This window comes from Paenibacillus gorillae, assembly GCF_000513275.1.
GTDB classification, from domain to species: Bacteria; Bacillota; Bacilli; order Paenibacillales; family Paenibacillaceae; genus Pristimantibacillus; species Pristimantibacillus gorillae.
The window spans coordinates 1-45360 of record NZ_CBVJ010000144.1 but is presented as its reverse complement, the minus strand read 5'-3'; the positions used below and the strand labels follow the sequence as shown (position 1 = coordinate 45360).

The following is a 45360-nucleotide window of genomic DNA, read 5'->3' as shown; positions in this document are numbered from 1 at the left end:
ATGAATTTGATTGCTCATTACTTGTTTTATCGCTTTTCCATTAATTCGTTAGAATCAATGGGGCAGTTTTGCTCGTTGTTCAGTTTTCAAAGAACAATTCTTTTTCGTGTCAACCGCGTTTTGCTCAGCGGCGACTTTTATAATATATCACAGACGCCCAGATCAATGCAAGCTTTTTTTTAAAATTCTTTTTTGAAAGCTTATTTCCCTTGCTCATTGGCGCGAGATATAATGTAGCATACAATCTGGGCGGGCGTCAACCCCAATCGCTCTATCTATACAATAAAGTACTGAATACCCGCGATCAAAGCGATGCCGGGAACGCCCAGAACAACGACTGTACCGATCGTCGCAGGATTTAGCGGGATATACATTTTCGGAATCAGCCCTGAATAATTCAGTACATACAATACGACAGCTGCCAGCACGAGATGGACGGCAAAGCCCTTCAGCCATGCCATCGACAGTTTATTACGAAGCAATACAATCACTAATAGCAGAGATGAAATAAGCAGTGTAGCCAGCCAAATGATCTTCATTGCAGTGCCCCCTTCCACTCCGGCCATACCCGGCATGTCCTTTTGGCTACTCGAAGCAGCATCTCATATCGCTTCTCAGCCGTAATAATCGAATAGATGGCATAATCAATTTGATCTTGTCCTTCCGCAATATCGAAAAAACGATTCGCATTTACCCATTCCCGGTGAGCCTCCGCAATTTCTGAGCGCAAATGCTCGGTCCATTGCACCGTATCCATCTCTACTGCTGCACGGCGTTTAGACTCGGCTTGAACATTCTGATCCCTCTGACGAAGCTTAAGCATACCCATACGATAACATCCCCCTTTGCTTGTCCACTCCACCTACTGCCCCTAACTACTTCATATGTATGACAATAGGCTGAGAATAGAACAAGAAAAGGGACCTCTAACAATCGGCCAAAAAGAAAAAGGCTGCTTTCAAAGGAGCAGCAAAAGCTTCCTCTGAAAACAGCCTTATTATTCGTTAGCTTAATTCTCTACGGCCTTCCATCGCTTTGGAAAGCGTAACTTCATCCGCATACTCCAAATCGCCGCCTACCGGCAGTCCATGCGCAATCCGCGTAACGCGAATACCGAAGGGTTTCACCAACCGTGAGATATACATCGCTGTCGCTTCGCCCTCAATGTTCGGATTCGTTGCAAGTATGAGCTCCTGTACACGCTCATCACTCAGACGCTGAAGCAGCTCGGCAATACGGATCTGATCCGGCCCAATTCCCTCCATGGGAGAAATTGCACCTTGCAGCACATGGTAATGGCCCTGGAACTCCTTCATCCGTTCCATCGCGACTAAATCCTTCGATTCCTGTACGACGCAAATGACGGAGTTGTCACGCGACTTGTCTTGGCAAATGCGGCAAGGGTCCGTATCTGTAATATTGCAGCAGACAGAGCAATAAGTCAGATTCCGCTTGACGCTGACCAGCGCTTTGGCAAAATCGATGACGTCATCCTCTTTCATTCGCAGCACATGAAAGGCAAGCCTTGCAGCCGTTTTGGGACCAATGCCCGGAAGCCGTGAAAAGGCATCAATCAATTTCGCTATCGGTTCGGGGTAATACAAGAAGTGCAGCTCCTTTCAAGCAGCCAACAAGCAAACAGAGATCGTTCAATAATTAGAACAGACCAGGGATTTTCATTCCGCCTGTAAATTTGCTCATATCCTGGTTCGCCATATCGTCAACTTTAGCAAGAGCATCATTAACCGCTGTCAGAACAAGATCCTGCAGCATTTCTACATCATCCGGATCAACAGCTTCCGGTTTAATTGTAATGTTGGTGATTTTTTTGTGCCCGTTAGCTGTAACGGTAACTACACCGCCGCCTGCAGTGCCTTCAGCGGACTTATTAACGAGCTCTTCTTGCGCTTTCATCATTTGATCTTGCATTTTCTTCACTTGCTTCATCATTTGGTTCATATTGTTCATTCTAATCACCTCATAAATGTAGTAGATTCCATTTTCATTAATCTTTCAACATCAGCTTGAAGCTAATCTTCCTTGACGACGACCAAATCCTCGCCGAATAGCTTCACTGCTTCTTCCACCCACTTCGGTTGAGGCGCTGCCTCTCCCGTATCGATGGCATCGGCAGTAAGTTCGAGCGGATCTTCAGCGCCGCCTCCGCCGCCAGAGCGGTCAACTGCAGCTTGCCAATCTTTAAGCATGACGGTTGCAAGACGAAGCGGCTTGCCGATCACATCCTGCAGTACACGCTCGATAATTTCCCGGTGCGCCGGTTTCTCGGTTGTCTCCCGGTGCATCGTATTCTTGAATGCCACAAGCACCGAATCATCCGTTACCGAGACAGGTTCTCCGTCAACTAACCAAGCATGAACGGTGATCCTGGCTTCCTTCACCCGCTGAAGCACCTCGCTCCACTTCATACGGACCTGACCGCTTGCCGGACTGCCAGCAACTCCAAGGTATGGATCAAGCTTCACTGCAGCCAGCCTTACCCCGCCAGAATTGCCCGCTCCGCCAAAATTGCCTCGGCCGCTTGCACCTTGCTGGCGGTTGCCCGCAGCCCGGGATTGACCTCCGTCGCCGACTTGACCGCCGCCCGCAGCAGCGCCGCCGTTTTGCAGCACTTGCTCCAGCTTGCGCTCCAATCCTTCAATCTGCTGCCGCAGCCGCTGAATTTCTCCAGATGCCGGTGAGGCTCCCGGAGACGGTGCTTCGCCAGCGGCAGCAGAAGAACTGCTTGACGCCGGGTTGGCATCACCGGTGCAGAGCTTCATCAGCGCAACCTCGAACAACGTTTGCGGCTGTGAGGCATGCTTCATATCGGATTGATAGCGATTAAGCGTATCGATCATCTTGAATAGCCGTTCCGGTGTGAAGGCTTCCGCCATCGACCGGAATCGCTCGGCATCAACGACACGTTCCGTCGCCGCGCCTTGCGGAGCCAGCTTCAATACCAAGAGATCTCTGAAATAATAAATTAGATTTTCCATACATTTGTCCGCGCTCTTGCCCGCTTGCGTCAAGCTCTCGACAAGCGGCAGCACGGCCGCAACATTACGGTCCCTTACCGCTTCCGCCAATTCATAGAACTGCTCCGCCGCCATACCTCCGGTTACATCGACCGCAGCTTCCAGCGTAATTCTGGAATTGCCGAATGCTGATACCTGCTCCAGCAGACTAATCGCGTCACGCATACCGCCCTCTGATAGACGAGCAATATAGGAAATCGCGTCTTCATCGGCATCAATGCCTTCTTCGCGGCAAATTTGGATAAGCCGCTCAGACTGCTCCGCCAGCGATACCTGACGGAAATCGAAACGCTGACAGCGGGAAATAATCGTAGCCGGCAGCTTATGAGGCTCCGTCGTCGCCAGAATGAATATCACATGGCCCGGCGGCTCCTCCAGCGTCTTGAGCAATGCATTGAAGGCTTCGGCTGTAAGCATATGGACTTCATCAATTATATATACTTTGTAACGTACTTCCGATGGGGCATAGCGAACTTTATCGCGAATGTCCCGAATTTCATCGATGCCTCGATTGGAAGCGGCGTCGATCTCTACAACATCCATAATATGACCTGCTGTAATACCTCGGCAAGCATCGCATTCATTACAAGGCTCCGTCGCCGGTCCCCGCTCGCAGTTAACCGCCTTCGCCATTACTTTAGCAGCGGTGGTCTTACCCGTACCTCGCGGACCGTTAAATAAATAAGCATGCGAAACCCGATTCTCGCGAATGGCATTTTGCAGGGTCTGAATAATATGCTGTTGCCCGACCATATCCTGAAACGTCTGCGGACGCCAGGCACGATATAATGCAATATGTGTCACGCGGACCGTTCCCTCCAGCTTCCCGTTCGAATTCCCCTCTATTATACAACAACGACTCTCTGATAAAAACTACCGAACCGCCAGAATACTCAAATATAAAAACAAAAACACCCGCTTAAGCGATTTCGACCTCGTCGAAAAGCTCCACTGGTGTTATCCATTTGATACTATTGGTAAAAATATAAACCGTGCACCTATCCCCGATACATGCGAACCAGGCGGCATCCTTGCTCCCCAGCTCGAGCCAGGCACTCCCTCGGCACATGAACTAACCTGCTTACGGCTGCTTCCTTCCGGACCTGACCGGGTTCACAAGCGCTCATTGCGAAGGACCCAACTGTCAACACTGATCTTCAAGTGCCAAACCCTGCATCGACATAACCTCAGACAGGAATTCAACCTCGCTAAAGCGGATTGCGAGTTACAGGGCACCGCTAACTCCCCATCTAGCACGGCAAAAATAAGTATAGCCCATTCGACAACAAAGCGCAACTCATGGATCGGATTTCCATTTTATCAACTGCGCATCTTATGCCAATCTTTACTGATTTTTGTTAACGGGCAACTTCTGTCTTCACCTTGTAACGCGGCATATTGTACTGCACCAAGTTCTGCGCTTTCTGGCGGAGCTTATCAGCTTCTTCATCTGACAAACGGCTATCCACATGCAATAAGACACGAAGATATTCACCGTTAAAATAAAGCTGATTGCTCTTTACGCCCTCGCCCTTGAGCTGCGTCAGTACCTCGCCGGCAAATTTACCGTCGGATTTATAATTCAAATAGGAGAAATTGTTGGGAATGTTCGGGTTGCTGTTGGAATAGCCCATATAACCGTCATGGCCATAGGTTTTGGCTTGTCTGGTGCTGGGATTGCTTGCACACCCGCTGAGGCATACGGCTAGAGCCGCAATGGCTGCTGCTCCAATCACCGTACGCTTGATGCTGCTGCTAATGTAACCTTTATGCGCCAATTAAAAAACCTCCCTTCAACCATAGGATGGCTGCGGGAGGTTCTTGTATTCTGCCAATTAGCGGAATAATTAAATACCGTATTTCTTTTTGAAACGATCGACGCGGCCGCCCGCATCCAAGAACTTTTGCTTACCCGTGAAGAATGGGTGACACACGGAGCAAACCTCAACGCGCAGGTTCTGTTTAATCGAACCTACTTCGAAGCTGTTACCGCAAGCGCAAGTAATATTGGAGACGTGGTATGTCGGATGAATACCTTGTTTCATCTCGTTCACCTCTTTCTGCCCTGAGCCACATGCGGACCCAGAGTTAAAATTACACATACGGATTATAGCATGACACTATCCGCCTTGCAATGCCATTGTCATTTCCAATTCCGCCAACTATCTGCGCAGAGCAGCAGGAGGAAGATGCGTATAGGAGCCGATGACGACATCCGGCAGCTCTTCGCGGAAAATCTCCAGCATTTGTTTCATTCCGTAAATTTCGCCTTGCGCAGGAGGTATAAGCTCCAGATAGCTCTCCGGATCAATATTCAGGTTACGCATCTGAATGAGCTTTAATCCCGTACGTTTAGCAAAGCCGATCATCGCCTCGATCTCTTCCTCGCGGTCTGTCACGCCAGGGAAGATCAGATAGTTAATCGACGTATAAACCCCTTTGTCGGTCGCATACTTCAACGACTTCTCGACATTCGCCAGATTATAGGCACGCGGCTTGTAGTAAGCATTGTAATGATCGTCCAATGCACTAATCGTACTGACGCGCATTAGATCAAGCCCCGCATCGACAATCGCCCGAATATGATCGGTCAGACCGGCATTGGTATTGATATTAATGTAACCATGCGAGGTCTGGCTGCGCACCTGGCGCATCGCTTCTACGATAATCTTCGCTTGTGTAGAAGGCTCACCCTCGCAGCCTTGTCCGAAGCTAATGATGGATTCAGGCGTGCGAAGATGCTCCAGCATAATTTCCGTAACCTCATCCACTCTTGGCTTGAAGTTCATCCGGGTTTGCGGAGCGACAAAGCCGCTGTCATCCGGCTGTTCGGAAATACATCCGAAGCATCCTGCATTGCAGGAATAGGACACCGGTACGCCGCCCTCCCACCGCTGCAGGAACGTATTGGATGAAGTCAGACACTCATAACCGAGGGCACAGTTGGAAAGATGCTTGTACAGCCGGTTTTCCGGATATTTGTTCAGCAGCATATCCACCTGGCTTTTTACTTCACGGCGATCGCAATTGAGCGGATCCCATTTGTAAGGGTCATCGCTCTGCTCAGCGGCAACGTAAAACCCGCCGTTTTTCCATACCACTGCCGTATAGCCGAATAACGGAAACTTCTCGTTCTTATCGGTTTTGACATAGCCCGGAAGTGCAAGGCGGGTAAAGCCTTGCGGCAGCAATGCGCCAACGGCTTGAACACTTCCGTCCAGCAGCTTCATCTCACCCGTGTCGGGATCCATGCAGGCCGGGCGAGTATACGGCAAGCCGACGAGCGTTGCACCGCTAGGCAGAGGAATAAGCTCCTCCTCCATCAGTTCAACGATCATGTCACCGCTTCGGGCAAGCGCTATATATTCAGGATGATCGAATACATTCCCTTTCTCATCCGCATAAACCAAATTCATCTTGATGTCCTCCTTCGATCCGCTTACGAGCCCTGTGTCGAATGTGTCGAGCTAGAGCGCGGAGCAGGCCGTCTACCCGATGTCGACGATGTCGACACCGAACCGCTTTTCACACTGGATCGCGGCTGCTGTGGTGGTTTCTCCTCGGACGTATCGAGCGACAACAGGAACTCGCTGTTGGACTTGCTGTCCGCCAGCTTTTTCAAGAAGCCGTCGACAAAGTCGGGTGTATCGGTCATATTGCGGCGCACAACCCATACTTTCTCCAATTCTTCCTTCGTAAGCAGCAATTCTTCCCTGCGCGTGCCTGAACGGCGAATGTCGAGCGCAGGAAAAATCCGGCGTTCTGCCAGCTTCCGGTCGAGATGAAGCTCCATATTGCCTGTACCTTTAAACTCTTCATAAATAATATCATCCATACGCGAGCCTGTCTCGACCAACGCCGTAGCTAGAATCGTCAAGCTTCCGCCTTCCTCTACGTTACGCGCCGCTCCGAAAAACCGCTTCGGACGATGGAATGCCGCAGGGTCGATACCACCGCTGAGCGTTCTGCCCGATGGAGGCACAACAACGTTATAAGCACGCGCAAGCCGGGTAATGCTGTCCATCAGAATGACAACGTCCTTCTTATGCTCAACAAGCCGAAGTGCCCGCTCCAACACAAGCTCCGCTACTTTGATATGATTTTCCGGTAACTCGTCGAATGTTGACGCGATAACCTCGCCCTTCACAGAACGCTGCATATCGGTTACTTCCTCCGGCCGCTCATCAATGAGCAGCACAAAAAGCTCAATATCCGGATGATTCGTCGAAATACTGTTGGCAATCTCCTTCAGCAGCAGCGTTTTACCCGCTTTAGGCGGTGCAACGATAAGTCCGCGCTGGCCAAGGCCGACAGGTGCAAGCAAATCCATAATTCGCGTCGAAATTTTGTTGGGAGCCGTCTCCATAACGATTTTTTTCTGTGGATAGAGAGGAGTGAGTGCGGGAAAATGCAATCGTTCAGCGGCTGATGCGGGGTCTGTTCCATTCACGGCATTGACCTGCAGCAATCCAAAATACTTTTCCTTTTCTTTAGGCAGTCGGCATTTGCCTGATACGAGGTCGCCATTGCGCAAATCGAATTTGCGAATCTGCGAGGCAGAGATATAAATATCCTCTTTGCTTGGCAAATAGTTTATCGGCCGAAGGAAGCCATAGCCTTCCGGTAACACGTCGAGTATACCTTCCATAAACATAAATCCGCTTGTTTCCGCTTGCGCTCTAAGAATTGCAAAGATTAATTCTTTCTTTTTCAATTGCCCGTAATAAGGGATTTGATACTGCTTTGCAAGCTTGTACAAGTCGGTCAGCTTCTTCTCTTCCAGATCGGCGATCTGAAGATCCGTCATATTCTCACCACTTTGTTATATTTATTTCCGCTATCGAATGCTGATCTATCATTATATACCGAATTCGGTGCCTTCTATTCGCAAGGAGGCACCGAATTCAAGATTAAGAGGATTCTGTTTCACGCCATACATCGGCGCCCAGACGGCGGAGATTGTCCACGAGGTTGTCGTAGCCTCGGTCAATGTACTCCACGCCCGTAATTTCGGTAACGCCTTCTGCAACAGTCAATCCTGCAATAACGAGTGCAGCGCCTGCGCGAAGATCGGTTGCGCGTACTTTGGCAGCGTTAAGCGGACCGCCTTCAATGATGGCCGAGCGCCCTTCGACACGAATATCTGCACCCATGCGGGCAAGCTCCGGCACATGCTTGAACCGGTTGCTGTATACATAATCGGTCAGGATACTCACGCCAGAAGCTTGTGTAAGCAAGCTGGTCATCGGCGATTGAAGATCGGTAGCAAAGCCCGGGTACACCAGCGCTTTCACATCAACGGGAGTGTACTTCGGACCGCCAATAATACGGATGGACTCGTCCATTTCCTCGACGATAACGCCCATCTCTTCAAGCTTAGCCGTCATGGCTTCCATATGCTTCGGAATAACGTTATCGATAAGAACATCGCCGCGCGTAGCAGCAGCGGCAATCATATACGTGCCGGCTTGAATCCGATCCGGAATAATGGAATGACGGCAGCCGTGGAGGCTGTCGACGCCTTCGATCCGAATCGTCTCTGTGCCGGCTCCTTTTATTTTCGCGCCCATGGCGTTAAGAAGTGTAGCTACATCTATAATTTCAGGCTCTTTTGCCGCGTTTTCAATAATAGTAGAGCCTTTGGCCCGCGAGGCCGCAAGCATAATGTTAATCGTCGCCCCGACGCTGACAACGTCCAGATAAATTTTAGCACCGCGCAGTTCTTTCGCGGAGATATGCATAGATCCATGCTCATTGGTCACCGTAGCGCCCAATGCTTCAAACCCTTTAATATGCTGATCGATTGGCCGCGGCTCGAAATTGCATCCGCCGGGCAATCCAATTGTCGCTTCACCGAAGCGTCCAAGCATCGCACCCATTAGATAATAGGAAGCGCGAAGCAGCTTTACTTTGCCATTCGGCATTGGCTTTGCTTGAAGACGGGAGGGATCGATTCGCATAACATCGTCCTGCCTGTCCACTGTTGCGCCAAGATCTTGCAAGATTTCACTTAATACCGCAACGTCACTTAAGTGCGGCAAATTATCAAGTACGACTTCTGATTCCGCCAATATCGCAGCCGGAACCAACGCAACCGCGCTGTTCTTCGCCCCGCTGATCTGAACAGTGCCCCGCAGCGGACGTCCGCCGCGTATCATCAATTTCTCCATCTTCTTTGTTATCCTCCCGTTTCGTTGGAAGGGAACATAGGAAGAACCGCCGTTAAGGAGGCGCGCCAATCGGCGCGCTCGTCGCTAGATGGCGGTTCGTATCCCGTGCTCCGTTGATTACGCTTGGTTGTTGCTTCCGAACAAGCGGATTTTTTCTTGGATAACAGCTTTCATTGCATTACGGGCAGGCGTCAAGTATTTGCGCGGATCGAATACTTCGCTGTTAGCCAGCAATACTTCGCGGATTGCGTTCGTGCAAGCCACTTGGTTTTCCGTGTTGACGTTGATTTTGCCTACGCCAGCTTGGATGGACAAACGAATTGCTTCGTCAGGTACGCCGGAACCGCCGTGCAATACGACTGGAACTGGAATTGCGTCAGCAACCTTTTGAATGATATCATAGTGAATTTTAGGCTCGCCTTTGTACATACCGTGAGCCGTACCAACTGCGATAGCCAGACAGTCAACGCCAGTCTCTTCATAGAAACGGATCGCTTCTTCTGCATTAGCCAGCGTAGCGTCTTTCTCATCAACGCTCAGATCATCTTCAACGCCGCCGATAGTGCCCAGCTCGCCTTCCACGGATACGCCCATTGCGCGTGCCGCTTTAACGACTTCTTTCGTCAGCTTGATGTTTTCTTCCAGACCATAGTGCGATCCGTCGAACATAACGGACGAGAAGCCCGCGCGGATACATTTCATTGCAACATCGAAGCTGCTGCCGTGGTCCAGGTGAAGCGCGATTGGAAGACCGGATTTTTCTGCTGCGGCACGAGCCATAGCTACTGTAAACTCAATGCCCATATATTTCAGAGCGCCTTCGCTGACTCCGTAAATAAAAGGCGAGTTCTCCTCCATAGCTGCTTCAACAGTCGCTTGAGCAAATTCCAGGTTGTTCATGTTGAACTGACCGACTGCAAACTTGTTCGCTTTTGCTTTAGGCAAAAACTCATTCATCGATACCAATGGCATTTGTCTTTCCTCCTAAAATATCTTCTGTTATCGTCAAGCCCGTTCCGACTTGTCATTCTGAGCCATTATACCATATTGATTAAAGGAATGGTAAAGCTGTTTTGACAGGCCCCGCCCCGTATTCCATCGTTTTCCAATGAAAGCGTTACACCTGTCCAGATATAAAAAAAGGGTCCTGCTTAGGACCCAATCGCAAAACGGCTGTTGGAGTTGCCGCCATGAAGCTGCATATTGACTGCAATGCGCATCTCGTCGATATCAAACGGCTTTGTGAAATGCATCAGCGCGCCAAGATCGGTCGCTTCCTTGATCATGTCCAGCTCGCCGTATGCCGTCATCATAATGACTTTAATGTCCCGGTTGATCGTCTTGACATGCTTCAGAATCTCAAGTCCGTCCATTCCAGGAATTTTCATATCGAGCAGCACGAGATCCGGGCTCTCTGCTTTGACAATTTCCAATGCCAGCTTGCCGTTTGAAGCTTGGAAAGTGTTGTAGCCTTCATTGCTGAATACTTCCATCAGAAGTACCCGGATCCCGTTCTGGTCATCTACGATCAATACCTTCTTCTTCTCCAAATATATTACCTCCTACGACCGAGCACCAATTGGTCAACTCTTCCATAATCGTTAATATATTCGGTAATCAAAGGCTATAATCCTTCTGCTGCTTAGAAAAAAATTGGAAAATCTTTTCGGCTGATTTTATGCCGTATTATTGGCCCGAATAAGCCAGCGCCGCACGGACAAATCCGCGGAACAAACGCTGCGGACGGTTAGGGCGCGAAGTGAATTCCGGATGGAATTGCACCGCAAGGAACCAAGGGTGATCCGCAATCTCGACCATCTCAACAAGACGTCCATCCGGCGATGTGCCGGAAATACGCAATCCTGCGGCTTCGATCTGCTCGCGGTATTCATTGTTGAATTCATACCGGTGACGGTGACGCTCATAGACGAGCTCCTCGCCATATTCGCCTGCTGCAAGCGAGCCTGGAACAAGCTTACAAGGATAGAGGCCAAGGCGCATCGTGCCGCCCATATCTTCGATATCCTTCTGATCCGGGAGCAAGTCGATAACCGGATAAGTTGTCGAAGGGTTGATCTCCGAGCTGTTGGCGTTGTCGAGACCTGCAACGTTGCGGGCATATTCGATAACCGCTACCTGCATGCCAAGGCAAATACCGAAGAATGGAACCTGGTTCTCGCGCGCATAACGGATCGCGGAAACTTTACCCTCGATGCCGCGATCACCGAAGCCGCCTGGCACAAGAATGCCGTGAACGCCCTGCAGTCTGTCCCCTACATTCTGATCATTCAGCTCTTCTGCATTGACCCAACGCAGCTTCACTTCAGAATCCGCGTCAAAGCCAGCGTGGCTTAGTGCTTCTACAATGCTCAAATAAGCGTCGTGGAGAGCAACATATTTGCCGACAATCGCAATTTCCGTCTTATGGCGGAGCGATTTCACACGATCAACAAGCGCTATCCATTCGGACATATCCGGCTCGTTTGTGTTCAGCTTCAGGTGGTTGACCACAATCTCGTCAAGCCCTTGCTCGCGAAGCATCAACGGAACGTCGTACAACGTTGCTGCATCGCGGCATTCGATAACCGCATTCGCGTCAACGTCGCAGAACTGCGCGATTTTACGCTTCAAATCTTCAGCAAGCGCATGCTCGGTACGCGTAACGATTACGTTAGGCTGAATGCCGATGCTGCGAAGCTCTTTTACGCTATGCTGAGTCGGTTTCGTTTTCACTTCGCCAGCTGCTTTAATATAAGGAACGAGGGTAACATGAATGTACATCACGTTATCGCGTCCAATATCGCTTTTGATCTGACGAATCGCTTCCATGAACGGCAAGCTTTCGATATCGCCGACCGTACCGCCGATTTCAGTAATTACGACGTCGGAGCCTGCTTCTTTACCCGCACGGTAGACGCGTTCCTTAATTTCGTTCGTAATATGAGGGATGACTTGCACCGTTCCGCCCAAATATTCGCCGCGGCGCTCTTTGCTGATTACGTTGGAATAGATTTTGCCAGCTGTAACGCTGCTGTACTTCGTCAAATTAATGTCGATAAAACGCTCGTAGTGCCCGAGGTCAAGGTCGGTTTCCGCGCCATCGTCGGTTACGTAGACTTCACCGTGCTGATAAGGGCTCATCGTCCCTGGGTCAACGTTGATATAGGGGTCGAATTTTTGGATCGTCACTTTCAAGCCTCTGTTCTTCAGCAAACGCCCCAGCGATGCGGCTGTGATCCCTTTACCCAAAGAAGAGACAACGCCTCCGGTTACAAAAATGTATTTCGTCACTGTGTGAATACCCTCCAAGCTCCTATGGTTATGATTAGGTTTGCCCATTTGTCCGATAAAAATGGATATTGTACAAACAAAAAAAGTGACACCCGTCTTCACGGGGCACTTTTCGTTTAGCATATTATTAAAATACAAGAAAACATAAGGCAAACCTGCTTATGTCATCCCTATATTTCACCGCAAAACGCTAGTTCGCCGCCAAGCTGTTTGGAGTCTATATGCCCCTGTTAGCTTCACGGTACTGTTAAGCGAATCTTAAAGCCCATGCAATAGTTTACATGCCCCAAATGCACCTGTCAAGCGTAAAGCTGGCCTAATTCAGCATCTCCAGCTTTTGCATACGGACAGGCAGAATGAGGGAGGAAGAACTGGCTGCGGGCAATAAAAAGAACGAAGCCTCCATCTGGAGACTTCGCCCTGCGAAAGCAACGTTACTTATCGTCGCTGTCGTCCTCATCGTCTTCGTCTTCATCATCGTCCGAATCCGCGTCTTCCGCGTCTTCATCCGCATCTTCATCGGAGAGATCCTCGTCGATTTCTTCATCGTCGATAGCAACCTCTTCGTCAACCTCAGCCTCTTCTTCGGCTTCTTCGAATTCACGATCTTCGTCATACACATCGTAATCCTCTTCGTCCGCTGCGTAGGTTTCTTCTTCCTCATCTGCGAACAGATCCTCAACATCGTCATCGTCATCATCGTTAATAATGCGCGGACGCTTCGCGTTCGAAATCGGATCCTCGTTACGCTCAACCGGATACCACCGCTTGAGGCCCCACATATTGCTGCCGACGCAAGCGAAACGGCCATCAATATTAATTTCCGTATATACCTGCGCGATAACCTGATTAATCCCATCCGCAGAAAGACCGCGAATTTTCGCAATTTCCATCATCAGATCACGGTAGTAATAAGGGGTATTAGCCGCCTTCAGCACTTCAAACGCCAAATCGACCATAGGCATTTCCTTAATGCGCTCAGCATCAAGCTTCAAAGTAATTCCGCCGCTGCTCATATGGACACATCCTCTCTTGCCATCTTCTATATTTACAGGTGCATTCCTTTATCACAGTATAGTAAAACCTATTTCCTTCAAAAAAGCAAGCTCGCTATGTGTGAAGTACCTTCACTACCGGGCTTGGACATATAAGCAAAAAGCGAAGGGCTGTCCTCAATGTCATTAGCTTAACTTTAACTTAATGACATTGGGGCTGTCCCCTTCGCTTTGACTGTATCCATCCGGACGCACACCCCGGGTGCGGCCCAGAGACGTGAGAGCCCCTAAGAGCTCTTGCTTCATCCTATGTCCCGAGCCGCTTTTTGACACGGTTTGAAGCCTAATTATATGAAAAAAGGCAAGTGGCTCATGCGGGGCGGAGCGCTCGTTCATACAATAGTTCAGCATCGTCCGTCGGGAGGGGACGCGAAAATTGGATACAACCGCTTTTCTCCATTGGTTGCAGGACACGGTTGCCGCAGAAGATGGTCCATCGGCAATCAGACGTATCATTCGCTTCCAGGAACCTAGCGATTACAGCCGGTTTCTGCGCGAATGGTCAGATATGTCGACGCCCTCACAGCTGAAAGCCGTTCAGCAAATACAAATTATTCGCGCTATTTCCTGCCGTCTTCCCGCCAAAGAAACGCTGTCGCGTTTCGCTGGGCGGGTGTGGATCGAGAACGATTTCCGCATTACCGTAGACGCTGCCCCGCAAAAATCGTTGTCCGCCGAGAAAGGAATTCCGTGGGGCATCCAGCATGTGAAAGCCCCTCTTGCCTGGAGTACGACAACGGGTCATCGGATTAAAATCGGAGTCATCGACACTGGTGTCGATTTCAGTCATCCCGATCTGCGGCAATCGCTGTCGCGAGGTATTAACTTGATTAACCGGAGCATGCTTCCCCACGACGACAACGGCCACGGTACGCATATCGCCGGAACGATCGCGGCCGCCAACCAAGTACACGGCATGATCGGCATCGCTCCCCGTGCGCAAATCTACCCGGTGAAAGCGTTCGACCATAATGGGAGCGCTTTTGTGTCCGACATTATTCTCGGAATCGATTGGTGCGTCCGCAATAAAGTGCAGATCATCAATATGAGCTTCGGTATGAAAATGCGCAGCAAAGCGCTGCTGAACTCCATTACGAACGCCTATAATGCAGGCGTTATTGTCGTTGCTTCATCCGGCAATGACGGCAAGCGCCGCTCGGTCGACTATCCGGCCCGATACCCGCAGACGGTATCGGTTGGAGCTTCCACAAGGCTGCGGCGCGTTGCGCCGTTCAGCAACCGGGGAGCTTATATCGACATCTACGCACCCGGCGACAAAATCGTATCTGCCTGGCTGCGCGGCAAATATCACGAAATGAGCGGAACCTCTATGGCTACGTCTCATGTTAGCGGCGCGATTGCCCTGCTGCTGGCCTATAAGCCGGGACTCTCGCCTGCCGATATCAAGTCGATTCTGAAGCGGTCCGTTCAGCCGCTCCGGGGAACGAAAGCGCCGAAGCTGACCGGCGAGCTTGATATAATGCGGATGCTCCAAGCTGCGGATCGATAAATATGATGTAAGCCGGCAATGGCATAAAAGGCTTGCCTGCGACGTCCAGCTCTCGGACGTTGCGGGCAAGCCTTTTGACTATTGGCTGTTGCAGCGCTAGGGAGCGCTGTCTGACACGTGCTACATCCGCTCTGGAGCGGATACGCCGACAAGGCGCAGCGCGTTGGCAATAACGGTGCGAACCGCGCCAAGCAGCGCGAGGCGCGCTTGCGTTTGCGCAGCGTCCTCGGTAATGACGCGCTCCGCTTTGTAATAGCTGTGGAATTGCGAAGCCAATTCGTACACGTAGCGCACCAGGCGGTGCGGTGCGTATTGCTCCGCCGCTTCCGAGATTTCCTGTGGCAGCTCGCCGAGCTTGCGAAGCAGGTCGAACTCCGCCTCGGAAGCCAGCTTGCCGAGGTCGATGCTCGCAAGGTCCGCAAGTGCCCAGCCTTGCTCCTCCGCTTGGCGGAAAATGCTGCAGATGCGGGCATGCGCATACTGCACATAGAATACCGGGTTCTCATTGGACGTCGAGATCGCCAGATCCATGTCGAAATCCAGATGCGAGTCCATGCTGCGCATCGTGAAGAAATAACGGATGGCGTCAACGCCGACTTCATCCATCAGATCCTGCATTGTTACCGCTTTGCCGGTACGCTTGGACATCTTGACCTTCTCGCCGTCCTGGAACAGGCTGACCATCTGAGCAATCAGTACAACCAGCTTGTCGGGGTCGTTGCCCAGCGCCGCCATAGCTGCTTTCACACGCGGAATGTAGCCATGGTGGTCGGCGCCCCAAATATTGATCATCCGGTCGTAGCCGCGGCTGAATTTGTCGCGGTGATACGCAACGTCCGGCGTCAAATACGTGTACGAGCCGTCATTTTTCACGAGTACGCGGTTTTTGTCGTCGCCGTAAGGCATCGTCGAGAGCCATGTCGCGCCCTCTTCTTCGTAAACTTGGCCTTTGGCCTTCAGCGCATCCAGCGCCTGCTCAACTTGACCACTCTCGTACAGCGACGTTTCGCTGTACCAGATGTCGAAGCCGACCCGGAAGCGGCCGAGGTCGCGCTTGATTTTGTCCAGTTCCTTCTCCAGTCCGAACTGGCGGAAGAATGTGAAGCGCTCTTCATCGGACAGCGACAGCAGACGGTCGCCCTCTTGCTCAGCCAACAGCTTGCCGAAGCCTACGATATCCTCGCCGTGGTAGCCGTCTTCCGGCATTTCTGCCGCTTGGCCTAGCGCTTGGCGGTAACGAGCTTCAATAGAACGGGCCAAGTTGTTCACTTGGTTGCCGGCATCGTTAATATAATATTCGCGGGTTACTTCATAGCCTGCAAAGTCGAGCACGTTGCAGAGCGCGTCGCCTACAGCTGCGCCGCGTGCATGGCCAAGGTGAAGACTGCCCGTCGGGTTGGCGCTGACGAACTCGACTTCAACACGTTTGCCCGCTCCAGTCGCGATGCGGCCATAGTTGTCGCCTGCCGCCGTTACCTCTCCGATTACGGAGTACAGGTAGCTTTTGTCCATACGGAAATTAATAAAGCCGGGGCCAGCAATTTCAGCCGATTGAATGCCGAATTTCTCGCCGTTCAGGTTCGCGATAATCATCTCCGCGATTTGGCGCGGATTTTTTTTAGCCAGCTTCGTCAATTGCATCGCTGCATTCGTCGCCAAGTCGCCATGCGCCTTATCCTTCGGAACCTCCAGCACGAAAGCAGGCAGCTCCTCGCGTGCAGCCAGACCTCCAGCTACTGCCGCATCCGCGATAGCTTCCTTTACCTTGTCATACATTTGATCCAATACATTCGTACTCATATTCCTCGCAACCCCCTAATGATCATAAGCGATAAGCGCTCATTCTGTTCATGCCCAACTCAGCAGTTATGTCTTCATACATAGAGTGAATTAAAGCTCTTAAGCTTCCGGCTGCTCCGCCTGTGTGACCTGCAGCCGATTGTGGAACCGCCCTGATATCTCGCCATTCACCCAAATCTCGTACTTCCATTCTATCGTAAAAGGCGGCGCCATATCGGCATCATCTCTTCCTCCGCCAGCGCGAACCGACAGCTTCTTCGTATCCGTCTCCATCTGGAATGACGTATACGGGGACCGATAGCTGCCCGGCTGTCTTCCGCCGTCCCGGACAAAGAGCTGATCCGATTCCACCGCGCCCCGCCTTGTAATGAGCATTTCATCAGGCCGGCAGCGGATAATGGTCCGTACCGCTTCCCCATCCTGCCCTTCTTCATAGCGAAGGTACACAGACCTGTCCTTGCGGAACCACTCGCCCGGATATTGATGGCGGGTCGTCTCGCTGCCCTGCTTGCTCTCCAGCGTGACGATCACTTGCATTCTGTCTGGCATCGCATTGCTCCTACTTCCCAGTCTTCTCGTATGTTACTACTATATACAGGTAGCCTACTAATTTCAACGGTTACTAGTCCTCCAGATGGGGCAGCAGGACGCTCCACGCCTCGATCCGGTCCTCCAGGTTCCGCATCTTCTGAGTCGGTATCGGACTGGAGGATGGCAGTTTAATTGTCGCAATGGATTGGAATGCCGGGTGATCGCGAAAATATTTGCGGAATGTATCATAGGCCTTGCTTCCATTAAAAGCAAAACACCGCAGGCCCGGATATTGCGCAAGCAACGCCGGCAGATCATTAGGCCGCTCATCGCGTATATTAACGTCCAGACTGCCCTCCCGCTCACAGGACTCAATAACGTCGAATACAGCAAGCCGGTGCTCCTGCAGGAAGTTTAGCCTGCGGCTGTAATCCTCGTCTGGTGTCCCTGCACCAAACAGACCGTAAACGATCCCCCACAAATAATTGCGCGGATGCGCATAGAACTGCCTGTGCTCCAATGACTTTACGCTTGGCGCAGTGCCGAGGATCAGCACACGGGCACGTTCGTCAATGACAGGCGGGAATGAGTGTATGCGTTCCATGTTCGTATCAATCCCTTCATCTATAATATAACGTTAGCAATCAATCTTCCTTAATGCCTTTTCATTAGCTATTTCCTTCTATTCTACACCAGTTGGCAGCCTGTATGCTTTTTCGAATTATTTCATGGCATTCATAAAAACAGACAATAATTAGAAATTTTTTACATAAGTAGAAGTATTATCATTAGTCTGAGTTGAAAAATGTGGTAGAGTTGTCATTTGGGTGAGGTGTTAAATTCATCCAGACATCTGGTTTTAGGGGGAGTACTACATGTTAAAGAAATGGTTGAGCAGCTTTACTGCACTAATAGTCGCTCTAAGCTTATGTCTTCCTGGCACAGGAGCCGTTTATGGCGCCGAAGCGATTAGCAGCAAAGAAGTAAAATCCGCACTTACAGACATTAAAGGAACCTGGGCGGAGAAAACTATCGAAAATCTGGTCAGTCAAGGTGCTATTCGAGGTTATGAGGATGGCACATTCAAACCTGATAAATCGATCTCGCGCGCTGAGATCATTACGGTAACGAATAAACTATTCGGTTATACGGAAGTTACCACATCTACTTATAAGGATGTCACTTCAACCAGTTGGTACGCGGTAGAAGTCGGGAAAGCTCAGAAAGCCGGTTATATTTCCGGTTATTCTGACGGAACCTTCCAACCGGAACGAGCAGTCACGCGGCAAGAGCTTGCTGTCCTGATCGCAAAGCTCCTCAAACTGGAACCTTCCGATTCAGCGAGCCAATATAGCGATACTGTTGCAAGCCCGACCTGGAGCAAAGACGCAATAGGCGCGGTAATTGACGCAAAAATTATGACAGGCTATACAGGTAAGCTGTTCAAACCTGCGGCAAACGTCACAAGAGCAGAAGCAGTTACCGTACTCGAACGGGCTTACGGACAGCTTAGTACGGTTTATGACCAAGCAGGCGTCTTTGGACCAGAAACCGGTATCGAGCAAATCAAAGGAAATGTCGTGATCAACGCAGCCGCTATAACACTGCGCAATGTTGAAATCAACGGCGACCTTCTTCTGGGCGAAGGAATCGGCGAAGGCGACGTAACTTTGAATAACGTAAAAGTTAGCGGTACAACAACCGTACGCGGCGGCGGCGAAAACAGTATTCATTTCGAAAATTCCATTATGGTAACCGTCGTTGTCGATAAGGCAAGCGGTAAAGTTCGTATCCTTGTCAACGGGGCCACTCAAATCGCCGAAGTTTCGATTCAATCCAACGCTAAGCTGGAAGCTGAGACCGGCGCTGAAATTAACAGTGTAACTTTGGCGAAAGCACTTCCTGCAAATTCGAATGTGCAACTGGTTGGCGCATTTGAATCGGTTAACATCATTGCAACCAATATTGTCGTTGATATTCCTAAAGGCTCAATAAATGAATTGAACGTAGACGAGACTGCGAATGGTGCCAAGATTAATGTCGGCAAAGAAGCAGCAATCATATCCATAGTTCTAAATGCTGCAACAAGCGTACTAGGACAGGGCAAAGTCCAAAACGCAACCATTAATGCCGCGGGTGTCTCACTAGAGAAGACACCTGAGCAAACCAAGCTCGGTTCCAATGTACCGGCAGATACGAAAGTTAATGTTGGAGGAAAAGAAACCATTCCCGGGCAAAACCCTGTAGGTGGAGGAGGCGGAGTTGGTAATCCGGGAACAGGAAATCCTGGCCCGAGTCCAACTCCAAACCCGAATGAAGGCGGTGGAGTTACTCCTTTGCCGACAGGACCAATTCCTATTCTTTCTAATGTCCAATATGAGTCCACTGTGGGAGACAGTGTCTATGCCATTAGCAATCTAGACGGTTCAATCTATATTGCAGAAAGTGGAACGACCCGCAATTCTATCGTACTGGAGGAAGCGGTACGCGTTGGAAAGGCAGTTAAAACGACTGTTACGGCAAATCAAGGTGTAAATATCGACACCACAGGTTTAAGCATAACGAAGGTTGACTTTTTGTTAATTGCAGTAAGCCAAACAGGACAAGTATCTGATCCTGCATATATTCGATTGTTTGCAGCAACTCAAGATCCATTTGAATTCTCTACAGCAGGCTTCAGACCAAACACCAATACCGATATTATATTTTCATTCAACAAAAAAATTGTAAACAACCTTAGCACCCTAGATGCTTTAAAGGCAGCCCTTACATTCTCTTCGGACGGTGTAAATTTTTCTCCACTCCACGAAAACGATCAAGTAAGACTTATCGGCAATCTACTGGAAGTAAAGTTTGCTACTCCCTATACCGGGGAAAATAATCAGTTGCGTCTAACGGGCGGTTCAGTAAAAGACCTATACGGTAACGTTTATTCCCGAGATATTACCTCTTACAAAATCAAAGCAAGCATACAGTTATTTAAAGTATCTAATACTTCAAAATTCAAAGCAGGCATTGATTCAATTATGGTAAGAGTGAGTGAGCCAACTACCGTATATTTAGTCCGCAACCTTACTTACAATACGGTATACGATATTGAAAATGAAATCGTATCCGGGCGAGGTAAGAAGCTTATAGTTACCGACCCTAATCAGAATATCGATTTCGCAACCGACGGCCTTGTACCGGGTGAATATTCTTTGCGAATCTGGTCAGGCAACAGCTTCAATGTTACTATCGAGTAATCATGTGAAAAAAGCTTGCCCCGCATTTTGCGGGGCAAGCCTTTTTCCATTCCATATTACTTAATAAAGCCAAGCAGCATCTCGCGGATCACTTTCGCCGCAACGATCTGCGTTTGCTCAGTCGGGTCGTAAGCCGGAGCTACTTCAACCAAATCGCAGCCCACTACGTTAACACCGGAACGCGCGATTGCGTGAACAGCGTCGATAAGCTCCTTGGACGTAATGCCGCCCGCTTCTGCTGTACCTGTACCTGGCGCTGCGGAAGGATCAAGCACGTCGATGTCGATCGTCAAGTATACCGGACGGCCTTCCAGCTCCGGCAATACTTTTTTCAGAGGCTCAAGCACTTCGAACGGATGGAAGTTGATGTTCTCCTTGGCAAACTGCCACTCTTCGCGTGAGCCGGAACGGATACCGAATTGGTAGACGTTCTTGCCGCCGATCAGGCCAGCTGCTTTGCGCAGCGGTGTGGAGTGGGAAAGGGGCTCACCTTCATACGATTCACGCAGATCGGCGTGAGCATCGAAGTGGATAATCGCAAGATCCGGATACTTCGCATAAACCTCGCGGAAGATCGGCCACGATACGAGATGCTCGCCGCCGAGTCCTACCGGCATTTTGCCGTCAGCCAATACGCCGCGAACGAATTCGCCAATGATGTCGAGGCTTTTCGCCGCATTGCCGAAAGGCAGCAGCAAATCGCCAGCATCAAAATATTCAATATCTTCAAGGCTGCGGTCGAGGTATGGGCTGTACTCTTCTAGGCCGATCGATACCTCGCGAATACGCGGAGGGCCAAAGCGCGAGCCGGGACGGAAGCTGACAGTAAAGTCCATCGGCATGCCGTAGATGACAGCTTTGGAAGCCGCATAATCCTCAGAGCTCAAAATAAAAACGTTGCCGGAATATTTTTGATCCAATTTCATTAGGAAAAATCCTCTCTCTATTTAATAAGGTCTTCAACAAATTTAGGCAATACGAACGCGGCTTTGTGAAGACGCGGTGTATAGTATTTCGTATCCAGCTCCGGAATCGACGCTTCGTCTACCGCAGTCGGATCGTATTTCTTGCTGCCCATCGTGAACGTCCAGAGGCCGCTCGGATAGGTTGGAATGTTCGCGCCATAGACGCGCACGATCGGGAACACTTCCTTCACATCTTTGTTGACGCTTTGGATCAGGTCAGCTTTAAACCAAGGGTTGTCCGTTTGCGCAACGAAAATGCCGTCTTCCTTCAGTGATTCATAAATGCCTTGGTAGAAACCGCGGGTAAACAGGTTTGCCGCTGGGCCAACCGGCTCCGTAGAGTCGACCATAATGACATCGTATTCGTTTTTATGATCATGAATATGCATAAAACCGTCATTCACAAGCACTTCGACACGCGGGTTGTCGAGCTCGCAAGCGATTGTCGGCAAATACTTTTTCGAATACTCGATTACTTTCCCGTCGATATCGACGAGTACTGCTTTTTTCACCTTCGGATGCTTCATAACTTCGCGGACTACACCGCCATCGCCGCCGCCGACAATGAGTACATGCTCCGGATTGGGATGCGTCGACAGAACCGGATGGGCAACCATCTCATGATATACGAATTCATCTTTCACTGTCGTCATGACCATACCGTCTAGAACGAGCATCGTGCCGAACTCTTCCGTCTCGATCATATCAAGCTGTTGGAAATCCGTTTGTTCGTTCACATACGTTTTCGTGATCTTCGCCGTAATGCCGAAGCTTTCGGTCTGCTTCTCCGTATACCACATTTCCATGTCGATGAATCCCTTCTTTCATTCGATAGTTCACCCTGTATTATAGTAGTTCGGGGCAAAAAAGCAACCTTTTATAGGCTTTGCACGCCTGAACCAATTTTCCGCTTCTGGTTCCGCCTTAATACGATGAGATTAACCGCGTTTTTATTTCCCTCGATAGCGCGAAATGGTGAATATCGACGCTCCCGTTTTTCCATACTAAGGAAAAGCAATGTTATTCGAAGGGAGCCCGCTCCATGAAGAAGCAGCAGCCCCGGCCGGGCAAACCGCGCCGCATCTCTTATTTCCCTATATTAACTGAAAGATTGTTGCCTCGGATGATGAAGCTGCGGAAAAAGCTTCGCTGGCCGCTCGCTGCGCTGCTCGCGCTGATGCTGCTCATCGGCGGAACGCTGCTCTATTTGCGTCTGCAGACGCTGCCCGTTGCCTCCATTAGCCAAACGTCGCAAATGCTTGATATACAAGGTCAAATTATCGATACCTTTCACACGGGTGAAAACCGGCGTTCCGTTCCGCTGGCAGATATCTCGCCTTACGTCGTCAAAGCGACGCTCGCAATTGAGGACCGCCGCTTCTATGATCACAAAGGCTTTGACTTTAAAGGATTGGCACGGGCGATCGTCGTCAACGTAGAGTCGCTCTCCGCCAAGCAAGGAGCAAGCACGCTCACCCAGCAGCTTGCCCGTAATTTGTATTTGACGCATGAGAAGACCTGGCAGCGCAAAATTAAGGAAGCAATGTACACCGTTCAATTGGAGATGAACTACTCCAAGGATGAAATCATGGGGCTGTATTTGAACCAGATTTATTATGGGCATGGAGCATACGGTATTGAAGCCGCGGCTCAGCTTTATTTTAATAAGAAAGCATCCGACTTGACGCTTGCCGAAAGCGCCATGCTGGCCGGCATTCCGAAGGGGCCGAAATACTACTCCCCGTTCATGGATATGAAGAACGCGAAAGATCGTCAGCATGTTATTCTCAACGCCATGGCCAATGCCGGAGACATTAAGCAAGCAGAAGCAGACGCCGCTTACGGAGAGATGCTGACATTTCAGCCTCTCGGATCGGGTGATCAGAGCGGCTTTGCTCCCTATTTCAGAGATTACATCCGCTACATTGCTGTAGATAAGCTGGGCATTAATGAGCAGCTGTTGAACGAGGGCGGAATTACAATCTATACAACGCTGGATTCGACCGCACAGCAAGCGGCGGAGGATGCCGTCAAGAACGGCATGAAGGGCAGCGAGGAGCAGCAGGCTGCACTCGTGTCGATTGACCCCCGCAACGGCTATATTAAAGCTATGGTAGGCGGACGCGACTATAAGAAGAACCAAATCAACCGGACGCTGATGAAAACGAGGCAGCCAGGCTCGTCCTTCAAGCCGATCCTTTATTTGACGGCGCTGCAAAGCGGCTATATGTCACCTGTTACCCGATTTAAAAGCGAGCCAACCTCCTTCAGCTACGATGAAGGGCGCAAAGTATACGAGCCGCGCAATTACAACGAAAAGTACTTCGAGGACTTTATCGATATGCGCACGGCAATCGCCAGTTCGGATAACATCTATGCGGTCAATGCGATCATGACCGTTGGCACAGATCGGGTCATCGAGATGGCCCGCAAGCTGGGCATTACAAGTCCGATGCAGCCCGTTCCGTCGCTTGCCCTAGGCACATCACCAGTCAGCCCGATTCAAATGGCATCGGCGTTTGGCGTATTCGCTAACGGGGGCGTGCGCGTCGAGCCCATCGCCATCCTCCGTATTACCGACCGCAGCGGCAAGGTATTATATGAAGCGGAACGTAAAGAAGAGAAGGTCGTCGAGCCTGCTTACGCCTATGTCATGACAAGCTTAATGGAAAGCGTCTTTGACAACGGCGGAACTGCAAGCCGGATATCTTCCCTCATTAAAAGACCCGTCGCAGGCAAGACCGGAACGACGGCTACCGATGCATGGCTGGTCGGCTACACGCCGGAGCTCGCAACTGCCGTCTGGGTAGGTTATGACAAGGATCGCAAACTAACCGTTGCTGAAGCTCATCGCGCAGCTCCAATTTTTGCAAACTATACAGAGAAGGCACTGACAGCCGTACCGCCGAAAATCTTCCCCGTTCCGCCTGGCGTCGTCAATGTCTATATTGATCCAACAAGCGGCAAGCTGGCAGCAGCTACCTGCCCCAGCAAGCGGCTGGAATCTTTCGTCAGCGGAACCGAGCCGATCGAGGTATGCGGACAGCCTGCGGAAGGCGGCGCAGATAACGGAACCGGTGGAGCTGCCGGAGCTCCAAGCGACACGGGCAAAAATGAGCTGGTGGAATGATTTGAAGCGGTGGTGGAAAGATTAATTACGATATCGCATCGTGATCGAAGTATTTTATTAGGAAGGCAGAGCCTCCAAAAAATAACGATGTACATTTCGATCTATATCGATATAATAAAATGCATGGATACTTTAACTGTGATCAAAGCGTTGTCCAACGAAACCAGGTTCCGAATACTGGACTGGCTGAAGGAACCCGAGAAGCATTTTGGTGCTTTGGCCTATATGCATCAAGGCTGTGACTTCGAAGGCGGAGTCTGCGTTGGCGCAATTGCCGAGAAATCGGGACTTGCCCAATCGGTCGTTTCCGGTTATTTAGTGAAGATGCAGAAATCCGGTTTACTGGAATCCAAGCGCCACTGTCAATTTACGTACTATCGGCGCAATGAAGCTGGCATTAACGCGTTCAAGGAATCCTTTCTTAAAGAGCTGTAGCAACAGTTGATTGGATTCCTTTTTTGACGCGAACTAATATCTATTTTTCATAGATATATATTATTTAGGATAAAAGGAGAGAAAACCTATGTCTACAAGCCGTACATCAATTCAATCATTGTTTCAGCCCTTTCAAGGTGCCCCGTTGTCTCTGTCTAACCGAATTGTAATGGCCCCTATGACCCGCTCTCATTCTCCAAATGGCATTCCTGGCGACAATGTGGCAGGCTACTACAGAAGACGTGCGGAAAACGGTGTCGGTCTGATCGTGACAGAAGGAACGACAATCAACCATCCTGCAGCTTCTGGAGACACGAACATTCCAAACTTCCATGATGAGAAAGCGCTAGAAGGCTGGGCGCAGGTCGTGAAAGAGGTTCATGAGGCTGGCGGGAAAATCATTCCGCAAATTTGGCATCAAGGCATACTGCGTTCAGAAGGCCAAGGTCCTCATCCCCAAGCGCCATCCGCAAGCCCTTCCGGGCTAAACCTTGCAGGCGAGAAAGTCAGCGAACCATTGTCCGTCGATGAAATTCAATCCATCGTGAAAGCTTTCGCCCAAGCGGCCGCCGACGCGAAGCGCATCGGCTTCGACGGAATCGAGCTGCATGGCGCTCACGGCTATTTGATCGACGAGTTCTTATGGGAGCAAACGAACCAGCGTACCGATGAATACGGCGGCGATCTCGTGAAGCGTACACGTTTTGCTGCGGAGGTCGTTAGAGCCTGCCGCGAAGCAGTTGGCCCCGACTTTCCGATCGTGTTCCGGATTTCCCAATGGAAAACAAGCTTCTACGATGCCAAGCTTGCGACTGATTCCGAACAGTTGAACCAGCTATTGCAGCCGCTGGTCGAAGCAGGCGTTGATATTTTCCACTGCTCCACCCGCCGTTTCTGGGTTCCTGAATTTGAAGGTTCCGATCTGACATTTGCAGGCTGGGTGAAAAAACTGACCGGCAAACCAACGATTACAGTCGGATCCGTCGGTCTCGACAACGACTTTATTAACGGCTTCATGGGCAATGATGCCGGAACGAAAGATATGGACGAACTGACCGATCGCCTGGAGCAAGGACAATTCGACCTTGTCGCCGTCGGCCGTGCCCTGCTTGTCGATCCCGCTTGGGCTGCCAAAATTCGTGAAGGACGCTTTGACGAGCTCTTGCCATTCACACCTGCATCATTCGGTACACTCAGCTAATTTAATCCTCCTTTCTAAAGAAGCGGCCGCACTCTTATATGGAGCGGCCGCTTCTTTCGTTTTTTACAAATATTGAAGCCAGCCTTTGCCCAAATATGGCGGAACTATGATCAAAATATGAATTTTCTTTGAACATCACCCGTATACTATGGTATAGTGTATGTAAGAAAGCACTTACAATTTAATGGGAGTGTTCATTATGACAACCAAAACAGCAACAGTGAGCAGTATTCAACCATCCTCTCTGGCAGCCGTGAAGCGCTTGGTCTCGTTGATGACCGCCTTCGCATGGACCGCATTGTCGATCGGCGTTCTGTTGTGTCTCATAAAGCTCGGCCATTTCAGCGAAGAGAATGTCTTGCTTATGCTCGGCATTGGCTTCCTCGTAGGCAGCGTGTTCATATTTGTTATCGGTACGGCGATCGGTCTCGTTCATGCGAGAATGAGCGCAGCTCTTGCCGAGAAAGAACATCAGTCCCCGCCGGAATAATGATTTATTACAGCTCGGCTCCCGTCTACATACGGGGGCCGTTTTTGTTTTTTTGCGTTGACGTCCAGTATCGGACAAGCAGACGGTCAAGCGGCTCTTGACATTGTTGCCCGAAGTCTCCCCTTCAACCGCCGAAACCCCTATTTTCCACTGTAAAAAAGGACGGTTTTTCCTTTTGTGAAATAGCTATGAACGAGCGGTGTCGAACTCGTGAACTTTCTATTACAGAAAAAAGACGAATTGTTGACGTAATTGTTAAGGCAGCAGTTATTCCACCGGAGTTCTGGTAATGTTAAAACCAAGAGTAAACCTGAGGAGTTGAATGAACTTGAAACCGAAAATTCGTCTTTTGACCTTTGCGCTCATCATGCTGATGGCCGTTCTGTTGACGGGCTGCAGCGAGCAAATGATCGTGCTGGATCCGAAAGGACCGATCGGCGAATCGCAGAAAGACTTGATCTACCTATCCGTCATTCTTTGCGCGATCGTACTCGTTCCGGTATTGCTGCTTACCGCCTTCATCGTATGGCGCTATCGCGACCGGAAAGACAGCAAAGCTTCCTATAAGCCAAACTGGGAGCATAGCACGAAGCTGGAAATTATCTGGTGGGGCATTCCAATTATTATCATCGCCATCCTGGGCGTTATTACGGTGAAATATACGTATGAATTGGAGCCTTCCAAACCGTTAGTCTCCGATAAGGCACCGCTGGTTATCGAAGCGACGTCGCTGGACTGGAAATGGCTGTTCACGTATCCGGAAGAAGGCATTTCCACTGTCAACTACATTCAAATCCCGAAAGACCGGCCGATTCAATTTAAAGTAACGGCTGACCAAGCGATGAATTCGTTCTGGATTCCGCAGCTGGGCGGACAAATCTACGCCATGTCCGGCATGGCGATGACGCTGCATCTGCAAGCTGACGAACCGGGCTTGTATTACGGCTCTGGCGCTAACTTTACCGGCGAGCTCTTTGCCAAAATGACTTTTGATGTAAAAGCGACTTCGGATGAAGAATACGATGCGTGGGTAAAAGAAATTAAAAGCAATTATCCCGCTCTAACAGAAGACGGCTTCAAGAAGCTGACTGAAAAGGGAGCTTCCAATCAGCAATTTTTCTCCTCCTTCCCTGAAGGACTGTTCGATCGAGTTGTGAAGCAATACATCGGCAAAGGCGGCACCGGGCATCATCACGGTGGCGGCAGCACGGAAGCCGAAGCTTCGAAAGATGCTGCGAAAGCTAATGAGCATGAGCAACATGAGGGTATGAGTGATAAAGAAATGAGTGAAATGGAAGGTATGGATCACGGAGCTGTGAAGACTGCATCCGGTGAACATGCAGGACATTAGGATATAATGAAAGGAGAGGCCACATGTTTCAGAATTTTATCGACTTTATGCTGAATGACTTTTTCGTCACAGGCGATCCGCTGATTCTCGGCGCACAAGTCTCAATCGCGCTTGCTTCGGTCGCTGTCGTGTTCGTCCTTACTTATTTCAAAAAATGGCGCTGGCTATGGACCGAATGGCTGACGACTGTCGATCATAAGAAGATCGGCATTATGTACATCATCGCCTCCATTCTAATGTTGTTCCGCGGGGGCGTCGATGCCCTGCTGATTCGGACGCAGCTTGCGCTGCCGAATCTAGAATTTTTGCACGCCGATCACTATAACGCCATCTTTACTACGCACGGCGTCATTATGATCTTGTTTATGGCGATGCCGCTTATGTTCGGTTTATTCAATATCGTCGTACCGCTCCAGATCGGCGCGCGTGACGTTGCATATCCGTTCTTGAACTCCTTGAGCTTCTGGCTGTTCTTCTTTGGCGCCATGCTGTTCAACGTATCGTTCGTAATCGGCGGTTCGCCGGATGCGGGCTGGCTCGCTTATCCGCCGCTCTCGGAGCTTTCGGGCAGTCCGGGTGTAGGCCAGGATTTCTATATCTGGGGTATTCAGATTTCCGGTATCGGGTCTCTGGCGTCCGGCATCAACTTTGTCGTGACGATTCTGAAGATGCGTGCACCGGGCATGAAGCTGATGCAGATGCCGATGTTTACTTGGTCGGTTCTGTCATCTTCCGTAACGATCATGTTCGCTTTCCCGATTCTGACCGTTACCCTGTTCCTTCTCTTCATTGACCGATATCTCGGGGCGCACTTCTTTACGCTTGACGGCGGGGGCAATCCGATGATGTATATTAACTTGATATGGATGTGGGGTCACCCCGAGGTCTATATCGTTATACTGCCGGCCTTCGGTATATTCTCTGAGATCGTATCCACCTTCTCGAAGAAAAAACTGTTCGGCTACAAATCAATGGTATTCGCGCTTATGTCGATCAGCTTCTTCTCGTTCTTCACATGGGCCCATCACTTCTTCACAATGGGCTCCGGTGCTAACGTCAATGCGTTCTTCGCCATAACGACGATGCTTATCGCAATACCGACAGGGGTAAAAATATTCAACTGGCTGTTCACGATGTTCCGGGGACGGATTACGTTCTCGCAGCCGATGCTGTGGACGATCGCCTTTATCCCATGCTTTATCGTCGGCGGGATGACGGGCGTTATGCTCTCCGTTGCACCAGCCGACTTCCAGTTCCATAACAGCTACTTCCTGATTGCCCACTTCCACCAAGTGCTGATCGGCGGCGTCGTATTCGGTTACTTCGCAGGCCTGTACTACTGGTGGCCGAAAATGTTCGGCTTCAAGCTGCATGACGGTATCGGCAAATGGGTGTTCTGGCTGTGGAATATCGGTTTCTATGTCTGCTTCATGCCGCAATATGCACTTGGTTTGATGGGCATGACACGCCGGTTCAACGAATACAACTTCGACATGGGCTGGCAGCCGCTTAACGTCGTGTCGACTATCGGCGGTTTCATTATGGGTCTTGCCTTCCTGTTCCAGGTATGGCAAATTGCGCACAGCATCAAGTTCTTCAAGAAAGAAAAAAGCGGCGACGCTTGGGATGGCCGCACACTGGAATGGTCGATTCCATCGCCTGCTCCAATGTACAACTTCGCACGCGTACCGGTTGTTACTAGCCAGGACGAGTGGTGGGAAGAGAAGCAACGCATTGCTAATGGCGGCAAGCCTAAGCCGCTTGCGCCGCTGGAACCGATTCATATGCCGAAAAACTCGGCAATTCCGTTCATCATGTCGGTCTTCTTCTTTATCGCGGGCTTTGGCTTCGTATGGGGCTGGACTTGGATGATTGTACCAGGACTGCTCGGCGTAGCCATCTGCATGATCGCTCGTTCGTTCAGCTATGACACCGACTTCTATATCCCTGTCGATGAAATCGAACGGACAGAAGCAGCTGCGTTAAAGGGGGCTAACTAGATGGCACACACTGCAACATCCTCGCATGACAAGGGCCATGGCCACGGTCATGACGGACATGATCATCACGATCATGAATCAATCAAAGTATTCGGCTTCTGGCTGTTTCTCATAACTGACGTTATTCTATTCGGTACGTTGTTCGCTACCTTCGCCGTGCTCCGCTTGAGCACGGACGGCGGACCAACGCCGGATGAGATGTTCAAGATGCCTGGCGTAATCGCTGAGACGTTCATCTTGCTTACAAGCAGCTTCACCAGCGGTATCGCCGTTCTCCAGATGCATAAAGGGAACAAGAAAGGCCTTATCGGCTGGCTGGCTGTAACAGCACTACTCGGTGCATCGTTTATTTTCCTCGAGGTTTACGAGTTCATTGAGCTTGTACATGAGGGTGTAACGATCGGCACGAGCGCTTACTGGTCTGCTTTCTTTACGCTAGTCGGTACGCACGGACTTCACGTATCGGTTGGCTTGATCTGGATGGTCGGCTTGATGATTCAGCTGGCAAGACGCGGCATCACGCCGGTTACGCAGCGTAAAGTAAACATTATCAGCCTGTATTGGCACTTTCTCGACGTCGTATGGATCTTCGTCCTTACGGTCGTCTACCTGATGGGGGTGATGTAGGATGAGCAACCACGATCACAACGCACATGGTGATGCGAACGCGCACGGCTCGATGAAGTCCTACATCATCGGCTTCGTGCTCTCGATTGTTCTTACGATACTGCCGCTCGTCATCGTTCTGAACGATCTGATGAGCAAGACAGCGACGATCATCTTCATCCTGATCATGGCGGCGCTGCAATTTGTAGTCCAGCTGTTCTTCTTCATGCACATTCGTGATGAGAAGAAGCCGCGGTTCAATATGATCGCGCTTATTTTCGGCTTAGTCATTCTCCTTACGGTCGTAGCCGGCTCCATCTGGATCATGGCATACAACGTAGTTGGCTAATAGGAATTTGCAGAAAAACGAAAGCCCTCTCGGATAGATTGCCGAGATCGGCTTTCGTTTTTTCATGAAGGAGGAGGATTTCTCCATTTCCCTTCCAATATGCTATGATATGAAATGGACAACTTATTGCGGTCAGGAGGCTTATTAACGAATGAAACGAACCTACATGAAATTGACTTTTGCTTTGGTTACAGCGCTGGTCTTGCTGGTGACGGCAGGCTGCGGTGGCGGCAGCAAGACGCCGCAAAACGAGGCGGCGGGGTATAATGACCCGTCTAATCCCATCGTAACGATCGAAATGGACAATGGTGACAAAATTACGGTCGAGCTGTTCCCTAAAGTAGCGCCTAATACGGTGAACAACTTCATCTCGCTCGTACAAAAAGGCTTCTATGACGGCTTAATCTTCCATCGTGTTATCCCAGGCTTTATGATTCAGGGCGGTGATCCGGAAGGCACTGGCACGGGGGGCCCTGATTATGGCATTAAAGGTGAATTTACATCGAACGGCATCCAGAACGACTTGAAGCATACACGCGGCGTCATCTCGATGGCTCGTTCTGAGATGAAGGACTCAGCCGGCTCCCAATTTTTCATTATGGCTGCTGATTCTCCTCACCTTGACGGCAGTTACGCTGCTTTTGGACAAGTGCTGGAAGGCATGGAGACTGTTGATGCGATTGTCGCTCAAAAAACCGGTGAATACGATCGTCCACTGACCCCGATGGCGATGAAAAAAGTAACGGTTGACACGAAAGGTGTCACTTACCCGGAACCGGAGACGGTTGCGAAGTAATACACCATATGCACACGAAAAAGAGAGAGCCGATGGCAGTGACTGCCGTTCGACTCTCTCTTTGTTTAGATTAGAGCCCCCGCTCCTCCACTTCAATACCCTGTGGCAAAATGAGCGTGAGCTTTGAATGATACGACTCCGATACGATACCCGTGTTCTTCTGTTGGAAGCTTCCGATCATCACATACATGGTGCTTCCGACCATATCCGTGCTAATAATCGACTCCGGCTGCTTCATGGGCTCTACGGCCCAATACTGCACTTGCCCTAACAGCTTCACATCGCGAACTTCAGCTTTATCCAACTGCACCTGTTCAAAGGATTGAACAACGATCTTCTTCACCGTCTCTGGTACTTTAACGGCCTCCGTCTTCACGACAGCAGTCCGCTCCGTAATTTGAAGGGACTGGCGAAACTCCCCCAGCAACCCCGTCGAAGTCAGCGATACCATCGCAACGGCTCCAACTCCAAGAACCGCTACAAAAAACACGCTCATCCAATCGTAACGCATAACTGTCCGTTGTGTACCTGCCAGCCACAGGTACAACAGCAGCTCCGCGCCCAGTAATATAAAGACAATGGGCGCCACCCAAAGCAGCAAATTAACGGAGTCCCCGCCATTCCAAATAGAGACGGCGATCGCTGCTCCTAGAAGGAGAAGCGTTACTCCCATCGATAATGAACCTACGCGCCAGGCCTTCATGAGCGCTCCTCCTTATCCCATTCGGGAAGACGGGGAGGCGCTTCAGAGGGAATACTTCCCGAGCCAGCCTTGAAGCCGCCGCCGAACACCAGCCGCAGCCCTGCTGCAATCATGACAAATGCGACAAGCGCCGTCGGCAAGTTGTACTTGAGTTTCATAAACTCCCGGTAGACAGACGGCCAAGTCTGAGAGATATAAGTGCCCATAACTTGATCAAACAAATAGTAGGCGCCCAGCACAAGCAAAGCAAGGCCAATCCACTTCTGATAAGGAGCCAGTTGTGCGACTACCGCCTGATCCTTTAACTGGTCGCGTTCATAGCGCGACATCTGCTGCAGCGCATCGAAGAAAGCGAAAAACCAGAACAGCGGCATCAGGAAAAGGAAGATCGACAGCCGCAAGGAATCCATTAGGAAGATGGAGAGCAAAAAGCCGCCCATAATTTGCAGGCCGCGCTTTTGCAGCCCCAAGTACAAGTGCCCTGCGCCGGGAAACAGCGACAACGTTGCCGCCAGCACTTTATTTTTTTTGCCGGAGCCGATATGCTCCTCCAATTCCTCAAAGAAAGGTCTGTCGTCGATCGTCTCACCGCGATGCTTGCGCTGCAGCTGCTGCACCGCATCAAATAGCGTATAGATCCAAATGACAGGCAGCGCCAGCAGGAAAACAAGGAAGCTGCCCGTATTCGTAACAATGCTGATAAAAATCGTAATCGCTAACAAACCTACGAAAGCGACTAGAAAAGCTAAACCCCTCTGCAGCATACCCATCGCCATATGACCGACACCCGGTACGAAGGAAAGCAGGATGGTTCGCGTTTTTTCCCGTTGCTGCTCATAAGCGTATTGACTAGCCTCCCACCCCGGGCTCATACCCGGATCAGCGCCATAAGGCGAAGCCGGCCGCTGCTGTCCCGCTCCATTGAGCAGAGAGACAATCATATCGATCATATTGATGATCCAGCTCGCAGCGGCGATGAACAATATAACGACGGCTTCACCATGCAAAGAGCCGTTGGTTCCCAGAAGAAAAACAATCCCCAGCGAACCAAAAAAACTGCCTCCATACAATACGAACCGGACGAACCTTCCCAGATAGGCATGTCCAAAGCCCGGGAAGAAAGATAAGAAGAAAGCCGTCAATGGGCTTTTATTTCCTTGCATCGTTTAATCATCTCCTTTTTCGTACAATCAATGATTTATTTAAACCGGCTTTTCTCGATACCCTTCAGCCAGCCCAGCGTTTGATCTACCATCCGGTCCGACCAGGAGCCGTCCTGCCGTTCTTCCTCTGCAATCGGGACAATAACCGGTTCCTCCCCGGTCTCCAGCATAACCCTCGTATGCTCATCCATCGCCATCATCCGCTCCGCTACGCCGTTAAACGTGCCCGTACCAAGCAGCAGCAGTGTAATAGCGGCCGCAGCCCCGAAATGAACGGCCGGATGCTGGAGCCACGTACGGCGCCGGTAAGGCTTCTCCTGAACGATACGCCGCGGGAACAACATTCCGCTCAACCTGCGTCCCATTTGCTCCATATCCGGCATATCAGATACATCTGCGCCGTTTGCAGCCGTAACCGTTTGCGCAGCCTCTACCGCTGTCATGAACAGCTCCAGACAAACGTCGCACTGCGCCATATGGGCCTCTACTCTCTCACGCTCTGTTTCAGGCAGCACGTCGCCGACATAGAGATGCATAGTCGTGCTGTCTGCATGCCATTCCTGTTGCTGCTGCGGCTCCATTTGCTCAGTTTGCCTTTTATCCTCCAGTTCGGCCGGATCTTTGCCTGTCCCGCTCATTCGAAGTCCTCCTTCCGCCAGTTCCGCTTAATCCAATTCCTCGCCCGGTAAAGCCTTGATTCTACGCTTTTCCGTTCCAGCCCCGTATCGGCAGCAATCTCTTCGTACGATTTATTCTCCATATAATAAGCCGTAACAACCTCACGGTAGTTGTCCGGCAATTGCTGAACCTGCTCTCTTACCTGCCGCCTTCCTTCCCGCTTTATAGCGGCTTCCTCTGCGGCAATTTCTGTGTTCGCAGCAAGCAGATTCGCTTCTTGCCCGTCCATGTCCTCCATCGGCTGTTCCGGCTTGCGTGCTTTACTGCGATTCCAATCGATCGCGCGGTTGACTGCAATGCGGGTCATCCATGTTTTGAAGCCATCCATTCGGCATTCCGGGAGGGAGCGATAGATGAGCATCAGCACTTCCTGCGTCACATCCTCCGCATCATGCGGCGAACGAACGATTGCATACACTGTTCGATATAAGTATGGACCATACGTATGTACTAACGATTGAAACGCCGCAGGCCCGCCGTTTTGTACGGCTTTGATCCATGCCTCGTCCTGAATCTCGCTCTCCTCCCTTCCCAAATACTATAGACGTAGGGAAATGCTCCAAACCCTGCACTTTATCCAAAACTTTTTTTCAAATACACAAAAAAAGACCGGTTGCGAGATTACTTCAGCATAAACGCCGTTAAGTAATCCCGTCACCCGGTTCTTTATTCCATCAATAGGCTAGCCCAATGGATTTGTAAGCATTGGTGTCAGACGCCACCGAAGTCAGCAGAAAATGTGCGACATCGGCACGCGATATCGATTTGCCGCCTCTTGGCACCCCGCTATCCGTCTGACGGTAAATGCCCGTCCACCGCTCATCCGTCAACTGCATCGGACGCGCTACCGTCCACTCCAGGCCGCTTTCAAGCAGCAGCTCATAAGAGTGAAGATGATCCGCCAGCACATGCCGAAGCACACGGTTCATTATATAACCGCTCAAGCCCTTCAGCTCGCCGTGAATACCAGCCGAAGCGACATAAGCAACCTTTATGACACCATGCTCCTTCATGCCCTCAATAATGTTGTACATCACATCGGACATGAGTGTCGTCTCGCCAAGCCCTTGGCTGCCGACGCAGCAAATAACGGCGTCCTGCCCGGCTATCTCCTGCTTCACGTAACCGAGATGGAGCGCATCGCCGGCAACAACGGTTAATCCGGGATGATGGCCGAGAATAAGCCGCTTCGGCTCACGAACATATGCGGTCACTTGATGTCCCGCATCGAGCGCTTGGCGAACGACCTTCCGTCCAATTCCGCCGCTGGCTCCGAAGACGACAAGCTTCATTATACGCTCTCAGGAGCTAGCGCCTGCTTGAGCTCATCAGAGGAATGGTTCCACCACTCTTCGTTATGCTCGACTAGCAGCTTCCGCAGCGCTGCCTTCTCCTCGGCAGCAAGCTCTTCCAGCTTGATCTTGCGCTTCAGCGCAGCATCCAGTTTGTTAACATGGTCAGGCAGGATTTTCCATCCCCGGCGTGCTTCCTTATCAATCAGCATCTCACAGGCTGTAACACCCGCGTATTGCGTACCTGCATCCGTGCGCTCCACCGCAACCCATACAACCCAGCATGTTCTGCCGTTTGGCGTATTGGCCTTATCCGGGCTAAATTTAATGCCCTTCTCCACCTTGCTTTTGGCATGCATCGCTCCGTCATCGATATAAGCAACGCCCTCATCAATAATCACGCAGGATACTTGGCTCAAATCGATTGTGCCCGCTCCAAAGCCTCTATGTGGTTTGTTGCTCACTACGTTGAGCGACAACGATTTCTTTTCCTTCTTCTCCGGCTGTTGTTCCGGCTGTCCTTGCTGTTCAGTCATGGCTTTTCCACCTTCCCCGTACAATAATTACATTTTAGCTAATAATCCGTGAAAAGCCAACATATACATGCTGTAGATGCTTGTCAACGGGAGGGAAACGTTCAATGACTCCACGCCACGTCAAACGTTTATTGCTATTCACGCTCACCGCCGTCCTGCTCGGCCTGTCGATCCAGCAGGGCTTCGGCCACGCTTGGCAATCCCAATATACATACGCGCTCGCCCCTGCCGCCAAAGCTGTGCCGCAATCTGTTCCGACATCGGCCAAGCCGTCTGCCGCTGCTCCTGCCGCTCCCGATATTCCCGAAGCCAAGCCCCAGGCGCTTAGCAAGAGAGTCGTCGAGTACCACATCAACGTCGCGCTGCAGAATGACTCCCGCTCCTTATACGGTGAGCAGACGGTAACTTGGACCAATCCGGGGAAAAAAACGGTGTCCGAGCTCTATTTTCACCTGTACCCGAACGCTTTCCTTAACGACAAGACCACGTTTATGAAGGAATCGAAGGGCAAGCTCCGGGAGGACAAGGCAACATCGGCCAGCCAGGGCTACATGAAGCTGAACGCTTTGGAAACGATGGAGGGCGAAAGCCTCCTGCCGCGTCTTCATTATGTCCAGCCTGATGACGGCAACACCAATGATTTTACACTGGCCAAGCTTAAGCTTCCTGTCCCGGTCGCACCCGGCAAGTCGGTAACGCTATCTATGAGCTTTGAGGTCAAACTGCCTGAAGTGTTTGCGCGGATGGGTTACTCCGGTTCCTTTGTCATGGCCGGGCAGTGGTTCCCGAAGCTAGCCGTCTACGAGACGGCTGACATGCGCGGCAGAACCTCCGAGGGCTGGAACATTCATCAATACCATGGCAACTCGGAATTTTACAGTGATTTCGGCATTTTTTCCGTCAACATTCAAGTGCCGGAGTCTTACACGGTAGCCGGAACCGGATTCCAGACCAAAACGCCGGTCAGCACCGGTAAAGGCGAGCATGTGTACCAGTTTTACGCGGATGATGTCCATGACTTCGCCTGGGCTGCTTCTCCCGACTTTGTCTATGTAGAGGATACGCTCTCAGGCACCGGCATTCCCGGCGTACGCATCAAGCTGTACCTCGATCCGGCGCATGAAGCGTTCAAAGACCGGTACATGCATGCGGCCAAGTCAGCGCTGACCAAGTATGCGCAATGGTACGGCGATTATCCCTACTCAACACTATCGGTCATTGTGCCTCCGAAAGGTGCCAACGGAGCTGGCGGCATGGAGTACCCGACACTTGTTACCGCATTCGCCGCCGAGAACGACAATCCCGGCTACAGCCTGGAGCGGACCATCGTTCACGAGATTGGTCATCAGTATTGGTACGGCATGGTCGCCTCTAACGAGTTCGAGGAAGCATGGCTTGACGAAGGGTTCACCTCGTACGCCGAAGACAAGGTGATGGAAAGCGAGTATGGCGTCATTCCGAATTTGCCGCTCGAAGCCAGCTACATAACGAATCCGGCACCGCTCAAGTACCCTTCATGGGCGTACGATAGTCATAATCACTACGCCGAAAACGTATATATGCGGGCCAAGCTGGTACTGGTCGGCATCGAGAACCAGATCGGCACCCGTATGATGCAGAAAGTCATGCGGACCTACTTCCAGAAATATAAGTTCAAGCATCCATCCAGCGGCGACTTCCAACGGGTTGTTGAGCAAGTTACGAAGCAGAAATGGCATGATTACTTCAATCAATTTGTATACCACAATCAAATGGCCGACTTTTCCATCGAAGCCGTGCAGGTTCGTCCAGTCGAGCAGGACGGGAAGCCGATGTTCGAATCCACGGTGCTGGTGAAGAAGAACGGCGGCAATATCGGTTCAGTTCCGATTGTTATGCAATTCAAGGACGGTACGAGCATGAGCAAAGAATGGGATGCGCAGGATTCGCATATCCAATACAAAGTCGTCCATGACTCTCCACTCGCTTGGGCAGCCGTCGATTCGGAGTACCGCAACGTGCTAGACAACAAGCATATCAATAACTTCATGCTTGCTGAGCTGCCGGAGACAAAGCGCACGCGCTGGAATCTCAGCATTGCCAAATTAATCGAAGGGCTGCTCGGAACGCTGAGCTGGTAGGAGGGATATTCCTTGAAAATGCATATGAAGCAAGGCTGGCGACTGGCAGTCAAGCACATGAATATTATCATTCTATTGTTTCTGTACCAGCTGTTATGGGGCTTCTTCCTTTACCGGTTCGTCGATTCGGTCGTCACGCCGCTTCTGCGGCGTTTCCCGGGCGATGCGCTGCCTCCTTCGGCAGTCCGGCTATTTTTTAGCGAAGCCCAGTTCCAATTGATGAAGACAGACCTCATTCATCCTTATTTATGGATGTTTGGCGGGTTATTCCTAGCCCGCATGCTGCTTACGCCGCTGTTCAATGCCGGATTATTCTACTCCCTGCACCATGCAACTGATGAGAGCGGAACGAAATTCATTGAAGGCATTCGCAGCACCTGGAAGCCGGTTATGCTGCTCTACTGGGTCAAGACGCTTCTTGCCTTGGCGCCGGCATGGTGGCTTCTGCCGGCGGGGCTCCAAGCGCTGCTGAAAAGCGGCACGATGGGCAGCCTCCTGCAAACGGTATTGCCTGGAGCCGCTGCATGGCTGCTGTGGAGTGTACTGCTCCATCTGCTGGTCCTCTCTATGCAGTTCGGCGCCGCTTCTGGCAGCGGGGTATTCAATACCCTCTGGCATGCAGTGCGCCATATCGCCCCCTTCACCGGGGTCTCGCTGCTTATGTGGGCCATTGGCATCGGCATCGCGCTTTGCGTCACTAGCGTTTCCTTAATCTGGGCTGGGCTGTTTGCGTTAATTCTTCATCAAGGCTATCATCTCATTCGAACGATGATGAAAGTATGGACCATTTGCGCACAATACGATTGTTTGCAGTCGAGGACGCAGGAATAACATCGAATAGGCAGCAAATATGCAAGCGCCGGGGTAGTCCCCGGCGTTTTTTTGGGCTTTTGGCAGCTTGTCACGCCTGTCTGTCTGCTCTATTATAAAAATTAGAAGTATTAGAATTGAAGCATCACTTTTATCACTGTCGAATGCCGTCTATGCTTGTCCTTCCCTTGCCATTGCTGGCTTTGTTACCTCCGAATTCCTGCCGCGTTCTGTGCTTGTACCCGCTTACATGAGAGCACTCTCTTCGATTGCTCCACATATTCTCTCTTCTTCACACATAGTAAATTAAATAGTTATTGATTTTTTAATCGTCGTACCCCATAAAAGCACATAATCAGTCAATGAAATTAATGAAAACGCGTGTTTTTGGCAAAAGGTTACATGAGAATTATTAGAATTTGCCAGTTGGAGGAGGAGATTTGCGAAAAAAACGAATATTTCCCAAGTACATAAAAAGCTTGCCTAATTCCTTGTACTGGAAACGGGGGAACCACTCTGGGTGAATTGATTTCGACGTCTGCACCGGCCGCGCCGGGTAAGCACGGACGCCTGAGAAATCATAGGGATCCTTCAACCGAACCCCACAGCTAACCTCGTCGGCATCGGAAGGGGCTTTACCGTTTTGAAAAAGGTTACTGCAATGCTAGCTGGACTCCTGTTGCTACTCGCTTTTCAAGCAGGCAGCGTGTTCGCGGATTCCAAAATGGACGGCATTATCGATGATGTTATCGGTACGCCATATCTGATGGGCGGCACGTCCACGAAAGGCTTTGATTGCTCGGGATTCACATCCTATGTTTTTGAGAAAATGGGAATCGAGCTTTCTCGCACTTCCGGTTCTCAAGCTCAAATGGGTAAAAAGGTTGCAAAAAGCGACCTGAATGCTGGCGATCTCGTATTCTTCAATACGAATGGCAAAAGCATTTCTCATGTCGGCATCTATGTCGGCGATGGAAAGTTTGCCCACTCTTCGTCCAGCAGAGGCGTTACAATTAGTAAACTTAGTGACTCCTATTACGAGTCTCGTTATGTAACCGCTCGTCGTGTTATGGATACGACTACTTCTGAGAAATATGCTGACGAACAATAGAGCCCGCTTACGCGGCTTCATCCTGTGAAGTGCGTCGGAAGGTCTCACTAACAAAGCCGCAAGCCGTATGTCCTCTGGGCAGTACGACTTGCGGCTTTGTTGTTGTATTGCCAGATGGTTACCTGTTTCTTGACGTCGAGGCGCTACACCTCTCCCCAGAAAATCTCGGTTTGATAGTCGAAGCTTACGTGACCGGTCACATTCGTACGTTCGAAGAGCTGACTTAGCTCCTCCTTCAACCGCTCATGGTTGGGTTCTCCCTCTGCAGGTACGTAAGATGAAGAAAGCGCCCGGCCGAGCAGCTCCTCGCGGTTCAACAATTGGCCATTCGTAAATGTCGCTTCCTGCATTCTGTTCTCGCGGAAGAACGTCCGCAGCTGATCTGCCGAAATGTTCTTATGAGTCATTTGCTTATAGTCGGTGCTATAAAGACGCAGCAGCTCCTCATACCCTTCCAGGAAAGGCGTACCGCTTGTAAGCCTGGAGTTCCAGATCAGAGCTGCTTTGCCGCCAGGCTTTAGTATGCGGTGAAATTCGGCTTGAGCTGCAGGCCGGTCAAACCAATGGAAGGATTGTGCGCATACGATAAAATCAACCGAGTGCTCCGGCAAGCCCGTCGTCTCCGCAGCAGCGGCAACAGATCGGTAGTTCGGCAAGCCGCCTAATTCCTTATCCGCCGCTTCCCGCATCGCCTGATTGGGCTCGACAGCAATAACCTCGCTGCCGCGCTCCAGCAGCAGCTTGGAGAAGATCCCCGTGCCTGCTCCAAGATCAGCAACTTGTGAGCTGGCATTCAAGCCCACGTCAGAGTACAGATAGTCAAGCGCTTCGATCGGATAACCCGGACGATACTTCACGTAGTTTTCTACCCGGTTCGAAAATCTCTCTTTGCTATTGCTGCTTCCCATTGACTTCACGCTCCCATTCGATAAATTCCAACCGATTGCCGAAAGGATCATTGGCGTAAAAACGTTCCAATCCCTCACCCAGCCTGCTGTCGTCCGCAATTGTCTCAACACCGTGTGCCTGCAGCCAGCTTTGCAAGGCTGCAATATCTTTTACCCTGAATGCCGGATGCGCCTTCCTCGCAGGAACAAATTCCGGCTGCACGCCGATATGCACCTGATGCAGGCCGCATTGAAACCAAACACCGCCCCGTTTCTGTAGCACAACCGGTTTTTCAAGCTCTTGCCAGCGTAACAGCCCGGCATAGAACGTCCGCGCCTCCTGCTCACACCCCTCCGGCGCCGCCAGCTGTACATGATCAATTCCCGTGAATGCGAAGGCCACAATCATCGCCGCCTTTTCGAGTCATGTCGTAGTGGTTTCTTGGTGTTGTTCTCTACACCCAACCCCATTATTAGTTTCATTAAGTGAAACTATGTTTCATTTTATATATCTATTTTCTATTATAGAGAAATTCTTAGCAGTTTTCAACCCAACATGGACGTTAGAACTACATTTGACGTAGCTCCTCCTCCCACCTTCTCCCCACCCTGCCCATAACGAACCGCCTTCGCTATCTAGCGAACTAACTTTCGCTACAGTTACTACCCTGCCACTCCCTCACTGCTGCAACGAACAAAAATGCGCTATTCGAGAACTCAGGTTCCCGAATAGCGCATTTTGCTTCGCTGTAATCCTATATGATGATCATCAATTGCCTTCCAACGAACTTTGCTTCGTTAATCAGCGAAGCCAGTTCGCTATTTACCTTCTCACCATTCCAAGCGCCCGCGAGCATGCTGCCGTCTGCCAAACACCAGCATAACCAGCAGTATCGCAAACAGCAAGATGATTGATCCGCCTAGCATCCATAGCGTGTTGCCTGCACCAAAGCGATCCATCATCCAGCCCGTCAGCCTCGGGAACAATGCACCGCCCAGCCCCCCGGAGGCAACGAGCAGGCTCGTCGTTCGCTCGGTCATGCCGGGAATCTGCTCATTCGCATAGACGAGAGCGATTCCAAACACGCCTGAGAAGAATAGACCGCTCAGACCGATTAACACAATCATCGTGGTCAGCTGGCCTGTAATCGCCATGCCCACGAACACGACAGCCGCTCCCGCCGTCGCAAACAGCAAATAACGGGAATACCCTGCCCAGTCTGCCAGACGGCCGGCAAACAACCGGCCAGCAATCATCGTCCCCCAGAACAAGCTAAGCGCAGCGGGTGCGCTGGCCGCCGCGACATTGGATTGCTCGATTAGAATGGACGGCAAATAGTTGGAGAAACTCATCTCCATTCCGACATAGACCATGAAGAATAACGAGCCCAGCAGTAAAAACTGGCAGCGTTTGCGGGTGATAGCCTAACAAGCCGCCTTTTCGAACACCTGCCGAGGTATTATTGTCTTGGCTCCGTTCCATGCTAACAGCCCCTTGCGGCGGCTGATCGCCAAGCCGTCCATGAAAGCTGATCCGGTCGTCAATCTCGCCTCCGAACTGCATCGTCAGCCACAGGATGAACATAATACCCGACATCGCGGCCAACACTGGAAAAGAAAGCTGCCATATATCATGGCGTATAAGCAGCCCTGCCATCGTCGGCATCAGAAAAGCACCGATTCCGAAAAAGGTTTCCACCCGGCTCATAGCCGATGCTTTGCCGTTCTGCGTCGCCATGTCGATAACCATTGCCCCAACGACCGCTTCCGTCATGCCAAAGCCAAAGCCGGCGAAAGGCGCTATTGCGAGCATTAGGCCCCATGGAGGCAATAGGCTGTAAGCCGCCTCGCTTATTGTGAGCAAACCGATGGCAATCAGCACGCCGCCTCTTTTGCCCACTTTCGAAGTAATGGTTGGTGCGATCAGCACACCGACGAGAAATCCGAGAAACTGATTCATAATCCATTGTCCGCTGTCCCTGTAAGACAGTCCGTACTTCGCCATCATTTGCTCCAGCACAGCTCCGCCAATGACGTGAGCCAGGCCGATTACCAGATAAGACAAGCATCCGAGCCATAACAATTTCCGCATGTCATTAAAATCTCCTTGAAAGGATAGTCCTTCTAACGAACGAAGGAGCGTATAATAATAAAGCCTATTGTTTTCGATTGTAAAAGGAACAGGAATCGCGATTACCAGCCTCGCGTCCTTCAAAATCTTCTATAAAAGGGAGCTGTCGTCCCATGACTGAATTATTTTCCGGCTTGCCATCCTTACATTATAAACCACTGCCAGCCGTTATGACCATCATTCCGCTGGAAATTCGTTATGCTGAGCAAATTTGCAGCTGGAGCTACGAATCGCCATACCGTCTCTATGAATGGCCAAGCTGGCATCAAATGAAACAGGACGGAATCGAATTCGGCGATCCCGTCCTCAGACAGCAGCAATATAGGGCCATCGTCAACAATGACCAAGAGCTGATTGGCTTTGCGCAGCTGTTTCCGATGTCAGGCGTCACGAGGCTCGGCATGGGTCTACGCCCCGATTTATGCAGCCGGGGTCTTGGCGCCGTTGTCGCCGCCCTCGTCTCGCAAGAGGCGCTGCGCCTGCGCCCAGATTGCACGGTAGATCTTGAGGTGCTGATCTGGAATTTCCGAGCCATTCGCGCCTACGAGAAAGCAGGCTTCCGTATTGACGATACCTATATCCGTCCTACGCCCCGCGGTGCCGCTTCGTTCCACTGCATGGTTTTTCGAGCCTCATTCTTAATCCGTGTCTGGCGCCTTTATGTCAGCAAATAGGATAAGTCCAGGACCAGCGAGCACCGATATCGTCCGAATCCACGCATGCGACTCCAGATCGGTGTAGACGCGTGATACGATCGTCGGCCGTAACTCACTCAGCTGTACAAGATTCGGGACAAAATACGGCCGCCAGCTCCAGTTCGCTCCTCGAAATTCATCCTCCTGCCGCCATTCCTGATCCGTTATACGCGAAAAGTTGGAGGACAGCTGAATGCCGTCATCACGACATAGATAGACACGGATACAGTTGTCCTGAAGCTTGGGAAGCAGCTCGCGAATCCACACATCCTTGTGCTCATAATAGCCTTGCTCCTGCACCATAAGATCAATCTGAGCGGCAAGCTGCCGGGATTGCTGCTGCCAATATTGCTCCGACAGAAGATGCTTGCGCAAATGCGCATCCAGTTCCTCCTCCAGCAGCGGAGCAAAACGGTGCACAGCTTGGAACTCCGGTTCTGCTCGCGAGAAAAGAAAGCCCTGCACATAACGTGCGCCTGCCTCAATCGCCCGTTCCAGGTCTTCTCGTGTCTCGACACCTTCGGCAAGCAGCGAAGCGCCGATCTGCTCTGCAAGCGCAGAGAAGGAGCGCAGAGCTCCCAGATAGCCGTCATGAGTCCCGCTCCGTTTGATCATATGCATATCAATTTTCAGGATATTCGGCTGGATATGGGCGATCCGTCCCGTGCTGCTGAAGCCGCTGCCCACATCATCAATTGCAATTAAACAACCTCTGGACCGATAAAGGTCGATGACCTTGCGCAGCTCCTCTCTGGAGCCGTGGAACGCTTCTTCCGTAATCTCGATGACGATCCGGCGCGGATCAATACCGTATTTATCAATGAGGCTCAGTGTGTACAGCTCACCTGCATCGGAATAGCGCTGAATCCAATTAGGTTTTAAATTAATGAACAGCAAGGGAGGCGAATCATTCTCGCTAAGTTTACTCATGGCCTGCTCTCGTAAAATACGATCTACTGCAATATGATCCTCATCCGCGACGGATGCATCGCCAAAGAAAGGCCCCAGACTGCGTACCGAGCCTTCTTCCGAGCACGCCCTCCCTAACACTTCATAACCCGCAATTTTCCTCGTATCCATCGCTATAATTGGTTGATAGAACGCAGCCAAGAATTCATTGTCCAAGCCGAGCGCTTTCGGCAAATCATTACTGGTAATGGTCATTGCGCTCTCCTCTGCGTTATATGCATGTTATATTTTCTTCCATCAATATTGTTCTCATTCTATATGATTCGACAATAAATGTAAATAAGCGACAGAATCTCTGCCGCCTG

Annotated in this window: 45 protein-coding genes, 1 other RNA gene and 1 riboswitch; of the genes, 15 read left to right on the top strand and 31 right to left on the bottom strand. The window is 50.8% G+C overall.

The features are described 5' to 3' along the window. Positions 1-275 precede the first annotated feature (275 nt). From TY10_RS27470 to rpoE, 15 genes are all read right to left on the bottom strand, one after another. The gene (locus tag TY10_RS27470; protein WP_042171130.1) at positions 276-539 is read right to left on the bottom strand and encodes a pro-sigmaK processing inhibitor BofA family protein; all 264 of its coding nucleotides are present in this window, start codon (positions 537-539) and stop codon (positions 276-278) included. Continuing rightward, positions 536-829, bottom strand: coding sequence for a DUF2508 family protein (locus TY10_RS27465; RefSeq protein ID WP_042171128.1), 294 nt, complete (start codon positions 827-829; stop codon positions 536-538). The genes TY10_RS27470 and TY10_RS27465 overlap by 4 nt, the downstream gene beginning before the upstream one ends. A 175-nt stretch (positions 830-1004) precedes the next feature. Continuing rightward, the gene (gene recR / locus TY10_RS27460) at positions 1005-1604 is read right to left on the bottom strand and encodes a recombination mediator RecR (protein WP_042171125.1); all 600 of its coding nucleotides are present in this window, start codon (positions 1602-1604) and stop codon (positions 1005-1007) included. 52 nt (positions 1605-1656) lie between these two features. Next, complete coding sequence (locus tag TY10_RS27455) at positions 1657-1968, bottom strand: YbaB/EbfC family nucleoid-associated protein (RefSeq protein WP_042171122.1); 312 nt, start codon at positions 1966-1968, stop codon at positions 1657-1659. Between the two features lie 62 nt (positions 1969-2030). Next, entirely contained in the window at positions 2031-3839 is a 1809-nt protein-coding gene (gene dnaX / locus TY10_RS27450; protein ID WP_042171119.1) for a DNA polymerase III subunit gamma/tau, read from the bottom strand. A gap of 186 nt (positions 3840-4025) precedes the next feature. Continuing rightward, positions 4026-4294, bottom strand: an RNA gene (gene ffs, locus TY10_RS29500) — signal recognition particle sRNA large type. 99 nt (positions 4295-4393) lie between these two features. Next, positions 4394-4813: a hypothetical protein gene (locus tag TY10_RS27445; RefSeq protein WP_042171116.1), complete on the bottom strand. Its 420-nt coding sequence runs from the start codon at positions 4811-4813 to the stop codon at positions 4394-4396. Positions 4814-4882: 69 nt separating this feature from the next. Next, a complete protein-coding gene (rpmE, locus tag TY10_RS27440) occupies positions 4883-5080 on the bottom strand; it encodes a 50S ribosomal protein L31 (protein WP_042171114.1) in 198 nt (65 codons plus the stop codon). A 117-nt stretch (positions 5081-5197) separates the two neighbouring features. Continuing rightward, positions 5198-6451, bottom strand: a complete 1254-nt coding sequence (locus TY10_RS27435; protein WP_042171111.1) for a radical SAM family protein — start codon at positions 6449-6451, stop codon at positions 5198-5200. Positions 6452-6474: 23 nt separating this feature from the next. Continuing rightward, complete coding sequence (gene rho, locus TY10_RS27430) at positions 6475-7842, bottom strand: transcription termination factor Rho (RefSeq protein WP_042171109.1); 1368 nt, start codon at positions 7840-7842, stop codon at positions 6475-6477. 103 nt (positions 7843-7945) lie between these two features. After that, entirely contained in the window at positions 7946-9205 is a 1260-nt protein-coding gene (locus TY10_RS27425; RefSeq protein ID WP_042171107.1) for a UDP-N-acetylglucosamine 1-carboxyvinyltransferase, read from the bottom strand. Between the two features lie 117 nt (positions 9206-9322). Next, complete coding sequence (gene fba, locus TY10_RS27420) at positions 9323-10177, bottom strand: class II fructose-1,6-bisphosphate aldolase (RefSeq protein WP_042171104.1); 855 nt, start codon at positions 10175-10177, stop codon at positions 9323-9325. Between the two features lie 179 nt (positions 10178-10356). Further along, the gene (locus TY10_RS27415; protein WP_042171102.1) at positions 10357-10755 is read right to left on the bottom strand and encodes a response regulator; all 399 of its coding nucleotides are present in this window, start codon (positions 10753-10755) and stop codon (positions 10357-10359) included. A gap of 136 nt (positions 10756-10891) precedes the next feature. Continuing rightward, positions 10892-12496, bottom strand: a complete 1605-nt coding sequence (locus tag TY10_RS27410) for a CTP synthase (RefSeq protein WP_042171100.1) — start codon at positions 12494-12496, stop codon at positions 10892-10894. A 434-nt stretch (positions 12497-12930) separates the two neighbouring features. Further along, positions 12931-13512, bottom strand: coding sequence for a DNA-directed RNA polymerase subunit delta (rpoE, locus tag TY10_RS27405; protein WP_042171097.1), 582 nt, complete (start codon positions 13510-13512; stop codon positions 12931-12933). Positions 13513-13927: 415 nt separating this feature from the next. Here rpoE and TY10_RS27400 point away from each other — a divergent pair, with 415 nt between their 5' ends. Then, entirely contained in the window at positions 13928-15061 is a 1134-nt protein-coding gene (locus TY10_RS27400; protein ID WP_042171094.1) for a S8 family peptidase, read from the top strand. A gap of 120 nt (positions 15062-15181) precedes the next feature. On the opposite strand, the gene argS is transcribed toward TY10_RS27400, so the two are convergent. From argS to TY10_RS27385, 3 genes are all read right to left on the bottom strand, one after another. Continuing rightward, on the bottom strand, positions 15182-16861 hold the full coding sequence (gene argS / locus TY10_RS27395; RefSeq protein WP_042171091.1) for an arginine--tRNA ligase: 1680 nt from the start codon (positions 16859-16861) through the stop codon (positions 15182-15184). 99 nt (positions 16862-16960) lie between these two features. Further along, positions 16961-17410, bottom strand: coding sequence for a YwiB family protein (locus tag TY10_RS27390; protein WP_042171087.1), 450 nt, complete (start codon positions 17408-17410; stop codon positions 16961-16963). A gap of 73 nt (positions 17411-17483) precedes the next feature. After that, positions 17484-17996: a DNA-deoxyinosine glycosylase gene (locus TY10_RS27385; protein WP_042171084.1), complete on the bottom strand. Its 513-nt coding sequence runs from the start codon at positions 17994-17996 to the stop codon at positions 17484-17486. A 271-nt stretch (positions 17997-18267) separates the two neighbouring features. Here TY10_RS27385 and TY10_RS29290 point away from each other — a divergent pair, with 271 nt between their 5' ends. Beyond that, entirely contained in the window at positions 18268-20637 is a 2370-nt protein-coding gene (locus TY10_RS29290) for an S-layer homology domain-containing protein (RefSeq protein ID WP_052350811.1), read from the top strand. A 56-nt stretch (positions 20638-20693) separates the two neighbouring features. Here the strand turns inward: TY10_RS29290 and speB are convergent, their stop codons facing one another. Together speB and speE are read right to left on the bottom strand one after the other, a co-directional pair. Beyond that, positions 20694-21563 (bottom strand): agmatinase, encoded by an 870-nt coding sequence (speB, locus tag TY10_RS27375; RefSeq protein ID WP_042171081.1) that lies wholly within the window; start codon positions 21561-21563, stop codon positions 20694-20696. 17 nt (positions 21564-21580) lie between these two features. Further along, positions 21581-22408: a polyamine aminopropyltransferase gene (speE, locus tag TY10_RS27370; RefSeq protein ID WP_042171079.1), complete on the bottom strand. Its 828-nt coding sequence runs from the start codon at positions 22406-22408 to the stop codon at positions 21581-21583. Positions 22409-22644: 236 nt separating this feature from the next. Between speE and TY10_RS27365 the strand changes: the two genes are divergently transcribed. The 9 genes from TY10_RS27365 (at position 22645) to TY10_RS27325 (ending at position 31960) form a co-directional block, all read left to right on the top strand. After that, positions 22645-24732, top strand: a complete 2088-nt coding sequence (locus tag TY10_RS27365; RefSeq protein WP_337588394.1) for a transglycosylase domain-containing protein — start codon at positions 22645-22647, stop codon at positions 24730-24732. 123 nt (positions 24733-24855) lie between these two features. After that, a complete protein-coding gene (locus TY10_RS27360; protein WP_042171151.1) occupies positions 24856-25167 on the top strand; it encodes an ArsR/SmtB family transcription factor in 312 nt (103 codons plus the stop codon). An 88-nt stretch (positions 25168-25255) separates the two neighbouring features. Continuing rightward, positions 25256-26368: an NADH:flavin oxidoreductase gene (locus TY10_RS27355; RefSeq protein ID WP_042171074.1), complete on the top strand. Its 1113-nt coding sequence runs from the start codon at positions 25256-25258 to the stop codon at positions 26366-26368. Between the two features lie 199 nt (positions 26369-26567). Further along, complete coding sequence (locus TY10_RS27350) at positions 26568-26858, top strand: hypothetical protein (protein ID WP_042171073.1); 291 nt, start codon at positions 26568-26570, stop codon at positions 26856-26858. Positions 26859-27180: 322 nt separating this feature from the next. Beyond that, complete coding sequence (cyoA, locus tag TY10_RS27345; RefSeq protein WP_081735524.1) at positions 27181-28209, top strand: ubiquinol oxidase subunit II; 1029 nt, start codon at positions 27181-27183, stop codon at positions 28207-28209. 23 nt (positions 28210-28232) lie between these two features. After that, entirely contained in the window at positions 28233-30209 is a 1977-nt protein-coding gene (locus TY10_RS27340) for a cbb3-type cytochrome c oxidase subunit I (RefSeq protein ID WP_042171071.1), read from the top strand. Then, complete coding sequence (gene cyoC / locus TY10_RS27335) at positions 30210-30836, top strand: cytochrome o ubiquinol oxidase subunit III (RefSeq protein ID WP_042171070.1); 627 nt, start codon at positions 30210-30212, stop codon at positions 30834-30836. A gap of 1 nt (position 30837) precedes the next feature. Further along, the gene (gene cyoD, locus TY10_RS27330) at positions 30838-31164 is read left to right on the top strand and encodes a cytochrome o ubiquinol oxidase subunit IV (protein ID WP_042171068.1); all 327 of its coding nucleotides are present in this window, start codon (positions 30838-30840) and stop codon (positions 31162-31164) included. 151 nt (positions 31165-31315) lie between these two features. Continuing rightward, positions 31316-31960, top strand: a complete 645-nt coding sequence (locus TY10_RS27325; protein WP_081735523.1) for a peptidylprolyl isomerase — start codon at positions 31316-31318, stop codon at positions 31958-31960. 70 nt (positions 31961-32030) lie between these two features. On the opposite strand, the gene TY10_RS27320 is transcribed toward TY10_RS27325, so the two are convergent. The 6 genes from TY10_RS27320 to TY10_RS27295 all read right to left on the bottom strand — a co-directional run bounded on the left by TY10_RS27320 (position 32031) and on the right by TY10_RS27295 (position 36332). Beyond that, entirely contained in the window at positions 32031-32663 is a 633-nt protein-coding gene (locus TY10_RS27320) for a hypothetical protein (protein WP_042171065.1), read from the bottom strand. Continuing rightward, complete coding sequence (locus tag TY10_RS27315) at positions 32660-33826, bottom strand: hypothetical protein (protein WP_052350810.1); 1167 nt, start codon at positions 33824-33826, stop codon at positions 32660-32662. The genes TY10_RS27320 and TY10_RS27315 overlap by 4 nt, the downstream gene beginning before the upstream one ends. 35 nt (positions 33827-33861) lie before the next feature. Then, a complete protein-coding gene (locus TY10_RS27310) occupies positions 33862-34464 on the bottom strand; it encodes a zf-HC2 domain-containing protein (RefSeq protein WP_042171063.1) in 603 nt (200 codons plus the stop codon). After that, entirely contained in the window at positions 34461-35039 is a 579-nt protein-coding gene (locus tag TY10_RS27305; RefSeq protein ID WP_042171060.1) for an RNA polymerase sigma factor, read from the bottom strand. Before TY10_RS27305 ends, TY10_RS27310 begins: the two co-directional genes overlap by 4 nt. 139 nt (positions 35040-35178) lie before the next feature. Next, positions 35179-35796 carry an NAD(P)-dependent oxidoreductase gene (locus TY10_RS27300; protein ID WP_042171057.1) on the bottom strand — a complete coding sequence of 206 codons (618 nt, stop codon included), beginning with the start codon at positions 35794-35796 and terminating at the stop codon, positions 35179-35181. Then, positions 35796-36332: a YwhD family protein gene (locus TY10_RS27295; protein ID WP_042171056.1), complete on the bottom strand. Its 537-nt coding sequence runs from the start codon at positions 36330-36332 to the stop codon at positions 35796-35798. Before TY10_RS27295 ends, TY10_RS27300 begins: the two co-directional genes overlap by 1 nt. Positions 36333-36436: 104 nt before the next feature. Between TY10_RS27295 and TY10_RS27290 the strand changes: the two genes are divergently transcribed. The 3 genes from TY10_RS27290 (at position 36437) to TY10_RS27280 (ending at position 40373) form a co-directional block, all read left to right on the top strand. After that, a complete protein-coding gene (locus TY10_RS27290; protein WP_042171054.1) occupies positions 36437-38452 on the top strand; it encodes a M1 family metallopeptidase in 2016 nt (671 codons plus the stop codon). A gap of 18 nt (positions 38453-38470) precedes the next feature. Continuing rightward, complete coding sequence (locus TY10_RS27285) at positions 38471-39283, top strand: hypothetical protein (RefSeq protein WP_042171140.1); 813 nt, start codon at positions 38471-38473, stop codon at positions 39281-39283. A gap of 449 nt (positions 39284-39732) precedes the next feature. After that, positions 39733-39900: riboswitch (cyclic di-AMP (ydaO/yuaA leader) on the top strand. A 5-nt stretch (positions 39901-39905) separates the two neighbouring features. Further along, the gene (locus tag TY10_RS27280) at positions 39906-40373 is read left to right on the top strand and encodes a C40 family peptidase (RefSeq protein ID WP_238328074.1); all 468 of its coding nucleotides are present in this window, start codon (positions 39906-39908) and stop codon (positions 40371-40373) included. A 143-nt stretch (positions 40374-40516) separates the two neighbouring features. On the opposite strand, the gene TY10_RS27275 is transcribed toward TY10_RS27280, so the two are convergent. The 4 genes from TY10_RS27275 to TY10_RS30095 form a co-directional block, all read right to left on the bottom strand. Further along, on the bottom strand, positions 40517-41281 hold the full coding sequence (locus TY10_RS27275; RefSeq protein WP_042171048.1) for a class I SAM-dependent methyltransferase: 765 nt from the start codon (positions 41279-41281) through the stop codon (positions 40517-40519). Beyond that, positions 41265-41663 carry a VOC family protein gene (locus tag TY10_RS27270; protein WP_042171136.1) on the bottom strand — a complete coding sequence of 133 codons (399 nt, stop codon included), beginning with the start codon at positions 41661-41663 and terminating at the stop codon, positions 41265-41267. The genes TY10_RS27275 and TY10_RS27270 overlap by 17 nt, the downstream gene beginning before the upstream one ends. Positions 41664-42091: 428 nt before the next feature. Next, the gene (locus TY10_RS30100; RefSeq protein ID WP_162160697.1) at positions 42092-42595 is read right to left on the bottom strand and encodes an MFS transporter; all 504 of its coding nucleotides are present in this window, start codon (positions 42593-42595) and stop codon (positions 42092-42094) included. After that, on the bottom strand, positions 42534-43352 hold the full coding sequence (locus TY10_RS30095) for an MFS transporter (protein WP_052350807.1): 819 nt from the start codon (positions 43350-43352) through the stop codon (positions 42534-42536). The genes TY10_RS30100 and TY10_RS30095 overlap by 62 nt, the downstream gene beginning before the upstream one ends. 152 nt (positions 43353-43504) lie before the next feature. On the opposite strand from TY10_RS30095, the gene TY10_RS27255 reads away from it, so the two are divergent. Beyond that, positions 43505-44065, top strand: a complete 561-nt coding sequence (locus tag TY10_RS27255; RefSeq protein WP_042171046.1) for a GNAT family N-acetyltransferase — start codon at positions 43505-43507, stop codon at positions 44063-44065. Here TY10_RS27255 and TY10_RS27250 read toward each other — a convergent pair. Beyond that, positions 44030-45250, bottom strand: coding sequence for an EAL domain-containing protein (locus tag TY10_RS27250; RefSeq protein WP_042171043.1), 1221 nt, complete (start codon positions 45248-45250; stop codon positions 44030-44032). The two genes, TY10_RS27255 and TY10_RS27250, sit on opposite strands and share 36 nt — an antisense overlap. Between the last annotated feature and the right edge of the window lie 110 nt (positions 45251-45360).

Coding starts and splice junctions, on each gene's coding strand:
- TY10_RS27295 (WP_042171056.1), bottom strand. CDS start 36,332: ATGACTGAACAGCAAGGACAGCCGGAACAACAGCCGGAGAAGAAGGAA.
- speE (WP_042171079.1), bottom strand. CDS start 22,408: ATGGAAATGTGGTATACGGAGAAGCAGACCGAAAGCTTCGGCATTACG.
- rho (WP_042171109.1), bottom strand. CDS start 7,842: ATGACGGATCTTCAGATCGCCGATCTGGAAGAGAAGAAGCTGACCGAC.
- TY10_RS27300 (WP_042171057.1), bottom strand. CDS start 35,796: ATGAAGCTTGTCGTCTTCGGAGCCAGCGGCGGAATTGGACGGAAGGTC.
- speB (WP_042171081.1), bottom strand. CDS start 21,563: ATGAAATTGGATCAAAAATATTCCGGCAACGTTTTTATTTTGAGCTCT.
- TY10_RS27355 (WP_042171074.1), top strand. CDS start 25,256: ATGTCTACAAGCCGTACATCAATTCAATCATTGTTTCAGCCCTTTCAA.
- TY10_RS30095 (WP_052350807.1), bottom strand. CDS start 43,352: ATGCGGAAATTGTTATGGCTCGGATGCTTGTCTTATCTGGTAATCGGC.
- TY10_RS27365 (WP_337588394.1), top strand. CDS start 22,645: ATGAAGAAGCAGCAGCCCCGGCCGGGCAAACCGCGCCGCATCTCTTAT.
- TY10_RS27390 (WP_042171087.1), bottom strand. CDS start 17,410: ATGCCAGACAGAATGCAAGTGATCGTCACGCTGGAGAGCAAGCAGGGC.
- TY10_RS27325 (WP_081735523.1), top strand. CDS start 31,316: ATGAAACGAACCTACATGAAATTGACTTTTGCTTTGGTTACAGCGCTG.
- TY10_RS27385 (WP_042171084.1), bottom strand. CDS start 17,996: ATGGAACGCATACACTCATTCCCGCCTGTCATTGACGAACGTGCCCGT.
- TY10_RS27455 (WP_042171122.1), bottom strand. CDS start 1,968: ATGAACAATATGAACCAAATGATGAAGCAAGTGAAGAAAATGCAAGAT.
- TY10_RS27320 (WP_042171065.1), bottom strand. CDS start 32,663: ATGAAGGCCTGGCGCGTAGGTTCATTATCGATGGGAGTAACGCTTCTC.
- cyoD (WP_042171068.1), top strand. CDS start 30,838: ATGAGCAACCACGATCACAACGCACATGGTGATGCGAACGCGCACGGC.
- TY10_RS27275 (WP_042171048.1), bottom strand. CDS start 41,281: ATGGGAAGCAGCAATAGCAAAGAGAGATTTTCGAACCGGGTAGAAAAC.
- TY10_RS29290 (WP_052350811.1), top strand. CDS start 18,268: ATGTTAAAGAAATGGTTGAGCAGCTTTACTGCACTAATAGTCGCTCTA.
- TY10_RS27310 (WP_042171063.1), bottom strand. CDS start 34,464: ATGAGCGGGACAGGCAAAGATCCGGCCGAACTGGAGGATAAAAGGCAA.
- cyoC (WP_042171070.1), top strand. CDS start 30,210: ATGGCACACACTGCAACATCCTCGCATGACAAGGGCCATGGCCACGGT.
- TY10_RS27360 (WP_042171151.1), top strand. CDS start 24,856: ATGGATACTTTAACTGTGATCAAAGCGTTGTCCAACGAAACCAGGTTC.
- TY10_RS27435 (WP_042171111.1), bottom strand. CDS start 6,451: ATGAATTTGGTTTATGCGGATGAGAAAGGGAATGTATTCGATCATCCT.
- TY10_RS27315 (WP_052350810.1), bottom strand. CDS start 33,826: ATGCAAGGAAATAAAAGCCCATTGACGGCTTTCTTCTTATCTTTCTTC.
- TY10_RS27340 (WP_042171071.1), top strand. CDS start 28,233: ATGTTTCAGAATTTTATCGACTTTATGCTGAATGACTTTTTCGTCACA.
- argS (WP_042171091.1), bottom strand. CDS start 16,861: ATGAGTACGAATGTATTGGATCAAATGTATGACAAGGTAAAGGAAGCT.
- TY10_RS27255 (WP_042171046.1), top strand. CDS start 43,505: ATGACTGAATTATTTTCCGGCTTGCCATCCTTACATTATAAACCACTG.
- rpoE (WP_042171097.1), bottom strand. CDS start 13,512: ATGAGCAGCGGCGGAATTACTTTGAAGCTTGATGCTGAGCGCATTAAG.
- TY10_RS27285 (WP_042171140.1), top strand. CDS start 38,471: ATGCATATGAAGCAAGGCTGGCGACTGGCAGTCAAGCACATGAATATT.
- TY10_RS27425 (WP_042171107.1), bottom strand. CDS start 9,205: ATGGAGAAATTGATGATACGCGGCGGACGTCCGCTGCGGGGCACTGTT.
- TY10_RS27290 (WP_042171054.1), top strand. CDS start 36,437: ATGACTCCACGCCACGTCAAACGTTTATTGCTATTCACGCTCACCGCC.
- rpmE (WP_042171114.1), bottom strand. CDS start 5,080: ATGAAACAAGGTATTCATCCGACATACCACGTCTCCAATATTACTTGC.
- TY10_RS27465 (WP_042171128.1), bottom strand. CDS start 829: ATGGGTATGCTTAAGCTTCGTCAGAGGGATCAGAATGTTCAAGCCGAG.
- cyoA (WP_081735524.1), top strand. CDS start 27,181: ATGAACTTGAAACCGAAAATTCGTCTTTTGACCTTTGCGCTCATCATG.
- TY10_RS27250 (WP_042171043.1), bottom strand. CDS start 45,250: ATGACCATTACCAGTAATGATTTGCCGAAAGCGCTCGGCTTGGACAAT.
- TY10_RS27350 (WP_042171073.1), top strand. CDS start 26,568: ATGACAACCAAAACAGCAACAGTGAGCAGTATTCAACCATCCTCTCTG.
- TY10_RS27470 (WP_042171130.1), bottom strand. CDS start 539: ATGAAGATCATTTGGCTGGCTACACTGCTTATTTCATCTCTGCTATTA.
- fba (WP_042171104.1), bottom strand. CDS start 10,177: ATGCCATTGGTATCGATGAATGAGTTTTTGCCTAAAGCAAAAGCGAAC.